At 69.7% G+C, this 46,813-nt stretch carries 39 protein-coding genes, 1 tRNA gene and 1 pseudogene; 10 read left to right on the top strand and 31 right to left on the bottom strand.

What is annotated here, in order from left to right; translation table 11 throughout:
* The 19 genes and pseudogenes from D450_RS0101370 to D450_RS0101285 form a co-directional block, all read right to left on the bottom strand.
* Nucleotides 1–824, bottom strand: a pseudogene (locus D450_RS0101370) (polymorphic toxin-type HINT domain-containing protein); the annotation flags it as partial.
* A gap of 1,474 nt (nucleotides 825–2,298) precedes the next feature.
* Nucleotides 2,299–2,700 carry a hypothetical protein gene (locus D450_RS33860; protein WP_152520773.1) on the bottom strand — a complete coding sequence of 134 codons (402 nt, stop codon included), beginning with the start codon at nucleotides 2,698–2,700 and terminating at the stop codon, nucleotides 2,299–2,301.
* Between the two features lie 784 nt (nucleotides 2,701–3,484).
* A complete protein-coding gene (locus tag D450_RS0101355) occupies nucleotides 3,485–4,087 on the bottom strand; it encodes an aggregation-promoting factor C-terminal-like domain-containing protein (protein WP_017536890.1) in 603 nt (200 codons plus the stop codon).
* 33 nt (nucleotides 4,088–4,120) lie between these two features.
* Nucleotides 4,121–4,645, bottom strand: coding sequence for a hypothetical protein (locus D450_RS33145; protein ID WP_152520772.1), 525 nt, complete (start codon nucleotides 4,643–4,645; stop codon nucleotides 4,121–4,123).
* 8 nt (nucleotides 4,646–4,653) lie between these two features.
* Nucleotides 4,654–5,703, bottom strand: coding sequence for an OmpA family protein (locus tag D450_RS32105; protein ID WP_241483013.1), 1,050 nt, complete (start codon nucleotides 5,701–5,703; stop codon nucleotides 4,654–4,656).
* 97 nt (nucleotides 5,704–5,800) lie between these two features.
* Complete coding sequence (locus D450_RS0101350; RefSeq protein ID WP_017536889.1) at nucleotides 5,801–6,940, bottom strand: pilus assembly protein TadG-related protein; 1,140 nt, start codon at nucleotides 6,938–6,940, stop codon at nucleotides 5,801–5,803.
* A 99-nt stretch (nucleotides 6,941–7,039) separates the two neighbouring features.
* Entirely contained in the window at nucleotides 7,040–7,321 is a 282-nt protein-coding gene (locus D450_RS29155) for a hypothetical protein (RefSeq protein ID WP_017536888.1), read from the bottom strand.
* 153 nt (nucleotides 7,322–7,474) lie between these two features.
* On the bottom strand, nucleotides 7,475–8,173 hold the full coding sequence (locus tag D450_RS0101340; protein ID WP_017536887.1) for a response regulator: 699 nt from the start codon (nucleotides 8,171–8,173) through the stop codon (nucleotides 7,475–7,477).
* Between the two features lie 132 nt (nucleotides 8,174–8,305).
* Nucleotides 8,306–9,460: a sensor histidine kinase gene (locus tag D450_RS0101335; RefSeq protein WP_241483012.1), complete on the bottom strand. Its 1,155-nt coding sequence runs from the start codon at nucleotides 9,458–9,460 to the stop codon at nucleotides 8,306–8,308.
* Between the two features lie 90 nt (nucleotides 9,461–9,550).
* On the bottom strand, nucleotides 9,551–10,462 hold the full coding sequence (locus tag D450_RS0101330) for a type II secretion system F family protein (protein ID WP_017536885.1): 912 nt from the start codon (nucleotides 10,460–10,462) through the stop codon (nucleotides 9,551–9,553).
* A 27-nt stretch (nucleotides 10,463–10,489) separates the two neighbouring features.
* Nucleotides 10,490–11,419, bottom strand: coding sequence for a type II secretion system F family protein (locus tag D450_RS0101325; protein WP_017536884.1), 930 nt, complete (start codon nucleotides 11,417–11,419; stop codon nucleotides 10,490–10,492).
* A complete protein-coding gene (locus D450_RS0101320; RefSeq protein ID WP_017536883.1) occupies nucleotides 11,416–12,747 on the bottom strand; it encodes a CpaF family protein in 1,332 nt (443 codons plus the stop codon). The genes D450_RS0101325 and D450_RS0101320 overlap by 4 nt, the downstream gene beginning before the upstream one ends.
* Before the next feature lie 91 nt (nucleotides 12,748–12,838).
* Nucleotides 12,839–13,321, bottom strand: coding sequence for a TadE/TadG family type IV pilus assembly protein (locus D450_RS0101315; protein ID WP_241483011.1), 483 nt, complete (start codon nucleotides 13,319–13,321; stop codon nucleotides 12,839–12,841).
* Nucleotides 13,318–14,964, bottom strand: a complete 1,647-nt coding sequence (locus D450_RS0101310) for an AAA family ATPase (protein ID WP_017536881.1) — start codon at nucleotides 14,962–14,964, stop codon at nucleotides 13,318–13,320. The genes D450_RS0101315 and D450_RS0101310 overlap by 4 nt, the downstream gene beginning before the upstream one ends.
* Before the next feature lie 2 nt (nucleotides 14,965–14,966).
* Nucleotides 14,967–15,734 (bottom strand): Flp pilus assembly protein CpaB, encoded by a 768-nt coding sequence (gene cpaB, locus D450_RS0101305; RefSeq protein WP_026128316.1) that lies wholly within the window; start codon nucleotides 15,732–15,734, stop codon nucleotides 14,967–14,969.
* Nucleotides 15,735–15,799: 65 nt separating this feature from the next.
* Entirely contained in the window at nucleotides 15,800–16,840 is a 1,041-nt protein-coding gene (locus D450_RS0101300; protein ID WP_017536879.1) for a hypothetical protein, read from the bottom strand.
* A gap of 681 nt (nucleotides 16,841–17,521) precedes the next feature.
* Nucleotides 17,522–18,118, bottom strand: coding sequence for a Uma2 family endonuclease (locus tag D450_RS0101295; protein WP_017536878.1), 597 nt, complete (start codon nucleotides 18,116–18,118; stop codon nucleotides 17,522–17,524).
* A 60-nt stretch (nucleotides 18,119–18,178) separates the two neighbouring features.
* Entirely contained in the window at nucleotides 18,179–18,979 is an 801-nt protein-coding gene (locus tag D450_RS0101290; protein WP_039820018.1) for a DedA family protein, read from the bottom strand.
* A 181-nt stretch (nucleotides 18,980–19,160) separates the two neighbouring features.
* Nucleotides 19,161–20,882, bottom strand: a complete 1,722-nt coding sequence (locus D450_RS0101285) for a hydrogenase maturation protein (protein ID WP_017536876.1) — start codon at nucleotides 20,880–20,882, stop codon at nucleotides 19,161–19,163.
* A 226-nt stretch (nucleotides 20,883–21,108) separates the two neighbouring features.
* On the opposite strand from D450_RS0101285, the gene D450_RS0101280 reads away from it, so the two are divergent.
* Nucleotides 21,109–21,336, top strand: coding sequence for a hypothetical protein (locus D450_RS0101280; RefSeq protein WP_017536875.1), 228 nt, complete (start codon nucleotides 21,109–21,111; stop codon nucleotides 21,334–21,336).
* A 163-nt stretch (nucleotides 21,337–21,499) separates the two neighbouring features.
* Here D450_RS0101280 and D450_RS0101275 read toward each other — a convergent pair whose 3' ends face one another.
* From D450_RS0101275 to D450_RS0101240, 8 genes are all read right to left on the bottom strand, one after another.
* Nucleotides 21,500–21,817: a SelT/SelW/SelH family protein gene (locus D450_RS0101275; RefSeq protein ID WP_017536874.1), complete on the bottom strand. Its 318-nt coding sequence runs from the start codon at nucleotides 21,815–21,817 to the stop codon at nucleotides 21,500–21,502.
* A 32-nt stretch (nucleotides 21,818–21,849) separates the two neighbouring features.
* A complete protein-coding gene (locus D450_RS0101270; RefSeq protein ID WP_017536873.1) occupies nucleotides 21,850–22,941 on the bottom strand; it encodes a hypothetical protein in 1,092 nt (363 codons plus the stop codon).
* Nucleotides 22,942–23,356: 415 nt separating this feature from the next.
* A tRNA-His gene (locus D450_RS0101265) sits at nucleotides 23,357–23,432 on the bottom strand.
* A gap of 85 nt (nucleotides 23,433–23,517) precedes the next feature.
* The gene (gene orn, locus D450_RS0101260) at nucleotides 23,518–24,162 is read right to left on the bottom strand and encodes an oligoribonuclease (protein ID WP_026128315.1); all 645 of its coding nucleotides are present in this window, start codon (nucleotides 24,160–24,162) and stop codon (nucleotides 23,518–23,520) included.
* A 159-nt stretch (nucleotides 24,163–24,321) separates the two neighbouring features.
* The gene (locus D450_RS0101255; protein ID WP_026128314.1) at nucleotides 24,322–26,367 is read right to left on the bottom strand and encodes a DUF2510 domain-containing protein; all 2,046 of its coding nucleotides are present in this window, start codon (nucleotides 26,365–26,367) and stop codon (nucleotides 24,322–24,324) included.
* A 60-nt stretch (nucleotides 26,368–26,427) separates the two neighbouring features.
* A complete protein-coding gene (locus tag D450_RS0101250; RefSeq protein WP_026128313.1) occupies nucleotides 26,428–27,111 on the bottom strand; it encodes a hypothetical protein in 684 nt (227 codons plus the stop codon).
* 174 nt (nucleotides 27,112–27,285) lie between these two features.
* Nucleotides 27,286–29,073 carry a substrate-binding and VWA domain-containing protein gene (locus tag D450_RS0101245; protein ID WP_017536870.1) on the bottom strand — a complete coding sequence of 596 codons (1,788 nt, stop codon included), beginning with the start codon at nucleotides 29,071–29,073 and terminating at the stop codon, nucleotides 27,286–27,288.
* A gap of 169 nt (nucleotides 29,074–29,242) precedes the next feature.
* Nucleotides 29,243–30,964: a substrate-binding domain-containing protein gene (locus D450_RS0101240; RefSeq protein WP_017536869.1), complete on the bottom strand. Its 1,722-nt coding sequence runs from the start codon at nucleotides 30,962–30,964 to the stop codon at nucleotides 29,243–29,245.
* 270 nt (nucleotides 30,965–31,234) lie between these two features.
* Between D450_RS0101240 and D450_RS0101235 the strand changes: the two genes are divergently transcribed.
* Together D450_RS0101235 and D450_RS0101230 are read left to right on the top strand one after the other, a co-directional pair.
* The gene (locus D450_RS0101235) at nucleotides 31,235–31,777 is read left to right on the top strand and encodes a hypothetical protein (RefSeq protein WP_017536868.1); all 543 of its coding nucleotides are present in this window, start codon (nucleotides 31,235–31,237) and stop codon (nucleotides 31,775–31,777) included.
* Between the two features lie 72 nt (nucleotides 31,778–31,849).
* Nucleotides 31,850–32,695: a TrmH family RNA methyltransferase gene (locus tag D450_RS0101230; protein ID WP_017536867.1), complete on the top strand. Its 846-nt coding sequence runs from the start codon at nucleotides 31,850–31,852 to the stop codon at nucleotides 32,693–32,695.
* Here the strand turns inward: D450_RS0101230 and D450_RS0101225 are convergent.
* Entirely contained in the window at nucleotides 32,638–33,309 is a 672-nt protein-coding gene (locus D450_RS0101225) for a PadR family transcriptional regulator (protein ID WP_017536866.1), read from the bottom strand. The two genes, D450_RS0101230 and D450_RS0101225, sit on opposite strands and share 58 nt — an antisense overlap.
* 226 nt (nucleotides 33,310–33,535) lie before the next feature.
* On the opposite strand from D450_RS0101225, the gene D450_RS0101220 reads away from it, so the two are divergent.
* The 6 genes from D450_RS0101220 to D450_RS0101195 all read left to right on the top strand — a co-directional run bounded on the left by D450_RS0101220 (nucleotide 33,536) and on the right by D450_RS0101195 (nucleotide 40,692).
* Nucleotides 33,536–34,435 (top strand): 2-hydroxyacid dehydrogenase, encoded by a 900-nt coding sequence (locus D450_RS0101220; RefSeq protein ID WP_017536865.1) that lies wholly within the window; start codon nucleotides 33,536–33,538, stop codon nucleotides 34,433–34,435.
* A 411-nt stretch (nucleotides 34,436–34,846) separates the two neighbouring features.
* Nucleotides 34,847–35,842, top strand: coding sequence for a C40 family peptidase (locus D450_RS29150; RefSeq protein WP_017536864.1), 996 nt, complete (start codon nucleotides 34,847–34,849; stop codon nucleotides 35,840–35,842).
* Between the two features lie 467 nt (nucleotides 35,843–36,309).
* Nucleotides 36,310–38,010 (top strand): FAD-dependent monooxygenase, encoded by a 1,701-nt coding sequence (locus D450_RS0101210; protein ID WP_083932521.1) that lies wholly within the window; start codon nucleotides 36,310–36,312, stop codon nucleotides 38,008–38,010.
* A 122-nt stretch (nucleotides 38,011–38,132) separates the two neighbouring features.
* Nucleotides 38,133–38,360, top strand: coding sequence for a hypothetical protein (locus D450_RS0101205; RefSeq protein ID WP_017536862.1), 228 nt, complete (start codon nucleotides 38,133–38,135; stop codon nucleotides 38,358–38,360).
* The gene (locus D450_RS0101200; RefSeq protein ID WP_017536861.1) at nucleotides 38,360–39,388 is read left to right on the top strand and encodes a hypothetical protein; all 1,029 of its coding nucleotides are present in this window, start codon (nucleotides 38,360–38,362) and stop codon (nucleotides 39,386–39,388) included. The genes D450_RS0101205 and D450_RS0101200 overlap by 1 nt, the downstream gene beginning before the upstream one ends.
* The gene (locus tag D450_RS0101195; RefSeq protein ID WP_017536860.1) at nucleotides 39,385–40,692 is read left to right on the top strand and encodes a fumarylacetoacetate hydrolase family protein; all 1,308 of its coding nucleotides are present in this window, start codon (nucleotides 39,385–39,387) and stop codon (nucleotides 40,690–40,692) included. Before D450_RS0101200 ends, D450_RS0101195 begins: the two co-directional genes overlap by 4 nt.
* Nucleotides 40,693–41,048: 356 nt before the next feature.
* Here D450_RS0101195 and D450_RS0101190 read toward each other — a convergent pair whose 3' ends face one another.
* On the bottom strand, nucleotides 41,049–42,428 hold the full coding sequence (locus D450_RS0101190; RefSeq protein ID WP_193789643.1) for a KxYKxGKxW signal peptide domain-containing protein: 1,380 nt from the start codon (nucleotides 42,426–42,428) through the stop codon (nucleotides 41,049–41,051).
* Between the two features lie 257 nt (nucleotides 42,429–42,685).
* Between D450_RS0101190 and D450_RS0101185 the strand changes: the two genes are divergently transcribed.
* Nucleotides 42,686–43,606: a glycerophosphodiester phosphodiesterase gene (locus D450_RS0101185; protein ID WP_017536858.1), complete on the top strand. Its 921-nt coding sequence runs from the start codon at nucleotides 42,686–42,688 to the stop codon at nucleotides 43,604–43,606.
* Between the two features lie 67 nt (nucleotides 43,607–43,673).
* Here D450_RS0101185 and D450_RS0101180 read toward each other — a convergent pair whose 3' ends face one another.
* Nucleotides 43,674–45,263: a beta-N-acetylhexosaminidase gene (locus D450_RS0101180; RefSeq protein WP_017536857.1), complete on the bottom strand. Its 1,590-nt coding sequence runs from the start codon at nucleotides 45,261–45,263 to the stop codon at nucleotides 43,674–43,676.
* A 742-nt stretch (nucleotides 45,264–46,005) separates the two neighbouring features.
* On the bottom strand, nucleotides 46,006–46,813 hold an 808-nt coding region (locus tag D450_RS0101175), incomplete at its 5' end, for an Lrp/AsnC family transcriptional regulator (protein ID WP_017536856.1).

Raw genomic sequence — 46,813 nt, 5'->3', positions numbered from 1 at the left:
GACCGCTCTCCGGTGACCGGATCGGCCGCCATCACCAGATCCCCCACCTCGACGAGCGAGATGGCCTTGGTCGTGCCGTCGGCCATCAGGACCTCGGTGCACGGCAGGAAGCTGCTGAGCTTGCAGGACGAGGTGACCTTGGAGACCAGGTCGTCGAGCTTGCCCTGAGCGGTGGACAAGGCCTCCTCGGCCGCCTCCTTGGCCTTCTTGGCCCTCCGGAAGCGGTTCCACAGCTTGACGATCTTGGCGGAGTTCTTGACGAGCTTGGCCCCCTTGCCCCAAGGGGTGAAGCCGACCACGGTCCAGAGGCAGGCCATGATGTCGCCCTTGGTGATGCAGTCCCGGGCGTCGTTGTAGCCGATGATGTCGCCGACGAGGTTCAGCAGCTCGTCGCGGACGTCGTCGTATCCCGCCTCGTCGAGGTCGCTCTGCGCCTCCTCGAGATCCGACTGTGCGTTCGCGTACTCCTCGGCCGCCACAGGGTCGTACTCGGCCAGGAGCGCGTCGGCGGGGTTGACCCAGTCCTCGTCGTCCGCTCCCGGGGAGGCACTGGGGCTCGCGCTCGGGCCGGCCGTCGCCCCGTCGGTTCCGTCAGTTCCATTAGGGGACGGACTCGCCGACGCATCGGGGTCGGCGGTGCCGCCCTCGAGCTCCTCGCAATCGTCGTCACCGGAGACCTGGCAGATCGCCGAGGCGTAGAAGCGCTGGACATCGGTGGGAAGGCCGAACGCGAAGACGGCGGTCACGATCACCGCCACCAGCAGGATCAAGGCGCCGTACTCGACCTTGAATCCGCCGGCCTCCGCCCTCCACACCCAACGCACCGAGCAGTCCCTCCTCAACGACGACCGAACACGACGTCACTGACCGGGAGAAGTACGTCGGTCAGCTTTCACCAAGCCGGGCGATGCCATCGGAGGGGTCTGGTCCGAGGATCTGAACAGGTACCCGGCCGAGTTCGGGTTTCCGTGGTGGTCACGTCCAGGAACCTCGCGGGAGAGAGGCTGCCGTGGACGCACGACAATGACATTCAGCCTCGAGACGATACCGCCTCACATCCGGCTGGCCCAGGGCCCGTGGGCCCAATCCCAGGCCCAGAACCCATCCCAGGCGCCGGTAGCGGTGCACGCCCCTCCCCGTACGTGGGAAGTCGTCCGGTCAAGGAAGAACGCACATGCCAAGCGATGCCATGAACGTTTCGCTTGGACTTCGTTCGGGTCAGATCAAAATTCTCGCCGTGCGTGATCGGTGATCATTTGTCATGAGTAGTCAGCCGAATCTGACAAGGGTGTGGAAGTTCACTGGGGGCTTCGTCCGTGTACCACGCGTACTCAATGGCGCTGAGGTATCCATGAGTCGTCCGGAGGATGATTTCCCCAATCTGTGCTCCATGGTCTGTGATCTCGGCGTCGATCAGGGCAGGGCCAGGCGGAATTTCTGCTCTCACGGGCGCATTCGTGACGCGAAGGTCGACGCTCAGGGAATTTTGGCGCCATGATCGTGTCACTTCTGTATGCTTTATCTGCCTGCGAAAGGGGTCAGTCCAGTCCGCGTCGACGGAAAGCAGTGTGTCTAGGACGCTTTTCTCTCTTTCGGATAGCGGGCGCGGAGGTTCGTTAGAGTCCATGGGGCTGTTAGTGCTGCCCTGTGTCGATTGAGCGTTCAGTGCTCGCGTTCGTCGAAACTCTTCCTGCGCTCCGTCACGTTGGTCGTGGTAGAACCTCCGAAGGCTCCGTGCGCGAGCGTGGTGGGCGCCGACCGTGCGCCTGTGACTCAGTCTTTGGCTCGGTAGACCATTCGGCCGTAGGGCCTCAGTTCGGCGGGATCCGGGCGGCCGATGTTGACCTCGGTTTCGATACTTTCGATGGGGTCCCCATCGCACAGAATCTCAAGTTCGAAAATTATATCTTCAATGTCCTCTGCGAGGTCCTGGTCATTCTTACGGACCCAGAACAGCACTTTAATTCTGCCCTGTTTTTGTCGGCGCGGATCATGACCGCGATAATATTCGAAGAAATGAGGCCCAGTTGCGCCTGTACGAGGTCGAGAACAAGGTCGTTTTCCCAATCAAGTTCCTCCTGGTTCACTATCCCCACCTCGAGTTCATTGGAACGGCGGTGGGGCTCTTCGAGGTCTTGGTTATGAGAACGTATCCAGGGGCTCCTTTGCAGTCCTGGTGTGCCTTATTGTCGTATCCGGTCAGATCGGAGTTCTTTCCAGTGAAGTACTGGTGTCGCGGTTCTCTGGCTGAGCTCTGATTATGTGCAGAACGTTGAAAAGTTGACCGTCTGTATTGTTTCAATCTCCAGAGAACCATAAATACCCCCTGTTTTTGATGACTTCACGAACGAGAACCCTGAAGGATTCTATTTCAGTTTCAAATTCGGCGTTCTTGGTGGAAATGTCATCCAGTTCTCTTAATATGAGTTGAAGTTGACTCGAATTGAACATTGTGTCGGCGTGGGGGTGGACGTGGGAGATGAGTGTACCATTTTCGGCCTGCTCGAATATGCGATTGAAGCCTAACTCTGACACCCCTCCCATGTATCTTCGCTTGTGAACCTGATCTTCGATAAATAGGGAAATTCCCATATCCTCTTCCTTTCTGGGGGCGTTGAGAATCCCAGCGACGAGGAGGATGACGGCGGCATACTCGACAGGGTTCGCACCGCGTTCAGAGTCGTGGATTCGACGGAGCACCAAGGCACCTGTGACGGGGTAGGGAGCCGAGGTGAGGCCTGTGGGGAGGACAGGAACTCCCGCGACGACTTGCGGAGTATCAGGATCAGTATCGCGGTAGGGAACAGGAGGTTGATCAGCCCTCGTGGTACGCCGGCACCGATCCGGCCAAGCGCCGTGAGCAAGAGGAGCGACATGAAGACCACCAATGCGATCAGTAGGGGCGCCGCCACTGAGGTATGAGGAGGGCCGGAGTGAGGGCGATGCCCCCGGGCACCGCGACTCAGGTGAGAACGGCGAGGGTTTCAGGACTCACGTGGCTGATGGGCAGTCTGCCGATGATCAGCAGTGCGACAGCTGGCCGGGATGAACAGCAGGATGCGGGCGGCCTTGAGGGATCGGGGAGAGGGGGCGCACGAGTAGAGGCTCCTGGCGAGTGGGCATCGGGGCTGCATCAGGACAGCAGTAGTTGCAAGGGCTGTCGCGAACAGTCCCGACGACGCTACGGAAGGTTCACCCAGGAGGCTTGGGCCCAGGGGCCCAAGTCGGACCCAAGGGGCTCCCGATGCTCCTCTGACCAGTGGGAAAACTGATGACCGCTTCCGGTCGTGTGCAGGAGCGAACCATGGGTGACATCAGCTGAACAGGCCTGCGCCATGAGGGTGACCAGCACTTGCGATTCGCCGGAGTCTGTTCCTGGCCCCACCGCTGGGCGGCCCCGCGCTGGCGAGAAGAGGGAGAGCATGAAACACGTGAGGCCGGGAAGAGTCCCCGGCCTCACGCCGTATGCGCCGCGACGGAGCTGTCAGTACCAGTTGGTGCTGGCCCCGGAGGGGCTGTTCGTGGGGTTCTGCCAGAACGCCCATGCCTCACAGGGGGTGTTGTAGCGGCCCTCGATGTAGTCGAGGCCCCACTCGATCTGGATCTCCGGACTGTCCATGAAGCCCGGAGGGACGTTGTGCACACTGGGCAGGAGCTGAGGAATCCCCGCGGCGCCGCTGCTCGGGTTCACGGCCTTGTGGTTCCAGCTGCTCTCATGGCTCCACAGCGTCTCAAGGCACTCCCACTGGCGACCGGTGAAGCCGCGCTCGGCTGCGAGCTTCTGGCCGATCTCCTTGTTGGCGCCGTTGTCGCCGGCGCGCCCTCCCGAAGGGGAGCCGAATGAGTATTCCTTCGGCTTATCGGGCCTGTCTACCTCTGTCCAAGTCTTTCCATCGCACTCAGGGCCCTCAACGAGACAAACCATTTCTCGCACAAGGTCGTTGAACCGTCCCCCAGGGTCAACCTGTGCCATGGAAGCGAAGATTGTGGCAACGAGAATCGAAAGGGCTCCCACTTCGATGAACTGAACTCCGCCGCGATCGTCGCCCTGGTGTCCGGAAAGCCGTTCAAGGATGTCTCGCTTCATGTGAGTTACCTGGTTGCTCCCGTGGTAAAGCGCCTATTCTATGGTTACACCTTCAAGTGATTCGAACCCTGGAACCTCAATAGTGATTTCGTTGGTTTCGCTGGGGATCATGTACGACGTCCAGTACGTCCCTGAAGCGCCATTTGGAATTTTCTCTCGAAAGTCGTGCGGATAGAACTGACCCGCACATAGGCAAAACTCTTCGGAGTCTTGTATCGGGTGGTAGCGAATTTTGGCCTTCTCGTCGAGTGCAGTGACCCCGGATACGCTATAGTCGTTGTAGGGGTAGAGTGTATTCCCAAGGTCTTTTGCGTCGTACTCCTTTCCGGTATTGTTCCTGAATGTCCAAGTGATGGTGACGAAATCGCTTTCCGTGCTGCGGGTCGCCTCGTTCACCTCGATCGTGGATTGGCCGAGATCATCGCTTTCGGCGTTGGCGGTCCCCAGGACCGGGACCTCATCGTCTGCCGCCGATGAGGAAGGAATGCCGAAAATCAATCCACTGGACATGGCGAGTATCGCTGAGGAGGGGACGACTTTTCTTGAAATGAGAGTCATGATTCACCCTATTTCTCAAAAGAAATGGTGACGCGTCGATTCTTCTGTCGACCTTCTTCGGTGTCATTTGTAGCGACAGGGTCGTTTGATCCGTGGCCAGCTGTTTCAAATGTGATACCGCTGCGGGTCACCAGGTCCTCCAACTCGGTTTCAACCGCCAGTGCCCGATCTTCTGAGAGGGGAACGTTGATGGAGTCGTTGCCCGAGTTGTCGGTGTAGCCGTCGATCCGGACCGTCTTGCCCGATGCGTTATCGATTTCAGAGGCGACCGACTCTAGGGCGTTAGCTGCTTCTGAAGTGACCTCGGACTCGTTGAGTTCGAAGAGGACGTCGGACGAGAGCATGATCGACGTCTCGTCGCCGCTTTCTTCCCGGGAAGATGAACCGTCAAGGTCGTCCTGAAGGGAGGACAGGGCGAGGATCCGAGGCTCCTCAATGGGCGAACCGGTGATTTCCTCATCCGCACTATCTGCAGTTTTTAGAGGGATGTTGGGAAAATCTGGGGTGATGGTCGTGCTCACGACCATGTCTGTTACATCCTCGGGAGGGGAGGGAAAGGCGACCCAGAAATCGATACTGTCCCCGGACTGAAGATCTATGTCTCCTTGCCAGTCGCTGCACAGACACCCTTCCTGGCCCTTCTCGACCAAGGGTCGGTGTCGCTTCATGTTCTTTGTGTCGATGAGGGACACTCCGTTGGGAGTGTATCGCTGCCCCCCAGCGCGTGGCGGGTACATAAAGAGGTCGGAAAGTCGTATCTCGCTCTCCGCGTTATTTGTGGCACGCATGCTGAGAACGACTACGTCCTCGTTATGACGGTCGAGTGAGAGGACGTCCACGTTGAGGTTGTCGGCGAGTTTCGTCGATGTGGTCACCGATGATGCGAGCGGGGAAGAGTCTTCTGTCTCGGCACCGCTCCCGCCGGCGGGAGCGTCTGCGCTGCCAGATGTATCATCTTTCCCGGAGACGCAGGACGAGAGTAGAACTGCGCCAGCCAAAAGAGCAAAACCACATGTTGCTTTTCGCCTCAAACCGCGATCCGCTCGTTGCCTGATCATGGAGTCCACCTTTCAAGCTGTGGCGTACGGACCGATGTACAGGCTAGCGGAGCACGGTGCCCCTGGATAGGGCGGGAGTACGGAAGGAGCGAGGGGGTCACGAGTTGACCGATACGTGGATATGGTCCAGGTGGTTGACCGTGTTTCCACCGCGGTTGGGTACCCAGCGCTTGACATCGTCCCACTGTCCTACCGAGTCCCGGTTCGGGTTCCAGATGTGGTGGTCCCACATGATGTAGTAGATGTCCAGCTCTTCATGGTTATCGATCATCCACTGAGCGGCGGCGTCCGAACCGCGTTTGAGCTCGGTAGAGGGAAGGTTGCCGTTGGCGGATACCATGTAGTCACAGGCGCGTCCACGGGGATGCTCGCCGCCGTCTTCCTGAGACCTGTAGCAACCCACCCCGTACCGCTCGAAGACAGAACCCCACTCGTCCATGATCGCCTCGTGCGTCGCGCACATCTGTCGGGTGATGTTCTGGCCTCCGACCGCGTCGCAAGGGTACCGGCCGCTGCCCGGGCCACCGGTCAACTCGGAGTAAATCCACTGGCCCTCGCGGTCAACGAGTTCAACGTCGGTCATTTCTTTGGCCTGGCCGTAGGTCCATATACGCTGATAGCCGCCCCCGCTCTCGGAGGGGCGGCATGCGATGTAGCTGAAGATCTGAACGCCAAAGATGTCGAATACCGGAACCTGCTTGCACTCCGGAACCTGGACCCGGGCGATGGCGGCCGCGTTCCCCGTGGTCACGGGGATCGTTTCTCCCCGCTTGTCTGCCCTTTCAATCTCTTCTTTGTCAGGGCACTGTCGAAAGTTCCAGCTGACACTCTCGTCGTCTTGGAGCTCCCGCTGGCAGGTATCGCCCCGGACTTCGACTCTCACGAAATTTCCGAGGCGCCCCTGATCGTTGTCGCTGGCCCGAATATCAGTGACAGTCGCATCGTTCTCGGAGGCATATTTTTCCGCTTTGGCCTTTCCGGTATCGGCCTTCCAAGTCACACCCCAGGGAAGATTTCCGTCGGCGATTGTCCGGGCCACTCGGTCCTGGATGTCGCCTGCGGCAGCCAGAGCGGCGGCGTCGGCGGCGGACTGAGTAGTCGTCCGCATATCGTTGGCCTGACCAAGGCGAATGAACAGAACGGAGAGAGCAGTGAGGGATATAGCCAAGCCGATGAGCAGGTACAGGCTTGCCTGTCCCCGCTCATCGGTAAAGCGTTCCGTCAGGATGAGTTTCATACCGAAACATTCGTGAGGTGAATAGGGGGAAGGGGAGCCGCTGCTGCGGCCCCCCTCGTGGTCCTGCGCCTTCTGCCGAGGTCCCGTCTGAGCTGCGGGTTATGCGTCGACGCAGGCCTCTTCTTCCTCGCTCCAAACCTGGCCCTCGTCACACTCGGGGGTCTCTTCGGAGCCCGCGCCGGTGGTGTCCTCGACCTGCTGGATACCGCTCTCGAACAGTCCGGTCACTCGTGCACCCAGGTCGAACTGCCAAACCGCGGCGGCGATGGCGGCGACAAGCAGAATGATGGCGCCGTATTCGATGAAGCCGGCTCCCTTGTCTTTCTTGCCCTCACGGCGCTTGGCCATGAAACCATCGAGCTTGGTGCGGAGGTTCGTCATTAGTATCCCCTTCTGAGTTCCGCCGTGTCTCGGCGGGGCGTAAGCCGTTGGCGACGCTCATAAAATTACGGCAGCGGCTCGTCGGGAGCATAGGGCCCACGGGCCTAAATTGGCGTTGGGGCTGGGCCCAAGGTCAGAGCATACGGAAGCCCATCAGGGATGGACTGTCGGTGGCACGGCGACACCGTTCCAACGGGCGATGGCCTCCGCCCGCGTAGTGACTTGGAGCTTGCGAAAGATACGGTTGATGTGGTTCTTCACGGTCTTCTCGGTGAGGAACAGCTCCTGGGAGATGGCCTTGTTGCTCAGACCTCGGGAGACGGCTTCCAGGACCTCCTCCTCACGCTCAGTGAGTCCCAGGTGGGCGCGGGAGTCCGTTCGTGCCGCCGCTGTCGGTCCGGTACGGATCGCTTCCAGGGCCGCAGTAGCGGCGACGGGGGATAGGGGCGTGCCTGATCCTGTCGCGACCTCGATCAGCGCTCGTCGCAGTTCCTCAGCACTGAAATGGCCATGGACCAGGTAGCCGGAGGCGCCCTTGCGCAGCGCGGCGCGGATGATGTCGGCGTCTTCGGTGTGCGTCAGCATGATGACCTTGGTCAGTTCGGCGAGCTCTGCCACCGTGCTGACCCCGTCCTTTACCGGCATCCGGACGTCGAGCAGGACCACGTCAGGGTGGTGTCGGCGTGCGCACTCCAAGGCTTCGGCGCCGTTGGAGGCTTCTGCAACCACGGCGACGTCCCCGGGTGCCTCCAGGAGGGATACCAGTCCGGTACGCACGATCACGTTGTCATCGACGGCGAGGACGGTGACGGTCGGTGTTGGGACTGCGGTGTCTGGGGAAGAGGAGGTCACGGGGGCTCCTGTGGGGGCTTGTCGGGGTAATGCAGGGTAGGAAGCGTTCGCTGGGCTGCCGGTTGCCCGCGCGCGGAGAATGTGGTGAACCGAGGGGGCGGCATCAGCAGGGAGAGGAGAGCCGCGGCGGGGTCAGACAGGATGGTGGGCATCCAGGCTGGGACTGACGACTGAACCGGGGACGCGGAGCTGCACCTGGGTTCCGCCCTCATACGGGCAGGTGAACGCCAGCGACCCGCCAACACGTTCAGCGCGCTCCACCATGCCCAACAGGCCGTAGTGCCCGTTGCCGGCCCGTTCGTTCCGAAGGAGCTCTTCTGGGGGCGTGGCGAATCCGCGACCGTTGTCGGTGATGGTTACGGCGCAGTCGGGGCCCTCCTCGCCCACGATCACCTCCACGCGACTGGCCTGCGCATGGCGCTCCACGTTGGTCAGGGCTTCCTTGACGATCGCCAGCGCCTCGCTTTGTGCCTCGCCCTCGAGGTCAGGGAGAGCGTTCTGGCGGACAGCGACCTCGACGCCGCTGTTGCGTCCCCAGTCAGCGACTACTGCACTGACCACCTCAATAAAGGGGCCCGTACTACCTTTGAGGTCCTTCTCTCGGAGGCCGGAGATGAGTTCACGGGCCTGAAGTGTGGCGGCGTCGGCAGCTTCGGCGATCTGTTCTGCGACAGTAGCGGCCCGCTCCGGGTTCTTCTTTACCCACATCGGAAGAGACTGCGCCGCCATGGCGGCACCACGCAGGGTCTTGGCCACCGAGTCGTGCATGTCTCGGGCAAGTCTCTCTCTTTCCTCCGCCGCTGCGGCCGCCAGCTCGGCATCCCGTCGTGCGGCCTGTTCGGACGCCAGCTCTGCCAGCATTGCACGCACCTTCAGTCCCAGGTATCCGGCTACGGGATAGAGGGCGGGGTGGACCAATAGCACTTGGAAAGTCTGGACTTCGACGGGAGTGTAGGGGCCGTACAGAGCTGTATAGCCGAGCAAGGCGCACGCGTAGGTGAATATCTGCAAGGCCACGACGAGGATGACTGCACGCTCACCGAAGAGAATCCCCGCGATCGCCGATGAGATCACCGTCGTGATGAAAGCCGCCCCGGAGGGGCCGTCGAGTACCAGTACGGCCCCTGTCGCGAAGATGTCCAAGGTCGCGATAAGTGGGTGCGAACGCAGATAGGGGACGAAACGCCCCCAGTGGCGAGCGACCAGGCCGGAGAGCAGTGCCAGTGCGGTGATCATCACGATGGTTCCGATCGCGATGCGATCGGAGGGGATGAGCAGGAGCGCCATGGCGCAGAGGAGCATCCGGAGTTGGAGGAGGAGCCTCGCCAGAGAGGCCAGGCGAGGCAGCGTAGCGGGTACCACCGCAGGCATCAGTCCTCATCCCTCGCTGAACATGCTGAAGTCGATTTCAAGCCCCAAGAACATCCCGCCACCGATTACCAATAGAAGCCCCGGAAGCATGGTGGCCGCGGTGACGCCGGTAACCCTGGGGGCGACCTTCTGTGCCTTACGGCGTAGGAACTGAGCGTCATCTCTGCGCACGTCGTTGCTGATGGTAACCAACGCGTCGGCCAGTGGTGCGCCCAGTTCTTCGGCCTGCTGCAGTGCAGTGACGAATCGGCCGAGAGACTCGTTGTTGTTTCGCTGACGCAACGCCTTGAACGCTTCCCTTCGTCCGGTTCCCAGGTCCATCTGGTGCAGGGCGTTGCGGAACTCGTCGGCGAGTAGGCCTGGCATCGATTCGCAGACCCGAGCCAGTGCCTGCCTGAACGACAAGCCGGCCCCCACGGTTACTGCGAGCACGTCCAGGAAGTCCGGCAGCTGTTTCTGAATCTGCTCCTGGCGCTTATTGCGCTCTGACATGAGCATTAGCTCGGTCATGAACGTGAAACCGAGCAGCAGGAGGGCAAAAATGGTGTAGTCGCGGAAGAGCAGCACGAGTGCCAGCCCGCCGTAGAGCATGGTCTCGCCGCCTTTGCGCGCCAGATACCGGTCTACGGTGAGACCTTCCGGGCGGCCGGCCGTCTCGATTCGCTGGGCTAGTCGATCCAGTTGCCGAGGAGTGAGCCGGGACTTGATCACCGGCTGTAGCGGGCTGCCGAGACGCTGGGTGATGCGGTGAAGGATGAAGATCTCATCGTTGTTCTCTGCCTTCTTCTGGCCGGAGGAGGTGAGATCTGCGGCGACCTGGGCTTTGGCGGTTAGCAGGTGTAGGCCCCACACGAGAATGGCCACGCACAGGGCTCCGGCGAGGCCGAGGACGAGGATGGCCGGCAGGGACAGGGACATCAGTGAGGCTCCGGAAGGGTCGAAGGATCAGAAGTCGATCTTGGACATGCGCAGGACCGAGACGAAGCCGATCGTGAAGAGCGCGAGTGCGACGCAGATGATGATGAGGCCCGGGGCGCTCTGCGCCATGTTGGAGATGGCGCCCGGCATCAGCGTATTCACCAAGAAAAACGAGCCAATGCCCATGGCCAAAAGCGCATAGGCGGTCGCCGTTGACTCGCCGAGGATGGTCTTCACCTCGCGTCGCGTCTCCTTGCGGCTCTCCAACGTTCCTGAAATGTTGCGCAGGGATGTCACGAGAGCACCACCGGAGCGGGAGGAGACCAGCAGGGTGCTGATCAGCACCCCGATCTCCCGGGAGGGCATCCGCTCCCGCATATCCGCAATGGCCTCCTCGAAAGGTTGTCCCAACTGGATCGATCGAGCCGTGATGCGAAGCTCTGCGCCGGCGGGGTCGTCCAACTCCTCCGCAGCCATGTCGATCGCCGTCGGCAAGGCCAGTCCGGCCTGTGTCGCGTTTGACAGTACTCGGGCCAGTTCTGGCAGCTGAGCCGTGAAAGCCTCCTTCCGGCGTTCCTCCTGGCGCCTGAGATAGCCAAGGACGGCCGCGACGATCCCGAACGCCGCGACGATCCCGAAGATCGGTGCCAAGGCGCGCCAGAGGAACACCACAGCGATGACCGACGCCACCGATGTCATCAGGATGAAGGTGGACAGCTTCATCTCCAAGCCGGCCGAGCGCAGCCTCTTTTCCAGCTTGACACCGAAGTCGGCAGTGCGGAGCATCGCGTCGAGCCTGGCTAGAGGAGACCGGCCGTGGCGTTCGGCCCCTTCCAAGGTGCCACGGGAAGCGAGGTCGCGACGATCCAGGGTACCGAGTGCCCATTCCCGGAAACCCCAGACCCCGACGACCGATGTGAGGGCCATCAGAAGTAGGGCGACGGTGTCGAGACTCACGAGGATGCTCCAAGGGGGACGGTGTGTTCGGGCTCGGTGAACACGGCTGGGATCACTTCGCCAGCGTTTATGATTCGCTCCGCGATGTGCTTTGGTAGGGGAAAACGGCGGAAAACGCCGTTGATCTTTCCGCGGGCATCCAAGGGCTGCGGTTCGAATCGCAGGACGGGTGTCAGTTGAAACTTTTCCCGCCTGCTCGACGTGACTACTCCGATCTCTCCGATACGCCTTGAGCCGTCGGCGTATCGGGAGAGGTGAACGATGACGTCCACTGCAGCGTTGATCTGGTCCTGGATGGCCTCGAATGGGATCTTGACCTCGCTCATCGAGGCCAGGGTGAGCAGCCGGTACACGGCGTCATCGGCGGAGTTGGCGTGCACGGTGGCGAGGGAGCCGTCGTGGCCGGTGTTCATTGCCTGCAGCATGTCCAGAGTTTCCGGCCCCCGAACCTCACCGATGATGATCCGGTCGGGGCGCATCCGGAGCGAGTTTCGGACCAGGTCGCGGATGGTGACCTGGCCGGCCCCTTCCATGTTGGGCGGACGCGACTCCAGCCGAATTACGTGTTCCTGCTGCAACTGGAGCTCCGCCGAGTCCTCGATGGTGATGATCCGCTCGCTGTTAGGGGCGAAGGCGGACAGCGCATTGAGGAAAGTGGTCTTACCACTTCCGGTACCGCCGGCGATGATGACATTGAAGTGAGCCCGAACGAGTGCCGCCAGCAGCGCTCCAGTGTGCTCGTCCAGGCTGCCTTTCGCGGCGAGCTGCTGAATGGTGAATGGCTTCGGGAACCGGCGGATGGTGATGGTCGCGCCCGTGAGAGAGAGCGGCGGGATGATGACGTTGACACGTTCGCCAGAGGGAAGACGGGCATCGACCATCGGGCTGGACTCATCGACCCGGCGGTTCACCTGGGAGACGATCCGGTCGATCGTCTGCATGAGCTGGGCCTCGCTTGCGAAGGTAGTGGAAATGCGCTCCACCTTTCCGCTCCGCTCCACGTAAATGGTGTCAGGACCATTGACCATGATCTCAGTGACACTGTCGTCGGCCAGGAGCGGCTCCAACACCCCGAGGCCCAGAGCCTCGTCGACCACGCGGCGGATGAGTGAGCTGCGTTCGCGGTCGGAGAGCACAGGCCCCTCTCGCGAGAGCAGGTGACCCACGACCTTCTCGAGACGGATTCGGCGCTGCTGCATGCCGAGCTTGGCGAGATCCTCGAGATTGACCTCGGTGAGAAGGCGTTGGCGCCAGTGGGTGACGCTGTTACGGTCGGCGGCCTCGCGGATTACCTGAGAGTTCTCGTCGAGGCGGTTGCGCAGGCCCATGTGGGGTGAACTCCGTTGGTGCAGAATGGGGTGACTGGTCGGCGGATACTAGGGGTGGATCCGCCGGATGCAATCGAGGATACTTACGTGGTCAGAGAGCGGGCATATCAACCCGTCTGGAAATCTCGAAGTCGAACTCGGCGGCAGGGTACATGAACGGAGGCTTCGCGGATGTCTCCAGATAGAAGGTGCCGTCGTCAAAGCCAGATGTGACCTCGGCGTGGGACAGCCATCCTGGGAGGGAGTCGCGTGCTGCATCCGTGCCGGCTTGGGTTCCCTGTTCGGCAGCCACGCGAGCGCCGTTGCGCGCCGCATTTTCGAGGCGTTCCATCGCCAAGAAGGACGCGAACAGTTCCATCGACATCACTACGGTGATCAGCACGAGAGGCAGAAAGCCAGCAAATTCAACGAATTGTGATCCTCGGTCGCCTCTCTGGCGGTGTTTTTTGAGAGGGTGAGGAGGGTGTGCTCGGGAACGCGCCATGCCCGTTCCTTTCTCGCTGTTTTCGTCTTTTTTGATGGATTTTTGGGTCCTGTCCAAAATTCGAATTGGCGACTCTGTGAGGGGCGTCATTTTTCGTATACGATCATGGCCTCACCTGTCACATCCCAAGGTGAGGACGCGCTTGGCAGTACGACGGGCATGGCCAGTGTCGCCCGTGCGAATGACCCCTCTGTGCGGTGATCGATGTCGATATGGAAGGTGGAGCTGTCGTCCCAGGGTGCTCGAACGCGTTTGGCGGCCTCGCCGGTGATTCTGCCGAGGTCGTTGGGGGTGACCGCGGCCTGGCGGGCCGCTTCGTTCGCGGCGTGGCCGGCGTAAAGGCTGGTCATGCCGTAGAGTACGACCTGCCAGACGAGTAGTGCGGCCAATAGTAGGAATGGAACCACTGCGGCGAACTCGACGAACTGTGCGCCTTTGTCTGCGGCTTTGTCTCTCTTGGGTTTTGCTTTCTTGTTCTTTTCGGTTTTGTTGAACAGGCCTTTTTTCCTGGGGGGTTTCGGGGTGTCGGTGTCCTCAGGTGCTTCTTGGGGCATGACCAGGTCCGGTTCGGGGGGCGTTTCCAGGATGTTCAGCTCGCCGGCGACCTTGCTGTAGGCCTTGAGGAGGTTCTGGTCGGTGATCCGGCGGGGGTCGCCGGTGTTCGAGGCCTCCTCCAGGCTGCGGAACATCGACGGGATCGGAGTGGGGACGAGGTCGACGCCGATGAGCTTGCGCGCGAAGTCGGGCTGGATCTCGTTCTGGCGGCTGTGCCGCAGCAGCAGCGCCTTGACGTTCTTCTTGTCGCGCACCTGCAGCCGTTCCCACATGGAGATCAGCCGCTGCCCGGCGCGCAGCGCCGGCAGGTCCGGGGTGGTGGTCACCAGACAGGTGTGCGCCAGCTCGCAGGCCATCGCGGTGGCATCGGTCATGTAGGAGCCGCAGTCGGCGATCACCAGCTCATAGCGCGAGCTCAGGCTCGCGAGGATCTGCCGGGCCGCGATCTCGGTGACCTCTTCGCCGCGCTCGCCGTCGCGGGGCGCGAGCAGGATGTGCATCCCTTCGGGGTGCACGTAGAGGGTCTCGCCGAGCATCGATCCGCTGATGCTGTCGGCCGCCTGGACGAGGTCGACGATGCTCCGCCGGTGGCTCAGGTCGAGGTAGCCCGGGATGTCGCCCTTCTGCAGGTCCAGGTCGACCAGGCAGATCGAGCGGCCGGCCTGGGCCGCGGCACGCGCCAGCTGGATGGCCAGCGTCGTGGTGCCGATGCCGCCCTTGGCGCCGGTGAGCGTGATGATGGAGCCCCTGCGCCCGGAAGTGGGCACATTGGCGTTGGCCTCCTCGAAGTGCCGGCGCAGGGTCTGCGACCACTCCGCGGCCTGGCTGACCCTGGCGTCGAGCTCACCGATGGTGCAGTCCTGCACCAGGACGCCGCGTGCGCCCGCCTCCATCGCCCGTGTGAAGACCTCGGGCGCGGACTCGTCGACCATCAGGAGGATGGCCAGCTGGGGGTGGTTGCGTGCGACGTCGCGGATCAGCTCCACCGCCGGCAGCGGCCCCAGGTCCTCGTGCACGATGAGCACGTCGAGGTCCGGGATGGAGCGCAGCGTCTCGCTCACTTCGGCGTAGGAGCGGTGGACGCTGACGATCTCGCAGTCGCCGAGCTCGTCGAAACGGACCGTCAGCGACGTCTCCAGCTCGGGGCTGGGGACGCCGATCATGATCTTGTGGCTCATGACTAGTTCGGCTCCTCTTGGCCGTCCTGCTGCTCCTCGCTGTTGTTCTGGCCCTCGGCCTCGAGGTCCTGCTGGTCGCTGCTGCAGAACTGGATGTTCCCCGGGTCGCCGGAGCCTTCGGGGCTGATGAGGCCGAGCCGGAGTGAGGCGGAGAAGGCCTCGGCGTAGGTGAGCTGCAAGGTGTCCTGCGGGTTGAGGCGGAAGGTGACCGGGACCGTCGCCGATGTCATGCCGGACTCATCGGTGCTCTGGCCGACCTGGCCGACCTCCAGGACCTCGACGTCGGTGAGGACGCGCGTGGCACAGCTGTCGCCCTCCCCGTCCGCCGGGAACGTGGCGTAGATGTCGACCCGGGACTGGCGGCTGACCTTGCCCGCGACGCCGGTCTCCGCGTTGACCATGATGGCGATCTCCCGCTCGCCCGCCTCCAGCTGCGGGGCGGGGATGACCATGCTGGTCTGGAGAAGCGATCCCTCCGCGATGTACGTGGAGGAGACGGGGGTGCGTCCAGGCTGGTCCAGCACCTGGTCCAGGTTGGAGATGAAGGTCTCCTCGTCGAAGAACCGTGCGGGGACCTGGTGCTCCTCGACCATCTCCTCGGTGATCGGCTGGTAGGGGGAGATGTCCTGGGTCAGGCGCAGGGTGGTGCGGTAGGTGCCCAGTTCCCGGTTGATGCCGTTCACATAGGAGACCACGGTCAGGAAGACCGCGACGGCGCCGATACCGGCGACGATCATAAGCAGGAGGCCGCGTCGCTGGCGGGGGTTCATACGCTTCTGTTCCTAGGGAGGAGGGGGCAGGGACTCGGATTCGTGCGGGCGGGTCGGTGCCGCGCTCAGGCGCTCGACGGCCCGGCCGGGGACGTGCGCGGGTAGGCCGCGTTGTCGGGAGGACGGTGCTCCTGTGCCGCCCGGGGCTGGGGGCCGCTGGGGTGGCCTCCGTCGGGAGGCACGGGTCGACCGGAGTGCGGCTGCGGTGCCGCGCTTCCGGGATGGGGCTGCTGGGGGCCGGTCGGGCCGCCTTGGCGCTGTGCTCCGACCCACGCGGGGCGGATGTGCTCCCCGGTGCTCTTGGTCGGAGGGGCGGGGACGTCCGCGCCGCGTGTGGGCGGTCGGCCGACAGGGGGCTGGTTGATACTGCCGCAGTAGGGGCACATGAGGCCGTCCACCAGCTCCCGGCACCAGACGCAGGTGGAGGGGCGGATGGCCCGGGGGGTGCTCGTGAGGGCCTGGGGGTGGGCGCTGAAGACGATGAATTCGATGTACTTGCGGACCCCCCAGTACTTGGGCCCGAGCGGCTGCTCGGGAAGCGCGTTCAGGGAGACCGCCTTGAGCGCGGGGGTGAGCTGTTCGTTGAACTCGTCAAGGCTGTAGTCGTCGGGGCGGCATACCAGGACCTGGACCGGGTCCAGGGGCCGGTTGGGCAGGTTGGGACGGGGATCGCGCTTCTTCACCCGGCCGACGCGCTTCACCGGTGCGTTGAACGCCAGAAATGTGGTGCGGGGCAGGTAGGAGCCGATGTGCTGCTTGAACGTGATCGGAATCGTCGCCAGGTTGTTCACCCGCTTGAGCCAGGCGCCCGCGAGCACGTGTCGGCACAGCTCGTGGGCGAGGGAGGCGGTCACCCCGGCCGGCAGGTAAGGGGACATGTAGGAGAGCTGGTCGGAGACCAGGGACAGGGCGAGCGGGGAGATGTCGAGCGGGATCTGCCCGATCTCGTCGGTGAGCAGCGCGCCTCGGGCGAAGGCGATGACACGCTCGGCGCGCTCGGCGTTCCACTTGGCGTACAGCGCGGTGACCTTGCGCCCCTGCTCCAGATTGGCCCGCGCGAACTCGATGAACGCGTCCGCCTGCTCGCCTTTGTCCTCACCGGTCATGGGGAAGCGCTCGGCCTGGTGTGCCCCGAGGAGGCCAGTGCTCGGGTAGTCACCGAGGAGGGCGACAGCGCTGACGCTTCTGGAGGAACGGGTGGTCACTTCAGCGAACTCCCAATGATCAAGGGGGATGGGGACGTGCGGCGAGTCGTCGTGGTCGCGCTGTTTGGGAGGATTCCGTGGTGGGACAGCTTACTGCGCGCGTCTGACCACGCGTGTGCGCCGTGGTGCGCTGTGTACGGCCGGTCCTGCCGTCGATTCCTCCCGTCGGCCCCTCGGGTTCTGGCTGGGGGCGGTGCGGCCGCTCGGACGCGGTGCCTCTGAGCAGCAGAGGCCCCCTCGCAAGGGCTGAGACGCCGGCGATGGGGGACGGGTTCCGTCCTCTGGCGGAATCGCAGGTGAACCCTGCCTGCTCCGCGGCCGTGAGGGGAGGGGGAGCCCTTGGCCGGTTCCGGCCAAGAAGGCGGTGCGCAGGAGGTATTCCTTCGGGGCCTGCGAACGGGGCCTCCCCCGCCGGCGACGCGGAGGCCGGTTCCCTACATGCCCGTGTTCCTCTTCGCCTCCTCCAGTCTGGCAGAGCGTCCGGTGCCCCTCCGGGGCGCCCCGACGGCTCAACGCGCGGGCGCCGACCGTTGCTCTAAGGGGTGATCCAAGAAAAGCTCCCTAGGAGCGCCGCACGTGTGTTCACCCGTCGAGGTCGCTGAAGGGGACGCTCATCGCGAACGGGTGCTCGAGTTCGAGTGCGCCTTCGTGCGTCTCCGCCAGGCGATAGGTCCTGCTCGCCCAGTCCAGGCGGTACTCGCGGATCGCGCTCACCAGAAGGTCGTCGCCGAGGAACACGACGAGGTACACCGATATGCCTTCGTTCGCGTACTCCGCGAGCTTGTCCACGGTATCGGTCGAACCGGATCCCGGGGACACGACCTCGACCACCAGCTCGGTTCCGGCGGTCGTCACTTTGGAGCCTCGTTCGATGCAGCGATAGATCGAGACGCCAGGGCGGCGAAAGGACAGTTTCCCGTCGCGCCGCGTCCGCCTGACGAAATAGACGTCGATGTCGGTGGAGACCCTGCGGCACGGAGCCGCGGGCTTTGCCGACTCGAATGCGTTGGCCAGGCGTCGGGCGACGTCGCTGTGTTCAGGTGTGCCGCTCTGGCAGAAGACGACGTGGCCGTCGATGACCTCGATCAGCTTACGGACCTGATCTGGGAGCGCCTCGTACTGTTCCTCGGTGAGAAGGAGGGACTCCGGCGACGTGGCCCATTCCGGCAGACGGTCCATGCGTTCATCTTAGGTCCGACTCAGGGGCCGGTGGATGAGGTCGGGGAACACGGCCGCGGGTCATTCTGCGGGGGTCTGCGTCGTCGCCGTGCCGTGGTTCGCCTTTCGGGCGCCCAGGTAGGCCATTGCGACGATGATGGCCAGGCTGATCCAGAGCGCATAGCTGTCGATCGTGGTGATCAGCTCTACCCCCTGCTCGCCTGCGGCGTATCCCGCTGCCACGACCACGCCAGCCATGGACGCCGTGCCGAGGAGGTTGAACAGGAGGAACGTTCCGAGGCGCATTCCGGTCCAGCCGGCCATGGCGAAGACCAGCGCGGTGGGGACCCCGGGCAGTACGGCCAGGAGGACCGCGGCCCTGAGGATCCACGGGTTGAAGTTGTGGGCCTTGGCGGCGAACCGCCTGGCCCTGTCCCCTTGGGCGAACATGTTCACGATGCCCTGGCCCCACTGGCGGCCGGTCCACCAGAACAGCCAGTCGAACTTGGCCATGCCGACCGTTCCCGCCAGCAGGGCGAGCCACAGCGGATACTCCCCCACCGCCGCGAACGCGGCGACCCCGCCCGTCGCCGCCTTGCTTCCGGTGGCGAAGGCGAGTGCCACCGGGGCCGACGCGATCATGAACGGCCGCAGCGGCCAGAGGAGCAGGAGGAGGACCGTGATCCCGAGGAGCGTGGCGGCCAGCGCCTTGTCCGTCCGTGTCGCCTTGCCGCGCCAGGGGAGGTAAGGGCGGTCGTCCGGGTCCGGTAGGTCGGCCGGAGCCGGGCCGTTGGCGCCGGTGCCGGCGGCTGTGTCCGGGGGCGGGCCCGAAGCCCCGTCCGCGGCCTCTTGAGGGCCGTTCGGAGCAGGCGAGTTCGTCATGGTCCACATCGTTCCGTGCGGCGGGCCCACTGGGTAGTCGTTCCGGTCATCGGTGCAGGGTGACAGGAATGAGCCCTCCGGTCTGACATCTGTCATGTCCTCTGCCATGGTCGTCGCCGCGGACGACCGTGAGGAGGACGGGCCCCGGCCTCCTGCAGGCCGGGGCCCGGAGACGGGAGGGTCAGACCATCACGTCGCGCATGGTCGGGGCGCGGTGGTCCGCCAGGTTGGCCGGGGTGGCGTCGGCCTTGTGCTTGTGGACGAAGGACCGTCGGGCCTCCCGGAAGCCGTTGCGGTCGTCGAAGATGTCGCGGCTCATCTCCGCCAGCTCGGCCACCCGGTAGGTCTCCAGCGGGCGGCGGCGCTCGTCCGCCTGGCGCAGGTCGTTCTTGGCCTGGAGCACGCGCTCGAAGTTGCCCCGGTCGGCCAGGCGCCGCGCGTACGCCAGCGCCGCCTCCTCGTACTCCGGGCGGGACCCGCCCAGGGCCTCGTCGGCCATGCCCAGCTCCACCGCCTGTTCGGCGCCGATGGGCAGGCACTCTCCGGTGAGCGCCGCCGCGGCGGCGTCGCCCACCCGGCGCGGCAGCACATAGGTCCAGTACTCCGAGCCGAACAGCCCCATCGTGGCGTAGTGCGGGTTGAGCACCGCCCCCTGGCGCACCAGCACCCGGTCGGCGCCCAGGGCGAGCATCACCCCGCCGGCCCCGGCCCCTCCGCCCACGGAGGCAACGGTCAGCTGGGAGGAGCAGGTGATGATCTCCCGGCACACGTCGTCGATGGCCTGGATGTTGCGCCAGGCCTCGCCCTCGGGGTCCTCGGCCGCCTCGATGGCGTTGAGGTGGATCCCGTTGGAGAAGACCTCTCCGCCGCGCAGGAGCAGCACCCGGGTGTCCTGGCGGACGGCGTGGCGCAGCCCCGCCGTCAGGCGCACGCACTGCTCGGTGGACATGGCGCCGTTGTAGAAGTCGAACGTCAGCACGCCCACCGTGCCGCTGCGGCGGTAGACGATCTCCCCGTCGCCGTATCCGAGGTCGGCCGGAAGCACGCTCGGGTCGGCGTTGGGCACGCCCTCGATCAGGGAACCGAGGGCGGTGGCCGCCGGCAGCTTGATCGCGCCCGGCTCGCCGGGCGCTCCGACCTTGAGGTGGCCCACCCACAGGCCGCCGTCGCCGGTGGCCACCAGCACCCGGCCGTCGCTGCGCGCGGCCACCGTGCCGGGCTCGGCGGAGACCCGGGGCCCCTCCTCGGCGTCGAACACTCGCACCTCGGCGCCGCACAGGGTGGTGCGCACGCCCGGCGCCCCGTCGGCGGCGCGCACCTTGCGCAGGATGCGGGAGGTGGGGTCGCTCCAGCGGAAGGCCCGGTCGTCCTGGCGCATGGTGGGCCGCAGCCGACCGGTGACCTCGGGCCGCTCGTAGTCCAGCGGCTCGGGAAGGAAGTACGGGTCGGCGGCCTTGGCGACGACCTCGTGCACCAGTGCCACGGCCGCCTCGGTGACCGGTCCGTTGTACACCGAGCTCTTCTTCGGCGGCTGCTCGGGGAGGGGGAAGGTGCGCCACCCCCAGATCGGGCCGGCGTCCATCTCCTCGACGGCCTGGAGGGCGGTCACCCCCCACTCGGGTGCGCCTTCGGTGATGGCCCAGTCGAGGGAGGAGGGCCCCCGGTCGCCTGGCGGGCCGGGGTGCACGATGACCGTTCGGTGGTTCTTCCAGATCCGTTCAGGGACGCGGTCCTTGAGGAACGGACAGATGATGAGCTCCGGCCGGGCCAGCTCCACGGCCTCGACCATGGTCTCCTCGTCGATGGCGAGCTCGACGGACACGTCGTGTCCTGCGCGTCGCAGCTCGATCCAAGTGCGCTGGCTGAGGCCGTTGAAGGCCGAGCACAGCAGGAGGACTCGCACGGGGGCTCCCTTCAGGGGCGGGGAACTGGGGAGGGGCGCCGGCTCACTAGGGGCGAAGGTCGCGAAATGCGTCATCTGGGCACACATTTCCGGACCGCGACCATTGTGGCGGAAGTTCCGAGGTGCCCATGCCATCACAGTCCGTGCGGGTTCGGCCACTGGGGGAGGGCGGGGCCTGTGGTACCGCGCGCTTGCGCAGCGCGGCGGTCGGGGAAAGGGTGGGGCCATGACCGACGACGAGCCGATGCTGCGCTGTCCCCTCTGCACGTTCGGCTTCGTGGAGGACTACCGGGTGCCGATGCCGCTCGACGGCTCCCGCTTCCGCATGTGCGAGGAATGCGAGGCGGTCTGGGAGGACGGCGGGGACGTTGACGCCGCGTCCGCGCAGAACCTGCTGTGGTACCTCCAGGACCGGGGGCTCCAGCCGTGGCTGGAGGACGTCCACCGGGCCTGAGCGCTTCAGGCCGGTGCGCGGAGCGCGCTTGAGGGATCCGAGGGAACGGCACACGCCCGGCGACAGGAAGCCGGGACCGGTGACGGCGAACGCGGGTACCGACGCGATCGCCTGGACGACGCGCGCCCCGATGACCCGTCCGCGGCTCTCGGCGCCGGAGGCCTCAGCCGGTGCGGTCGGAGTGGCCCAGGGGGCGGCCGGGGGCCACCCGGTCGCGGACGGCCTTCTTCAGGTCGGCGGCGTCGGTGAAGGCGGCGTCGCTCTTGCGCGACCAGATCGCCTCGCCGTCCAGGCGCACCTCGAACACCCCGCCGCTGCCGGGGACGAGCGCCACCTCGCCCAAGTCGGCCTCGAAGGTCGTCAGCAGCTCCTGGGCCATCCAGGACGCACGGGGCAGCCAGCGGCACTGGGTGCAGTATTCGATCTCCAGCCGGGGACGCGCGGAGGCCGCGCCCGTTCCGGCGTTCTCTCGTTCGGCCACGGCACCAGTATGGCGGCTGGGCACCGGGCCGGTCACTCCCGGGGGTCCCCCGGCGCGGTGATGGGGTGGGGTGGACGCGTCCCGTTGGGGGCCAGCGGAAGCCCCGCCGGCGGGTGCGGCCACGCGGGCGACCGGCGCGGAGCCGGGACGGGCGGTGAGGACCGGGGCGAGGGCGCTGGGGCGGGCGGCTCCGGCCGGTGGTCGGGGGAGCGGGGCGTCGGGATCTGCGCCGTCGGCGGGCGCAGGGGAAGACGGGAGCGGCAGAACGGACAGGTCGCGCCGTCCACCTGCTGTCCGCACCAGCGGCACAGGACCGTGCGGAGCGCGTTCAGGGCGCGGGCGGACGCCCGGGGGCCGGTCTCGAACGCCGCGAACTCGGTGTACCGGGACGTCCCCCAGAACTCCGCCCCCAGCGGCTGGAAAGGGCCGACGTGCGCCGTGGCGGTCCGCAGGGCGGGCAGGAGGTCGTCGTCGAAGGAGGAGACCCCGTGGACGCCCGACGAGGCCACGATCTCCAAGGGGGCGTCGGCGGACGAGGGGAGCGAGGGCAGGGACTCCCCGACCTCGCCGTGCGGGAGCCGGAACACCGCGGGGTGCGGGCAGCACAAGGCGATGAAGGTAGTGCGGGGAAGGTAGGAGGCCGCGTGCAGGGCGACGGACGTCGGCAGCGCGCTCAGCCCGGCCACACTGTGCAGACAGGCCCCGGAGAGCATGTGCCGGGGCAGCTCCTTGGCGGCGGAGGCGACGACGCCTGGAGGGTGGACCGCTGCGAGCGCGGCCAGGCGGTCGGCCAGAACCGACAGCGCGAGCGGGGAGAGGCCGAGCGCGACACCGGCGATCTCGTCGGTCAGGGCCCGTGCGCGAGCGTGCAGCAGCGCGCGTTGTGCCGCTTCGGCCCGCCAGGCGGGATAGACGGCGACGACCGCCCGCCCCGCGCGCGTCTCCTGGAGGGCGAAGTCGATGAAGCGCGCGGACTGCTCGGAGCGCGAGCGCCCCTTGAGTGCGAAGCGCCGGGCCCGCCCGTCCTCGATGCGCCCGGTGGCGGGCGCGTCCGTGAGCAGCGCGACCGTGCAGGTCCGCGCGGCGGACGCGGCCGGGTTCAGGGCCGAGGCGGGGAGTGTCACCGGCGAACTCCCTGGGGGCGTGTCGACGTTCGCGGGGAGGGGCCCACTCAGGGGAATGGTAACCGAGCACGGCGTGGTGCCCCCGGTCCGCTTCCGGTCTCGGGGCGGGAGGGAGAAGGGCAGGCGACCGGGGAACACCTCGGCTCGTTTTCGGCTCGCTGTCGTTCCGGTATCGGCCCCGCCGCCTATCGACAGTGGTGGAATCGCCACTATCGATGGCCTGGAGTGGTGACTTCACCACGCACGATCGCCGACCCCGGTCCCTGCCAGGCCGCGTCCGCAGGACAGCGGCTCTGCGGAGCCAACGGAGACAAGGCGGGCGCGCCGATTCCAGACGCCGGGCCGGGAACGACCGGGCCCCTCTGCCGCATGCAGAAGGCCCCGGCCGTCTGTCGCGACGGCCGGGGCCTTCCCGTGGGGTGAGTGAGGGGACTTGAACCCCCGACTTCTTGGACCACAACCAAGTGCTCTGCCAACTGAGCTACACCCACCATGGTGCCGCGGGCTACGCCGGTCTTGACCGGTTGTCTCCCGCGTTCTGATGAAGAGTCTAGCGGACTCCGGCGAGTGCTTCGGTCAATGGTCCCCCCGCTGCCCGGCGTCGGCGCCCTGGGGGAGGCCGGTCCCGCCGGCGGCGACCTCTGCGGACACGGAGCGGACCGTGGAGGTGTCGGGTCCCGGAGGGGTGACGAAGGCGGCCGCGCGGTAGTAGCGGAGCTCCTGGATGCTCTCGGTGATGTCGGCGAGCGCGCGGTGGCCGCCGTGCTTCTCCGGGCTGTTGAAGTACACCCTCGGGTACCAGCGCCGCAGCAGCTCCTTGATGCTCGACACGTCCACCATGCGGTAGTGCAGGAAGTCGTCGATGCGGGGCATGTCACGGGCGATGAACAGCCGGTCCGTGGCGATCGAGTTGCCGCACAGCGGAGCCTTCTTCGGCTCGGGCACGAAGCGCTTGATGTACTCCAGCACCCGTTCCTCGGCCTCCTGGAGCGTCACACCGTTGTCCAGCTCGTCGATGAGCCCGGAGTCGGTGTGCATCTTGGTGACGAAGTCCCCCATGTGTTCAAGAGCCGACTGCGGCGGTTTGATGACGATGTCCAGGCCCTCGTCCAGCAGGTTCAGCTGGCCGTCGGTCACGACGCACGCCACCTCGATCAGGGCGTCGTTCTCCAGGTCCAGCCCGGTCATCTCGCAGTCGATCCACACCAGGGAGTCATTCATACCGGACAGCTTAGGCCCATTTGCGACGTGCGGTTTTCCACCGGAGGCGGTGGCGGGGGCAGGGCCGGAGGGAGAAGAAGGGCGGGGACCGGCCCCGATCGGACCGGTCCCCGCGCGTGCGCTGCGAATCCCTGGCGGGCCGCTCCGCCCGACGGCCGCTCAGACCCCGAACAGCAGCCAGACGACGTCGAGCGTCCCCGAGTACTGGAGGTAGGCGCCGATGACGACCAGGACCAGCAGCACCACGACCAGGACCGTGCCGCAGCCGAAGCAGCCGCAACCGCCCTTCTTCTCCTTCTTGCGCCTGCCGGAGCGCCCCTGGGGGGCGTTGCCGCCCGTCGGCCCCTGCGGCGGGCCGTAGGGCGACGGGCCGCCGCCGTAGGGGTTGGGCTCCTGCGGCATGGGGCCGGGGGCATGGGCGTGCGGGGGCGGCATCGGGCCGCCGGGGCCCGGATGCGGTCCGTGTCCCTCGGGTCCGGGGAAGCCGGGCGGAGCCCCTGCCGGGCCCGGGTACGGCGGCTGGGGGCCGCCCGGTCCGGGGTAGGGCTGCTGCGGCCCGGACGGAGGGCGGCCCTGGTCGGGGCCGGGTCCCATCGGAGCGCCCGGGTACGGCGGCGGGCCGCCGGGCGGGAACCCCTGGTCCGGACCGCCGGGGCCGCCTGGAGCGCCCATCGGCCCGCCCGGCCCGCCCGGTCCGGGGAACGGGGGCGGGGGCGGGGGCTGCTCCGGACCGCCGGGGCCGCCCGGACCGCCGGGGCCCGGGGCGCCCATGGGGGCGCCGGGGTAGGGAGGCTGAGGGCCGGAAGGGCTGGGGTAAGGCTGCTGCGGCCCAGAGGGGCCGGGGTAGGGCTGCTGAGGTCCGGAGGGAGGGCGGCCCTGGTCGGGGCCGGGTCCCATCGGAGCCCCCGGGTACGGCGGAGGCTGGTGGCCGGCGCCCGGATGCGGTCCGGACGGGGGAAAGCCCCGGTCGGGGCCGCCCGGTCCGGGGTAGGGCTGCTGCGGCCCGGACGGAGGACGGCCCTGCTCGGCCCCGTGGGCCTCCGCGCCGGGGTAGGCACCGCTCGGCCCCTGGAAGGCGGTGCCGGGCGTGCCCTCGGGGCCCTGCTGCCTCCCCGCCTCCTGCGCCTGCTCGGCGAGGCGCTGCTGCTCCTCGGCCTGGCGTTTTGCCTCGGCGGCCTGTGCCTCCTGCCTCTGGCGGGCCTCCTCCTCGGCCTTCTTACGGGCCTCCTCGCGCTGCTGTCTGCGCTCTTCGGCGATCTCGGAGAAGCCCTCCTTCAGGTCGCCGAAGAAGCGGTTGAAGCCGCCGCGCTTCTCCTCGCCGTCGCCGGTACCCCCGGATTCGGCCAGCGCCGGTTCGTCCGGGTTGAACACGGCGGTCCGCGGCTCGTCGGCCTGACCGGGCTGGAAGACCGCCGTCCGGGGCTCCGCCGACGGGCCGCTGAGGTCGTCGGTGCGCTCGGTGGGGCCGTCGGTGTGCTCGGAGAGGTCGTCCGTGCGCTCGGCGGCGTTCGTGAAGGGGTCGACCCGCATGGTGGAGTCCGCGGGCGGATCGTGTCCTGGTGTGGCGTGGGAGGAGGTGTAGGAGGCGGCTGCGGCGGGGTCGATGCGCATGGTCGAGCCGCCGAGGTCGGCTGTGGGTTCTTCGTCGTCCTGGCCGGGGGCCGGTGCGGACGGTGTGGCGTGGGAGGAGGTGTACGACGCCGCCGCGGCGGCGTCGATGCGCATCGTGCTGGGCTCGTCCCCGTAGGAGGGAGCCTCAGGTGCCGCGGAGGAGGGGCCGCCGTACTGCGCCCCGTGATCGGAGCCGGAGGACGGCGGGATCCGCATCGTCGAGGGCTCGTCCCCGATGGGGGCGCCTCCGGCGTCGATGCCGCCGCCGGTCGGGATGGTCGACTCGTCCGGCGCCGGGGGGAAGGATGCTCCCTGGGAACGCGGGAGGGTCGCCTCGTCGGGCGTGGAGGGGAACGACGACCCCTGAGAGGAGGGGGGCGTCTCGTCCGTAGACGCGCTCCGGCCCCCGCCGAGGTCGGCGGTCGGTTCGTCGTCTTCGCCCGCGGAGCCCGCGGCCGCACCCCCCGACGCGTCCGGCCGCAGATCCGACAGGTTGCGGACGTGCTGGGTCCACTCCTGCCCGTTCCACCACCGGAGCCGGCCGTCACCGCCGTGCGGGTCGTGGTACCAGCCTGGCTCGATCGTTCCACCCATGGCGGACAGACTAAGGGGTCCGGCGACCGTGCAGGTCCGCGCAGGTGCCCCTGACGGCCTTCACCGCCTGACCGCGTACGAGGCGTCGAGGGGGTTGTCGGACCCCTCCTGCGGCGCGGGCCCGGGAAGAGGGGCCGGGCGCCCGCGCGGCCCCGACAGCCGGGCCCTGGGGCGCTCCGGGGAGGGGGAGAGGAGCCGCTGCACGTCGATCTCGCCGGGACCGTGGCCGCCGACCCCCGGCACCTGTGAGGCGCCGAAGTGGCCCGAGCGGCCCCACGCCCGTTCGGCGACGGGGTCCCGAACCGGCGTCGCCGCTGCGGGCGGCGGTCCGGGGGGCCACGCGCGCGCCACGCCCCACACGGCCAGCCAGCGCAGGATCGGATCGATGCCCTTCAACGGCCCGTCGGTGAAGGGCTCGTCGGACCGTCCCACGACGGTCACGATCACGCACGCGCGCCCTTCGTGGGCGCGGTCGGTTCCGTCCCCGAGCAGCTCTCCACTGGCCGGCGCGGTGGCCGGCAGGAGTTGGGCGACCTCGCCCGTGAGGGGGTTCCACACCAGGTGCGTGGAGCGCCCCTCGGAGTCGAGGCGTTCGGCGACGGAGCGCGCGCTGAGCGCCGCCGGATCCGACTCCGTGGTTCGCCATACCGCGCGGGGTGCGCCCCCGTGGAACGGCCCTTCAGGGGTGAAGGTGCACTCCACCCGTCCGGCGCCCGGCATCCATGCGTCGGCCACGGCCGCCACCCTCCGTCGCACACCACAACCACTTTTCTGAGTACGCGAGGCGGGGCGATTAGTCCATAGGTCCCGGCGTGGGGGGAACAGGGATCTAACGGTCACGATCATCGGGTTTCGGACCGAATTTCCGGGCCGCCCCTGGCCGAATCCGGTCACGGGCGGCCCGGCAGGCCCGGCGGGCTACGCCCCGCCCTGCCCCTCCTGGTTCTCCAGCCGCTGGGAGAAGGCCTGCAGGAAGATGTCGCCGATCTCGGCGGGGTTCTCGGTCTTGTAGGCCTCGCCCCCGGTCAGCTCGGCCACCTGCTCCATCGGCTCGAGGTCGATGCCCGGCCCGAAGGCGATGGTGAACACCGGGATCGGGTGGTGGGGGTTGGACTCCTCCTCGATGGTGGAGGCGAGCTGGTCGAGATCGATGCCGTCCGGGTCGTCGTTGTTGCCGTCGGTCAGCATCAGGATGGCGTTGACCTTGTCGGACTTGTAGGACGAGGCCATCTCCCGGTAGGCGGCCAGGTAGGTGTCGTACAGCCCGGTGTTGCCGTCGGGCACCGGCTCCATGCCGCCCAGCCGCGCGGCGACGTCCTGCTGGTGCGTGGCGCTGTCGGCGCCCTCGCCGGCCAGCTCCTGGATGGGCAGCAGCTCGCGGTGGTCCAGGTCGCCGTCCAGCCCCGTGGAGAACTCCCACAGCCCCAGCTCGGTGCTGTCGTTGAACAGCGACAGGCCCTGCTCGGCGGCGGCGGTGGTGACCTGCATGCGGCTCATCCCGGTCCCCGGGACCTCTTCCAGCATCGATCCCGACACGTCGACGATGGTCAGCAGGCGCGTGCCGAGCTTGAACTGGTTCCAGGCCTTCGTCAGGCGCTCGACGCTCTCGTTGTTCGGCGTGGGCAGGTTCTCGGGGATGTCGGCCTGGAAGCCCTGCTCCTCGGGCAGCGCCTCGCCGTCGATCGCCCCGTCCGGGGTGCGGAAGCCCTCCCGCTGGAAGCGCTTCTGCGCCGCGTCCTCCTCCAGCGCGCTGCGGAAGACCTGGGCAGCGCGGGTGGTCAGCGGATCGTCGGTCCGGGTGACGTAGGGGTAGTCGAGGGTGTAGGAGCCGGTGTCGGGGTAGCGCACGCGCGCCGGGGTGTCGGCGTGGTCGCGGTTGTAGCGGGCCGCGGCCTGCTCGGACAGGACCAGGACGGGGGCGGCGCCGTCGCCCGCGCTCTGCTCGGAGAACGCCTCGAAGGCGGCCTCCTCGCTCGGGGTGGCGCCCTCCTGCAGGGCCTGGATCGCCGCGACGAGCTGGGCCTGCCCTTCGTCGTCCTCGCCGCCGCCGATGGCGTCGGAGATCAGGGCCAGCGTGGCCAGCCCGGCGGAGCTGCGCACCGGGTCGACCAGGCGGACGTCGCTGCCCGACTCCCCCTCGGTGGGGGCGGACGTGGGCACGAGCGTCTCCCAGGAGGCCTCCTCGTCGTCCTTCTCGGCCACCTCCTCGGGCTGGGCCAGCACGAGCGGGGAGGCGGCCACCGAGGTGCCGGTGTCGCTGACGACCCCCTCTCCGGAGTTCTCCTGCACGAAGTTGACCCAGAGCGAGGAGTCGGGGATCCACACCTGGGAGTCGGTGTCCCCCATGGTGGGGCCGCCGCCGGTGATCCCGTAGGCGACGTCGGCGGACTCGATCCCGCGCGCGCTGACCCGCACGCACTGGCCGTCGACCGCGTAGTCCTGCTCGTTGAACTGCTGGGCCACCCCCTGGACCGCGGTGGTGAGTTCGGGGCTCACGGCGACGTCGAGGGCGATGTCCTTGCCGCCGCAGCCGCTCTGGTTGAGGAAGATGTAGGTGCCGGTGAGGCCGACGGCCAGGATGATGGCGGCGGCCGACGAGAGCGCGGCGACGGCCCCGCCGCGGCGTCGGCGCCGGCGGCTGCGGCCCTCGGCGCCGCGCCGGTCGGCGTCTCCGTCGTCTGCGTGATTACCGCGGTGGCGTCCCAAGGTGGTCCTCGATGTGGTCTCGGGGGTAGGGCGTCGGGGTGGGGGGTTTGTGACGTGTGCCTCGGAAGGTTAGCGAAGTCCGATTCTGGGGTGAACAGTGGTCATGGGCCCGAGAGGGGATTCCGGTCAGCCCCGGTGACCCGGTTCCGGTCGTCGTTTCCGGTGCCGCTCAGGTGCCGCAGTCGGGCACGCACAGGCGCCGCGAGATCGAGCTGAGAAAGATGTCGCCGATCTCCCCGGGGTCGTCGGTCACCGAGAGGGTCCCGCTGGTCGCCTCGGCGATGGCGGCCAGCTCCTCGCGGTCGGACTGGGCGCCGAAGCCGATGATGAACATGGTGACCGGGCGCTCGGGGTCGAAGCGGTCCTGAAGCTCGGCGACGAGCTCGGAGTGCGAGATGTCGCTGGACCCCTCGTCGGACCCGGCGGTGAGCACGATGACCGAGTTGATCCGGTCCTCGTCGTAGCCGGCCTCCACCTCCCGGTAGGCGTCCAGGATGTTGTCGTAGAGCCGCGACCCGCCCCCGGCGACCTCGATGTCCTCGGCGACCTCCTGCAGCTCCTCGCGGCGGGTGGCGCCCCCCTCGCCCACGGCCTGCTCCAGCGGCCCCGGGTCGGCGGCGACGTCGCGGCCGTCGGAGCCGAACTCCTCCGACATCAGCCACAGGCCCATGTCGGTCCGGTCGGGGAACAGCGCCAGGCCGGTCTCGGCGGCGGTGCGGGTCACCTCGAGGCGGCTGGGCCCGCCGTTGAGGTCGTCGGCCATCGCCGCGGAGACGTCGGCCAGCACGATGGTGCGCGAGTGCATGGACAGCCGGTTCCAGTCGTCCAGCGCGGTCAGCAGAGCGTCCCCGGTGAGGTCCTCGTGGGTCTCGGGCACCTCCGGGGCGATGCCGGGGGCCTCGGCCAGCGGCCCGGAGGCGGCGCCGTCGGGGTCGCGGAAGCCCATCTCCCGCATCCGCTCGCGGTAGGCGGGCCGCTCGAGGATCCCGTAGAGGTCCCGGGCGGCCTGGCGGATGCGCGGGTCGTCGCCGGTGCTCACGAAGGGGTAGTCGAGCATCACCGTGCCCTCGGACGGGTAGTGCGCGCGCAGCGGCGTGCCGGGGGACCCGGCGTTGTAGGAGGCCACGGCCTGCTCGGGCAGGACCGCGAGCGGTGCGGCCGCCTCGTCCGCGGAGGCGGGGAACAGGCCGGCGGGGTCGATCTCGCCGAACGCGGTGTCCAGCTGGACGTCGCGCACGAAGTCCGTCATGGCGGTGTCGGCCGCGTCCCCGGTGCCCAGCTCCCGGCGTACCGCGTGCATGGCGGCCATGCCGTCGACGCCGCGGTTGGGGTCGACCATCACCATGGGCCGGTCCGGGTCGCGCTCGCCGGGGAGCAGCAGGTCCCAGGCGGTCCCGCCGGAGGCGCGCACCCCTTCGGCGCCCTCCGGGGCCGCCAGCACCACCGGGGAGGCGGCCAGGGAGCGCGGCTCGGTCTCCACCGCCTGGGCGCCGCTCTCGGAGATCCGGGCCAGCTCCACCCAGGCCGAGGACTCGGGCACCCACACGTCCGGCCGGACGGCCGCACCGCCCGGGCCGCCGGACAGCTCGGTCATGATGCGGTGCGGTGCGGTCTCGTCGGCCTGGGCGAGCACGCAGGTGCCGTCGTAGCGCATCTCCTGGGCGTTGAACTCGTCGGCGGCCTGGCGCAGCAGCGGGGCCATGCTCAGCGTGCCGGAGATGCGCAGGTACCGCGTCTGGCCGCAGTCGGCCAAGCGCAGGGCGGCGGGCACCGCGAGGCTGGCGGCGGCGATCACGGCCAGGGCGGCGGCGGTGAGGCCGAGGGGCGAGGCCAGCGCCCGGCGGGTGCGGGAGCCGGTGCGCTGTTCGAGACGGTGGCGGCCGCTGGACACGGGGGCTTCTCCGGGGGTGGGGCGTGCTTGGCGGCGACCTTACTGCCAAGTAGGGGGCCAGGAGAAGAGCGCACCCGGTCGCGGGCCGGGTGGTGCCCGGTTTGGCCGGGGTGGCTAGTATGCGTGGTCGGTGCACGACGGATCCCGGAGAAGAGAGGCGCGCGGGGGCGAGCCCCGGTGCGCGCGGGGGGTGACGGGACAGGGCGGACGAACCGCCGCCTTTGGCCGTCGCGCCGGAAAGTAATCGTCCAACTACGTAGAGTGGCATCCATGTCCAAGCAGAACCCCCGGCGCCGGTCCCCCCGCGCGATCGGCCCCGCCGTGCTCGGGGCGGTATGCGCCGGCGGAGCCATCGCGTGGGTGCTCGGCGCGGTCCTGTCCCTCCTGCCCGCCCCGCCGGAGACCGGCGCCTCGGCCGCCGGAGTGCTCGACCCCGTCAGCGAGGCGACCGAGGAGGAGCCCGAGGCGCCCACCGGCCGCCTGCAGGTGCAGCTGTCGGTCGAGGAGCGCGCCTACATCCAGAGCGTCACCTGCACCGGCGACGCCTCCGAGGACCCCGGGGTCTGCGCCGACCTGGCGCTGGTCCAGGCCGAGACCGCCGACGGCGAGGGCATCGGGCTCTTCGACGAGGTCCCCGAGGGCGCCGTGTGCGAGGAGGACCACGAGTACGGGGCCGGGCGGGCCCGCATCACCGGCGAGTGGGACGGTCAGGAGGTCGACACCGAGGTCTCCCGCACCGACTCCTGCGAAGAGGTCCGCTGGCAGCGCCTGCGCCCCCTGACCGACGCTGTGGCCGCCGAGCCCGTGCCGTGAGCCCCGGCCCGGAGGCCGGTCCGAAGGGCGCGCCCGTCGGCCGGTCCCGGACCTGGGCGACAATGGTGGGCCATGGAAGCCATCGAGGTCACCGATCCCCGCGACCCCCGTCTGGGCGACTATGTCGGGCTGCGGGACGTCACCCTGCGCAAGAGCCTTGAAGCCGAGCACGGGCTGTTCATGGCCGAGGGCGACAAGGTCATCCGCCGCGCGCTGCGCGCGGGGTTCGCTCCGCGGTCGCTGCTGCTGACCGAGCGCCGCCGTGACGCCCTGAGGGACGTGGTCGACGGGGTCGATGCGCCGGTGTACATCGTCTCCGAAGAGGTCGCCCAAGGGCTGGTCGGCTTCCACCTGCACAGGGGCGCCCTGGGGTCGTTCCACCGGCGGCCGCTGCCCGCGGTCGGCGATGTGCTCCGAGGGGCGCGGAGCGTGGTCGTCTTAGAGGACATCGTCGACCACACCAACGTCGGCGCGATCTTCCGCAGCGCCGCCGGCCTCGGCGTCGACGCCGTCCTGCTGTCGCCCCGATGCGCCGACCCCCTGTACCGGCGATCGGTGAAGGTCTCCATGGGCTCGGTGTTCACACTGCCCTACGCCCGCATGGACGACTGGAGGCAGGGGCTGGGGGAGCTGCGCGACCGGGGGCTGCGCGTCCTCGCCCTCACGCCAGGGGAGGACTCCGCGCCGATCGACAGGGAGCTGGCCGCAGAGCCGGGGCGGCCGACCGCGCTCCTGCTGGGCACCGAGGGGGACGGCCTCTCGTCGCGGTGGCTGGACCAGGCCGATGCCCGGGTGCGCATCCCCATGGCCGGACGTGACGTCGACTCCTTCAACGTCACGGCGGCCGCGGCGATCGCCTGCTACGAGTTGGTGCGCTGTTCGGCGCCCACGGAGCCCTCTCTGCCGTCCGCGCCCTGACCGCCCCGCGGGGCGAGCACGGCATCCAGTTCGGACAGGACCTCTTCGGCGATGTCGCGCTCGGCGGCGTAGCGCCGTTCGGCCCATGAGGTCACCAGGGTGGCGTAGCGGTGCCGCGTGTAGTCGTGCTCGGCGATCCGATTGGACAGCTCGGCCGCCGCGCGCATCTCCTCGGAGCGGTCGCGGTGCTCGCTGACGATCTCGCGCAGCCGGTCGGGTTCGGCATAGGCGCCCAGCCATACGCGCAGCATCGCGCCGTTGCGGGCGGTGGGGTATTCGACCGGGGTGTCGCGGATCCAGGCCGCCAGAGCCTCGCGCCCCTCGGGCGTGATCTCGTACCCCCGCTTGGCGCGGGCGTTGCGGCCCCCGGTGGTGGCGTCGGCGACCGGGACGCTGCGGTGGTGCACGTAGCCGTGCCGCTCCAGGCGCTGCAGCTCCGTGTAGATCTGGCTCATCGCCGGGACACTGTGGAAGTAGCCGAGAATGTTCTCCGCCCACTGGCGGAGCTGGTACCCGGAGAGCTCCGTCCCGAAGGAGAGCAGCCCCAGGATCGCCCAGGCGTTGACCGGGAGCGAGGGGCGGGGGACGTTGCGAGCGGTATCGGTCGTCGGCATGGCGATCACCCTACGTCACGGACCACAGGGGTGCCCTGGGGCCGAAGGGCCGCGATCCGAGGCACTGACGGCCTTGACGCCGCGGGGGCGCGAGCCGCCTGAGCGGCTGCGGCCGCCCCGGCCCCTGGTAGCGTCCCACGTCGAGCGCGGCCCCGGGGAGGGGCCGTCGCCGGGGCCGGTGCCGGCGGCTCGGCGCCCGGCCTTCGACAGGTTGCGAGGAGGAGCGATGCCCGACCGGGTCCTGGTGCCCTGGAAGGAGAACCTGTCCGCCGTGCCCGAGGGGCTCGACGGCGCCGTCTTCGACGGCCGGGGCGAGCCCGAGGGCCTGGCCGACGTGGTGTTCTTCGTGATGCCCTACGGGCGCACGCAGCGGGTGGACCTCCTGGCGCGCATGCCGCGGCTGCGCGTGTGCCAGCTGCTCACCGCCGGCTACGAGAACGCCCTGCCCCACCTGCCCGACGGGGTGGAGCTGAGCAACGGGCGGGGGCTGCACGACGCCAGCACCGCCGAGCACGCGCTCGCACTCATCCTCGCCGACCGGCGCGACCTTCCGCAGTGGGCCGCCGAGCAGCGCGCCGACACCTGGAACCCGCACTACACGCGCTCCCTTGCGGACACGCGCGTGCTGATCGTGGGCCACGGGAGCATCGGCCGGGCCCTGGAGGCGCGCCTGGCACCGAACGAGTGCGAGATCGTGAAGGTGGCGCGCACGGCCCGGCCTGAGGAGGGCGTCCACGGCATCGAGGACCTGCACGGGCTGCTGCCGGGCGCCGACATCGTGGTGCTGCTGACCCCGCTGACCGACCGCACGCGCGGGCTCATCGGGGCCGAGGAGCTGGGCCTGATGCGGGACGGGGCGCTGGTGGTCAACGTCGCCCGGGGGCCGGTGCTCGACACCGGGGCGCTGCTCGCGCAGGAGGGCCGGATCCGCGCCGCCCTCGACGTCACCGACCCCGAGCCCCTCCCCGGGGGGCACCCCCTGTGGCAGGCGCCCAACGTGTTCATCACGCCGCACGTGGCGGGCGGCTCGGACACCTTCTACCCCCGCGCGCGGAGGTTCGTCGACGACCAGCTCCGGCGATGGGCCGGGGGCGCTGCCCTGGCGAACGTGGTGCGGCGGCCCTGAACGCCGTCGGGCGCGGCGCCGATCGGCGATCGGGCGGGCTCTCCGCGGGCCCCGCCACTGGAGGTGACCGGGCCGGGGCGGTGGGTGGCCGGTTTCGGCCAAGCGGCGGGGATTCGGTTCCTCGTGTGTTCACCCGGACGCGGCTTGAAAACGGCGCTCCCGCCGCCCATGCTTGTACGCGATGTCCGCCCACCCTCCGTCAGGCGCGGGAAAGCGAGGTCGATTCGTGCGGGACCGGCTGAGAACATGCGCGGGGACCACCGTCGCATTCGCGGTTGCCTTCTCCGCGTTGGGAGCGCCCGCCTGGGCCGAGCCCGAGCCCGACGTCGCCGACCGGCCCCCCGTCGGCGCGCAGCGCGGTACCGGCCCCGAGCCGGAGCGGAGCCGAGCGGCGGCGACGCCTCCCCGCCGGTGGCCGACGCCGCCGCGCTGGAGGAGGGGACCCGGGTCGCGCCCGCGGGCGATCCGCGCAGCCGCGAGTACTTCGCCGTCACCCCCGAGCCGCTCTCTGACAAGGCCGTGCGCCGGGTGCGCGGCCTGGACGGGGTCGAGGCCGTCGAGGTCGTCGACGCGGCGCGGGTGGGCGTCGAGGGCGAGGAGACCTCGGTCATGGGCGTGGAGCCGGGACGGTTCCGCAACTTCGCCCCGCGCCCCTCCGCCGAGTCCGACGAGATCTGGGAGGGCATCGCCGAGGGGCGCATCGCGCTCTCCGACGACGCGGGCAAGCAGCGCGGGCTGGACGTGGGCAGCGAGGTGGACATCGCCGGCGCCGACGGCGACCGGAGCGCCGAGGTGTGGACCCACGCCACCTCCGGCGTCGCGGGCATCGACGCCCTCGTCTCCCGCGACCTCGCCTCCGATCTCGGCTTCCCCGAGGGGAACGGGATCATCGTTTCGGCCCCCGACGCCGACCTGTGGGAGCTCAAGGACCGCCTGGAGGAGGTCCTGGGCGAGGAGGCCTCGCTGCAGCTCCTCTCCGAGGACCCCGAGCCGCGGCCGGCCGGGGCGCGCGGCGAGGAGGTCGCCGGGGCCACCCTGGAGCGCGTCATCGCCAACGCCGAGGGCATGGTCGGCGTGCCCTACGTCTGGGGCGGCGAGTCCCTGGCCGAGGGCGGGTTCGACTGCTCCGGGCTGCTCCAGTGGGCCTTCGCCGAGGAGGGCATCGCCATCCCCCGCGTCACCCACGACCAGTGGCACGCCGGCGAGCACGTCGAGTGGGAGGACGCCCGCCGCGGCGACCTGATCTTCTGGCGCTCCGACCCCACGGCCCCCGACTACATCTCGCACGTGGCGATCTACCTGGGCGACGGCAGGATGCTGGAGGCCCCCCGGACCGGCCTGGACGTGCGCGTGACCGACGTGCGCATGGCCGACATGGCGGGCGTCGTCCGGGTGCACGTGGACTGAGGCCCGGGTCCTGGGAACGCGAAGGGGCGGTGCCGCGCCGGCACCGCCCCTTCTCATCTCCTGGCGCCGAGGCCAGCCGGGAGGGGAGGGCTGGACTCTGCAGGAGGGGAAGCAGGGCGCGTCACTGAGGGAGGGGGAGTCAGCGATACCGGCCCTGCGCGTGGCTTATTCGGCTATCGAACACACGGCTTCTCACCAAGCGGCGTCCGCTACTCGGTCAAGGTAAGCAGCGTAGGGGCGTTTTGGCAAGAGCCGTAACGACCTCCGCAACACCGTCATGCCACCGAAAGTAGCGGAAACCCGCGGTGCGCTCGGTAAAACGCCCGACAAGGCGGGGCAATCGCGGCGCCATGCCCCGGGCCCAGGGACGGAGGTGCACCGCGGGTTATCTTGGGTGGGGCGCGTCACATCCGATCCAAGGGTGCGGCGGGCGGCAGCCGCGGAGTTCGACCCCGGAGGGCGGACGCATGAGCAGCCGTGACCGGAGCCAGGAGCGGGGACGGGAGGGTGCGGGGCCGCAGCGGCCGCCGCGCGTGATCGTGGTCGGAGCCGGGCCCGTCGGGCTCACGGCAGCCCTGGCGCTGGCCCGCGCGCGCGTCCCGTGCACGGTCCTGGAGGCCGAGGACGAGCGCGGTGCAGCCTACTTCCGCTCCACGGGCTCCAAGGCGATCTGCTTCCAGCGCGATGTGCTCGACGTGTTCGAGCGCCTGGGGGCGGGCGCCCGCATCGTCGCCGAAGGCACCACATGGACCACCGCGCGCACCTATTACCGGGGCCGGGAGGTCCGCACCGTCACCTTCCCCTCGGGAGCCGGGGCCGGCGAAGGTCTCCTGCCGCCGTGGATCAACATCTCCCAGGCGCGCGTCGAGGAGGAGCTGCTGGCGGCGGTCGCCGCCGAACCGGGCATCGACCTGCGTTTCGGCCACCGCGTGGTGGGCCTGGCCCAGGAGGGGGACGGCGGGGGCGGGGCGGACGGGGTGCGGGTCGTGGCCCAGGCCCCTGACGGGACCGCGGCGCTGCACGCCGACTACGTCGTCGGTGCCGACGGTCCGCGCAGCGCGGTGCGCGAGCTGCTGGGCGTGGGGTTCCCCGGGGAGTCGTTCGGCGACCGCTTCCTGATCTGCGACATCCGCGCCGACCTGCCCTTCCCCAACGAGCGGCGGTTCCACTTCGACCCCGAGTGGAACCCCGGGCGCCAGGTGCTCGTGCACCAGTGCCCCGACTCGACCTGGCGCATCGACTGGCAGGTGCCCGACGGGTTCGACCTGGAGGCCGAGCGCCGCGCCGGGGCGCTGGACGCGCGCATCCGCAGGATCGTCGGCGACGGCGACTACACGCTGGTGTGGTCGTCGGTGTACCGCTTCCACGAGCGCTGCGCCGAGCGCCTTCGGGTGGGCCGCGTCCTGCTCGCCGGCGACGCCGCGCACCTGTACGCCCCCTTCGGCGCGCGCGGACTGAACAGCGGGGTCCAGGACGCCGAGAACCTCGCCTGGAAGATCGCCTGCGCGCTCCGGGCGCCCGGCCCCGCCGCCGCGGACGCCCTGATGGAGACCTACCACGCCGAGCGCTGGGCGGCCGCGCAGGAGAACCTGCGCGTCACCGGGGACACCATGCGGTTCCTGGTCCCGCACACCGACGAGGACCGGCGCCGCCGCCGAGACGTGCTGGAGCGCGCACTGGAGGATCCCGAAGCCGGCGACCGGATCGACTCGGGCAGGCTCGCCGAGCCCTTCCGCTACGCGGACTCCCCGCTGACCACGCCCGCCGGGCCCGTGCCGCCCCAGGCCCGGCCGGAGGCGCCCGTGCCCGGCGACATCTGCCCCGACGCCCTGTGCACGCCCGCTGCGGGAGGCGCGCGGGAGCGGGTGCGTCTGCGGGCCCTGCTGGGCCCCGGATTCACCGTGCTCGCCGAGCGGGAGGCCGATGCGGCCGCCGCGGCCCGTGCCTGCCGGGGGCTCCCGGCGGACGTGGCGCCCGTGGCCCTGGAGCGGATCGACGTCTCAGGCGCGGCGGCCGACGCGCTCGGCCACCCGCCGGGAACCCTGTTCGCCGTGCGTCCCGACGCCCACCTGTGCGCCGTGCTGCCGCCGGGCGGCCCGCCCGAGCGCGTGCGGGCCGCGATCGAGCGCGCCTGCGGCGCGCGAACACCGGCCGTGCGGGGTAGGTGAACCTCAGGGAGGCGCGTAGAGGCGTCTCGACGGCGGCGTCCCGGAACAGGAAGCAGAGGCGACGTAGGGCACAGGAGCCATGGAGGCTCCAGGGGGCGACGGGCCCCGGAAAGGACGGCGACATGCCCTTCTACCGAGCGGTCGGAGCGCTTCCCCGCAAGCGCCACACGGTCTCCCGGCGGCCGGACGGGTTCGCGCACGGCCCCCGGCCGGGCGCGGCCGAGGAGGCGCTCGGGGCGCGGGCCACCACCGGGACCGCCGTCATGGTGGACACCGTCCGGCCGCTGGAGACCGGGCCGGCCGGACGGGCCTCGGAGGACCCCGCCTACGCCTGGAGCCGGGCCCGCTGATGCCGAGCGTCGACCGCGCGGCCCCGCCCGGGCAGATCCTGCTGCACGGGCTGGTCGACGACGCCGGCCTGTTTCCGCCGTCGCCGCTCTCGCTCTTCCAGGCGATGCAGCGCAACAGGACCGACCGCATCCTGGCCCATCCGCTGCTCAGCCGGCGCCTGCTGTGCCCGGCCCCGCTCCTGCCCGAACTGGCCCGTCGGGTGCGCGAGGGCGGCGCGGCCGCGGCCCTGGAGGGAGCGGTCCAGGGCGAGGTCGACCGGGAGCTGGCGGAAGGTGTTCCGGTCCCGCGAGCCCCGGCCGGGGCGGGCCCCGGCGGAACGGGGCCGCAGGGGCCCACGTCGGGCCCGACAGAAGAGCGTTCGGAACCCTCGGACCCGTTGGACGTGGGCGTGGTGCTGGACGGCGACGGCCGCGGGGCGCCCGCCCATGACGCCGGGGCGCCGGGGCTGAGGGTGACCCACTTCGAGACGTGGGCGCTGCCGGAGGACGTGCGCCGGGCGGCCCTGATGGCCCGGGTCGGCGGGGTCTCCCGGATCAGGACGGTGTTCTTCGAGGTGCCGAGGGGCCACCGGCGCCTGGAGGCGATCGGGGCGCTGAGCGGGGCGCGTCCGCTCGGGGTGCGCATCCGCTGCCACGGCTCGCGCGGGTGCCCGCCGCCCGGCGTCACCGAGCTGGCCGACGTCATCGGCGAGTGCGCGTTCTGGGACGTGCCGTTCCGCCTGGCGGCGGGCCAGCACCGGGCGGTGTCGGCGCCGCCGGTCGGCGGCCGCCCCGCACGGCACGGGTACCTCAACGTGCTGCTGGCCACGGCGGCGGCCGTGGAGGGGGCGGGCGCGGGGGAGGTGCGCGAGGCGCTGCGCACCTGCGACGAGGAACTGGTCGCGGCCCGGTTCGCCGCGGTGGGGTGGAGGACCGCGGTGCGCACCCGCCGGGTGTTCGCCGGTCTCGGCGCCCGGAGCACCGGGGAGCCGCCGCACGATGCCGAGCGCTTGGGTCTGCTGGCGATGGTCGGGAAGGGGGCCGCGTGACGGAACGGGTGCGGGGTGCGCGGACGACATGGGTCGCCGGCGCCGACGAGGCCGGGTACGGGGCGGACAACCTCCCCTACGGGGTGTTCCGCGAACGCGGCGGCGGGCCCGCCAGGGTCGGGGCCAGGATCGGCGGCATGGTGGCCGATCTGGCGCCGCTCCTGGGGATGGCCGAGTTCGCTCGGCCGTCCCTGGTGCCGTTCATGGCGATGGGGCCGATCGCGTGGCGGGCGGTACGCGCCCGCGTGTCCGGGATGCTGACCGACGAGGGGGCGCGTCCCCAGGTGGAGCCGCACCTGATCCCCCTGGAGAGTGTGGAGATGACCGCGCCCGTCGCCCCGCGCGCGCACACCGGCTATCTGTGCTCGCTGGAATATGCGCGCAACGCGGCGCGGATTCTCGCTCCCGGAGAGCGGCTGCTTCCGGGCATGTGGGGGGACCGCCCCCTCGGAGGCGGGAGCCGTCCGGCGTCGGTGACCGAGCCCGGCGGGACGGTCCCGAGGCCGAGGGGGCGCAGGGCGGCCGGGGGCGGAGGGAACGGTGTCGTCTCAGGGCCCGACGGGCTCGGCGGCTTTGACGGCGCGGCCGACGGGCACGAGGGCGACGGCGGCGACGGGCCGAGCCTGCGCCTGGACGTGGGGGCCGAGCTGGCGTTCGTGGTGGGGGTGCCGAACACGCCGGGGAGCCCGCTGCCGGTGGGGGAGTTCGCCGAGCACGTGTTCGGGGCGGTCCTGATCGCCGGATGGTCGGCGCGCGACCTGCCTGCGGAGGACGGCGGGCCGGAACCGCTGCCGGGCCGGGCGGTGGCCACATCGGTGGCGCCGTGGGTGGTGCAGCTGGACGCCCTGGGCGCGGCGCGCGTGCCGCCCCGGGACCGCCGGCCCCCGCTGCCCCACCTGCGCAGCGTCGCGGACTGGGCGCTGGAGGTCGCCTTCGCCCTGCGGGTGAACGGACAGACGGTCGCCCGGCCGCGGCTGAGCCGGGCGTACTGGACCCCGGACCAGATGGTGGCGCAGCTGACGGCCGACGGGACGGGGCTGAGCACCGGCGACCTGGTGTCGACCGGGACGGTTTCGGGGGCCGGCGACGCACGGGCGGAGCAGGGGGAGCGGGAGGAGCGCGGAAGCCTGCTGGAACTGGGCGGGGGAGGCGAGCACCCGGTGGTGCTGCCGGACGGAAGCGAACGGGCGTTCCTGGAGGACGGGGACCGGGTGGAGGTCACCGCGACCGCCCCGGGCCTGGGAGGAGGCTTCATCAGCCTGGGCGAGGCCGAGGGGACCGTCGTCCCGGCGGCGGAGGCTTGAGGGGCGGCGTCGCGGGCCGTGCCGGGTCCGGACGGCGCGGGCGGTCAAGGCGGGCCTTCGGCGTTCCCGTCGCCCGGCGTCCGCCTCCGGCCCGTGAGCAAGGCCGGTGGGAGGTCCCGCACTGCGCTGCATCGGCCTGGGCCGCGGATGCTGCCGGGCCGGTCGCATGACCGGCAGCCGCCCCACGGAGACCAACGCGAACCTCAGGAGCGCGTCTCGGTCGTTCGGCGCGCGACCCGGGGCCGACGGAGTCGGTGGGCGAGACACGGTGACGGCACGGACAGGGCGCCGCCGTGGTTCCACGGCGGCGCCCCCGGTGCCGGCCGGTCGTGCGTGCGGCTGCGCGCACCACCCGGTCAGTCGTTCGTGCGCTGTGCGGGCAGGGTCCACGGGGCCTCGCGCCACACGCCGTCGTAGCGCGCCGCCTCGCCCTCGGATCCCTTCTCAGCGCCGTCCTCGTACCACCACTCGTCGGCCTTCAGCCGCTCGATGCAGGCGTCGACGGCCGTCCTGCGGTCGGTGAGGCCGGCCTCGCCCCAGAACTCGGTGAACTTCCCGGCGTCCTTCGCGGTCTCCCGCAGCTCCTCGGTCAGCTCACCGCCGGTGATCTCCTCGGCCAGGCAGACCCGCACGTCCTGCGCGGTCGCCCCCTCGGGCAGGCGGATCCCCACGGTCTCGCCGTCGGTCGCGGCCTCGGCCTCGTCCGCCTGGGGCTCGGTGCCGTCGGTCTCGGCGTCACCGGTCCCGGCGCCGGCCGCCTCCTCATCCGTGGCCTCGGCTCCGTCGGCCTCGGAGGTGTCGCTCTCGGCGTCCTCGCCTTCGGTACCCTCGGCGTCCTCGGTGCCCTGGTCGGAGGCGGGCTCCTGGCTGCCCTCGCCGTCCGCGCCGTCAGTGGCGTCAGTGGCGTCGTCCGCGGCCTCCTCGGAGTCGGCAGGGTTCTCGGCGCCCCCCTCGGCGGCCCCGCCCTCCGGTGCGGCCTCCGCGCTCTCCTCGGCCTCTTCAGAGCCCTCGGCGGAGTCCTCCTCGGGTGCTTCGGCGGCGGGCTCCTCCTCCGGGGCCTCAGCGTCGGCCCCGCCCGGCTCCTCGTCGGCCGCGTCCTCCGCTGCAGGCTCCTCCTCTGCGGCGGACTCCTCCTCGGAATCCTCCTCCGCCGCCTCCTCCTCGGGCGTGTCCTCCGCTTCCGAGGCCTCCGGTTCCCCGGCCGCCTGCGGGCGGACCGAGGAGGCGAACTTCGCCAGCTCCTCGGCCTCCCACTTCTCCGGCTGGAGGTAGACGCCGACCGCGACGCCCTTCTCCTGGAGGAAGAAGTAGTCGCCGGTGGACTCGGAGACGTAGGCCTCCCGCTCCCCGTCCTCGGCCTTCTCCAGCGAGGCGTCCTCGAGGTGGTCGTAGCGCTTGTCGCGCACGACCTCCAGCGAGGTCAGGTCGGAGGATCTGAGGACGGCGACCTTGCCGTAGGTGGCCTCCGGCCCCTGCACCCACGAGATGTGCGAGCTCCGGTCGCCCTTGTTGCCCGTCGCCGACTTGGCGCTGATCCCGTAGCGCTCCAGCTCCGGAGGCAGGTACCCGATCTCGAAGCCGTCGATGGCGTAGGTCGAGGCCCGCTGCTGGATCACCGGCCAGGGAAGGTCCGTGTCGTCGGCGGCGGCCGACACGCCGCCGAACAGCCCGAAGCCGGCCAAGGAGACGGTGGTCGCCCCTGCCAGGGCTATCCACCGCTTATGGGGCTTGCGCATGTTTCGACCTCTCGTTTGACTACCTTGCGTGCTAGGGATGACACCGTGCGTGGTGCAAACTGTCATCACCAACAAAAGTCGCACACCAAGTAGCGAATCGGTCACAAGGAGTGCATCGTGTCGAGATTTCGCCTCGCCGCGCGTGGGGGAGTTCCCGGGGGCGGCACGGGCGCCTCGCCTCGGCGACACCCGGCGGTAACCGTCTGAGTCGAGCCTTGAACGGTCGGTGAGAACCGCTCGCGATGTGAAGGAGTGTCATGATCCGACGGCTCGGGTTCACCGCGGCCACCCTGGCGTTCGTCCTGGTGGGCGGGGGAACAGCCGTGGCAGCTGACGACACCGGTCTCCGCTACTCACCGCTCGGCCCCGGCGACGGCCCCGCGGCGCTGTCGGTCCTCGACGTCGCCCATCGGGGCGCCTCGGGGTACGCGCCCGAGAACACCCTCGCCGCCATCGACGCCGCCAAGGCGCGCGGCGCCACGACCGTCGAGATCGACGTCCAGCGCACCAGAGACGGTGAGCTGGTCGTCGTGCACGACACGACCCTGGAGCGCACCACGGACGCGGAAGAGGTGTTCCCCGGCCGCGACTCCTACGACGTCGGTGCATTCACCCTCGAGGAGATCCGCCGCCTGGACGCGGGCTCCTGGTTCGACCCCGCGTTCGAGGGGGAGAAGGTACCCACCTTCCAGGAGGCGCTGGACCGGCTCCGCAAGCACGGCCTCAACCTGCTCCTGGAGATCAAGGCCCCGGTCCTCTACCCGGGCATCGAGGCCGACATCTCCGAGACCCTGGCCCGCAACCCCGTCTGGCTCGCACCGGTGGGCAAGCGCGGCAAGCACCGCCTGGTCGTGCAGAGCTTCGACTGGGCGTCGGTGAAGCGCTCGCACGACCTGCTCCCGGTCGTCCCGCACGGGCTGCTCGGCCACGTCCCCGAAGGGGAGATCGCCGAGTACGCGGAATGGGCCGACCAGATCAACCCGAACCACAAGACCCTTACCGCCGACTACGTGGAGGCGGTGCACGACGAGGGGATGGCCGTGGTCACCTACACGGTCAACGACGCCGATGCGATGCGCACGGCGCTGGACAAGGACGTCGACGGACTGATCACCGACTACCCCGACATCGCCCGCCAGGTGATCCGGGAGCACGAGCGCTCCGAGGCCCTGGCCTGACGAGGGATCCGGCCCGACGGCCGGGCGTTGCGGCCTGCCCTCTCAGGGGGGCAGGCCGCAACGCGTATCAGGCCCGTCCTTCGACGCCCGGGCGCTGCTGCCACGGGTGCGGGCCGTCCAGGGGGCGGTACTCCACGCCGATGGCGTCCAGGCGGTCCAGGTGGCCCTTGAGGCGGGGAAGGAACTCGTCGAAGGAGCGCGCGTGCGAGGACCAGGCGACCTCGGCGAAGGCCGACAGGCGCGGGAAGGCCATGTAGTCCACGGTCCTCGGCGAGTCCATGTGCTCGGTCCAGATGTTGACCTGGGCGCCCAGGACCCGGTCCGCCCCTTCCGCTTCGAGCTCGGGCGGGACCGGCTCGGCGCTGTAGACGTCGGAGAGCCGCAGCAGGGTGCCCACCGGGATCGGCTCCTCCTGCGACTCCGACTGGCGGTAGTCGAGGTAGGACGTCGCCGTGGGGCACATGATCACGTCGTGGCCCGCGTGCGCGGCGGCGATGCCGCCCTTCGTCCCGCGCCAGGACAGGACCGTCGCCCCCTCGGCCAGACCGCCCTCCAGGATCTCGTCCCAACCGAGCAGGCGCCTGCCCTTGGCGGCGAAGTAGGCGTCGAACTGGCGGATGAACCAGCTCTGCAGCCCCTCCTCGTCCTGGAGCCCTTCTTCGGCGATGCGCGCCTGCGCGGAAGCGCTCGCGCGCCACTGCCCCTTGGGGCACTCGTCCCCGCCCACACAGATGTACGGACCGGGGAAGAGCTCCATCACCTCGTCGAACACGTCGCGGTAGAACTCGATCGTCGCATCCGAGGTGTTGAGGACGGTCTCGATGATCCCCCACTCCCGGCCGACCTCCACCGGCCCGCCCTCGCCCAGTTCGGGGTAGGCGGCGATCGCGGCCTGGGAGTGCCCGGGCACGTCCACCTCGGGCACCACGGTGATGTGGCGCTCGGCGGCGTAGGCGACGATCTCCCGGATGTCGTCCTGGGTGTAGAAGCCGCCGTGCGGACGGCCGTCGAACGTCTTCGGGCTGCCCGCGCCCACCTGGCTCTCCCGGCGCCAGGCGCCCGTCTCCGTCAGCCGCGGATAGCGCCGGATCTCCAGGCGCCACCCCTGGTCGTCGGTCAGGTGCAGGTGCAGCACGTTCAGCTTGTGCAGGGCCATCAGGTCGATGAAGCGCAGCACGCCGTGCTTGGGCATGAAGTGCCGCGCGACGTCGAGCATGCAGCCGCGCCAGCCGAACCGGGGCCGGTCGGTGATGCGCACGTCCGGGAGCCGCCAGACCCGGTTCCCCAGGGCCGACCGGCGGTAGGCGGCGGCGGGCAGCAGCTGGCGCAGGGTCTGCGCGCCGTAGAACACCCCTGCCGGGTCGTGGCCCACCACCACGGCCCCTTCGTCGTCGACGATGAGGCGGTAGCCCTCGGGGCCGAGTCCGGCGCCCGGGTCGACGGTCAGGCGCAGCCGGGCGTCCTCGCCCCGGCCGGGCGGGAGCGGGAGCCCGGTCGCGGCGCCCAGCTCCGCGCGGAGCCAGCGCTCGGTGCCGACGGCCTCGGGGTCGGCGTCGATCCGGGTGGAGGCGTCGAGCTCCAGGCCGTCGGCACCGCGGCCCGCAGCGCCGCCGGGCAGCGTCTCGGCGGGGAGGGGGACCAGGGGGAGTGCAGGCACGTGGGCTCCTCATCGGTCTAGACCAGTGACGGGGGCCATCGTGCCACGCGGCGGCCCGTCGCGCACGGGTGCCCGTCCCCGCCCGGCCGGACCGGGACGGCGGGGTGCGTCGGTCCGGCGACGGCGGCTGCGGGAAGGTGCCCGGGGCAGGACCGCCGTATGCGCTCGCGCTGCTCCGCGGAGGAGCACCGGTGCGGAGGGCAGGAGTGAGCCCTCCCGCGCGAGCGTCTCCCGGGAAAGGCCGAAGGCGCCGCCGGTCCCCTGTGCATTCGGTATTCCTTCTGCTTCCGGTTTCCCGAGCCTATTGGATCCGGCCTCGTGGGAAACGGAGGCGACGGGCCCGGTCGGATGCGGACCGGCTCCGGGGGCGGCCGTCGCCGCGAGGTCGAATTGCACTTCCAGGGTCTGCTCCCAGGGGGTTCCACCGCCCCAAGGTCCGCAAGGTAGTCCCTCGCGGAAATTCGATGTGTGGGCCCCGGCGAACGCCGCCGGCACACGGAAACCGGATTCGAAAAAGGAGAAGGGCGTCCACGAGCCGGGTGACGGCGGTGGAAACCGGGCCCTGCCCATGGGCCACCGGTGCCCCACCGACGCGCCGTCGGATCACGCTACCGGACGCCCTTCCCGCCCGACCCGTCCGGATCGGGACCATGCGTCCTTGTACTGGCCGGATGAGGACGGAACCGGTGAGGCGCCGGAGCGCCGCAGGCCGCGTCCGGCGGTACCGGCGCCACCCGTGTCCTCACGCACGGTCACCGTCCTTGACCTGTTCCAACCGCAGCCAGGTCTCGTGCAGCTCCACCCCGGGCAGCACCCGGAGCCGCTCGTGCACCTCGTGCACGGCCTCCGGGTCCTCCGCGGCGACCGCCCCGACCAGGTCGCTGCGGCCCAGGCAGCGGGTCAGGAACCGGGTCTCGTCCCAGGAGGCGATGGCCGCGGCGGCGTTCTCCGAGCCCGGTCCCAGGGTCAGTGCGAACCCTCCGTGGCAGCCCTGCCCCGCGGTGGCCGGGTCCAGCAGGCCCGTCACGCGCAGTGCACGCCCTTCCAGCAGCCGCATCACCCGGCTGCGCACGGCCCCCGGAGAGAGCCCCACGTAGCCGGCCAGCTCGGCGAAGGAGAGCCGGCCGTCCTTCTCCAGCAGGGCCAGCAACCGGTGGTCGACCTGGTCGGGGGAGGCCGTCGGGGGCGGGGCCGAGGCCAGGTAGGGGTCCTTGAGCACGTGGGTGAAGACCGCGGTGTCGATGCCGGACACGCCCGGGATCCGGCGCACCCGGTCCACCGCGGCGGTCAGCAGCCCCAGGTCGCGCCCGACGACCTCGGCGAGCAGCGGCGTCCGGCCGGCGGCCAGCTCCGCGCGGCGGCACTCGGGCAGCGCCGCGACCTGGGCGGCGACCGCCGCGGCGGTGGTGCCCCGGACCGAGACCGCCAGCTGGGCGCGGGCGGTCGTCCCGCGGACGGCAGGGTGCACGATGCCGACGATGCGCAGCCGCCCCGACTCCTGCATCCGCCGCACCCGCAGCCGGGTGGCGGCCCGGGAGAGGCCTACGCGC

It is taken from the genome of Nocardiopsis halophila DSM 44494 (assembly GCF_000341245.1).
Lineage (GTDB): Bacteria > Actinomycetota > Actinomycetes > Streptosporangiales > Streptosporangiaceae > Nocardiopsis_A > Nocardiopsis_A halophila.
Note: the sequence above shows the minus strand (reverse complement) of the source record. Positions and strands in the feature narration are given on the sequence as shown.

What these genes read in the sequence shown, in the direction of transcription:
- D450_RS0101355 (WP_017536890.1), bottom strand. Translation starts at nt 4,087, where the DNA reads ATGAAGCGAGACATCCTTGAACGGCTTTCCGGACACCAGGGCGACGAT.
- D450_RS33145 (WP_152520772.1), bottom strand. Translation starts at nt 4,645, where the DNA reads ATGACTCTCATTTCAAGAAAAGTCGTCCCCTCCTCAGCGATACTCGCC.
- D450_RS32105 (WP_241483013.1), bottom strand. Translation starts at nt 5,703, where the DNA reads ATGATCAGGCAACGAGCGGATCGCGGTTTGAGGCGAAAAGCAACATGT.
- D450_RS0101350 (WP_017536889.1), bottom strand. Translation starts at nt 6,940, where the DNA reads ATGAAACTCATCCTGACGGAACGCTTTACCGATGAGCGGGGACAGGCA.
- D450_RS29155 (WP_017536888.1), bottom strand. Translation starts at nt 7,321, where the DNA reads ATGACGAACCTCCGCACCAAGCTCGATGGTTTCATGGCCAAGCGCCGT.
- D450_RS0101335 (WP_241483012.1), bottom strand. Translation starts at nt 9,460, where the DNA reads ATGGCGCTCCTGCTCATCCCCTCCGATCGCATCGCGATCGGAACCATC.
- D450_RS0101330 (WP_017536885.1), bottom strand. Translation starts at nt 10,462, where the DNA reads ATGTCCCTGTCCCTGCCGGCCATCCTCGTCCTCGGCCTCGCCGGAGCC.
- D450_RS0101320 (WP_017536883.1), bottom strand. Translation starts at nt 12,747, where the DNA reads ATGGGCCTGCGCAACCGCCTCGACGAGAACTCTCAGGTAATCCGCGAG.
- D450_RS0101315 (WP_241483011.1), bottom strand. Translation starts at nt 13,321, where the DNA reads ATGACGCCCCTCACAGAGTCGCCAATTCGAATTTTGGACAGGACCCAA.
- D450_RS0101310 (WP_017536881.1), bottom strand. Translation starts at nt 14,964, where the DNA reads ATGAGCCACAAGATCATGATCGGCGTCCCCAGCCCCGAGCTGGAGACG.
- cpaB (WP_026128316.1), bottom strand. Translation starts at nt 15,734, where the DNA reads ATGAACCCCCGCCAGCGACGCGGCCTCCTGCTTATGATCGTCGCCGGT.
- D450_RS0101300 (WP_017536879.1), bottom strand. Translation starts at nt 16,840, where the DNA reads ATGACCGGTGAGGACAAAGGCGAGCAGGCGGACGCGTTCATCGAGTTC.
- D450_RS0101295 (WP_017536878.1), bottom strand. Translation starts at nt 18,118, where the DNA reads ATGGACCGTCTGCCGGAATGGGCCACGTCGCCGGAGTCCCTCCTTCTC.
- D450_RS0101290 (WP_039820018.1), bottom strand. Translation starts at nt 18,979, where the DNA reads ATGACGAACTCGCCTGCTCCGAACGGCCCTCAAGAGGCCGCGGACGGG.
- D450_RS0101280 (WP_017536875.1), top strand. Translation starts at nt 21,109, where the DNA reads ATGACCGACGACGAGCCGATGCTGCGCTGTCCCCTCTGCACGTTCGGC.
- orn (WP_026128315.1), bottom strand. Translation starts at nt 24,162, where the DNA reads ATGAATGACTCCCTGGTGTGGATCGACTGCGAGATGACCGGGCTGGAC.
- D450_RS0101255 (WP_026128314.1), bottom strand. Translation starts at nt 26,367, where the DNA reads ATGGGTGGAACGATCGAGCCAGGCTGGTACCACGACCCGCACGGCGGT.
- D450_RS0101235 (WP_017536868.1), top strand. Translation starts at nt 31,235, where the DNA reads ATGTCCAAGCAGAACCCCCGGCGCCGGTCCCCCCGCGCGATCGGCCCC.
- D450_RS0101230 (WP_017536867.1), top strand. Translation starts at nt 31,850, where the DNA reads ATGGAAGCCATCGAGGTCACCGATCCCCGCGACCCCCGTCTGGGCGAC.
- D450_RS0101225 (WP_017536866.1), bottom strand. Translation starts at nt 33,309, where the DNA reads ATGCCGACGACCGATACCGCTCGCAACGTCCCCCGCCCCTCGCTCCCG.
- D450_RS0101220 (WP_017536865.1), top strand. Translation starts at nt 33,536, where the DNA reads ATGCCCGACCGGGTCCTGGTGCCCTGGAAGGAGAACCTGTCCGCCGTG.
- D450_RS0101210 (WP_083932521.1), top strand. Translation starts at nt 36,310, where the DNA reads ATGAGCAGCCGTGACCGGAGCCAGGAGCGGGGACGGGAGGGTGCGGGG.
- D450_RS0101205 (WP_017536862.1), top strand. Translation starts at nt 38,133, where the DNA reads ATGCCCTTCTACCGAGCGGTCGGAGCGCTTCCCCGCAAGCGCCACACG.
- D450_RS0101200 (WP_017536861.1), top strand. Translation starts at nt 38,360, where the DNA reads ATGCCGAGCGTCGACCGCGCGGCCCCGCCCGGGCAGATCCTGCTGCAC.
- D450_RS0101190 (WP_193789643.1), bottom strand. Translation starts at nt 42,428, where the DNA reads ATGCGCAAGCCCCATAAGCGGTGGATAGCCCTGGCAGGGGCGACCACC.
- D450_RS0101185 (WP_017536858.1), top strand. Translation starts at nt 42,686, where the DNA reads ATGATCCGACGGCTCGGGTTCACCGCGGCCACCCTGGCGTTCGTCCTG.